The organism is Plantibacter elymi (nom. nud.), assembly GCF_900177795.1.
GTDB lineage: Bacteria > Actinomycetota > Actinomycetes > Actinomycetales > Microbacteriaceae > Plantibacter > Plantibacter elymi.
On record NZ_FXWJ01000004.1, the window covers coordinates 282684 to 339662 of the forward strand.

At 70.9% G+C, this 56979-nt stretch carries 51 protein-coding genes (1 of these 51 cut by a window edge); 20 read left to right on the forward strand and 31 right to left on the reverse strand.

Translation table 11 applies throughout. From position 1 onward, the window contains the following. Positions 1–95 precede the first annotated feature (95 nt). A complete protein-coding gene (locus CCK91_RS13890) occupies positions 96–569 on the reverse strand; it encodes an EVE domain-containing protein (protein ID WP_085510217.1) in 474 nt (157 codons plus the stop codon). 73 nt (positions 570–642) lie between these two features. Between CCK91_RS13890 and CCK91_RS13895 the strand changes: the two genes are divergently transcribed. After that, complete coding sequence (locus CCK91_RS13895) at positions 643–1170, forward strand: hypothetical protein (protein ID WP_242664544.1); 528 nt, start codon at positions 643–645, stop codon at positions 1168–1170. A 34-nt stretch (positions 1171–1204) separates the two neighbouring features. Here the strand turns inward: CCK91_RS13895 and CCK91_RS13900 are convergent, their stop codons facing one another. From CCK91_RS13900 to CCK91_RS13970, 15 genes are all read right to left on the reverse strand, one after another. Continuing rightward, entirely contained in the window at positions 1205–2734 is a 1530-nt protein-coding gene (locus tag CCK91_RS13900; RefSeq protein WP_086474497.1) for an aldehyde dehydrogenase (NADP(+)), read from the reverse strand. 26 nt (positions 2735–2760) lie between these two features. Next, a complete protein-coding gene (locus CCK91_RS13905; protein ID WP_086474498.1) occupies positions 2761–3762 on the reverse strand; it encodes a proline racemase family protein in 1002 nt (333 codons plus the stop codon). Between the two features lie 55 nt (positions 3763–3817). After that, positions 3818–4732 carry a dihydrodipicolinate synthase family protein gene (locus tag CCK91_RS13910; protein WP_064294275.1) on the reverse strand — a complete coding sequence of 305 codons (915 nt, stop codon included), beginning with the start codon at positions 4730–4732 and terminating at the stop codon, positions 3818–3820. A gap of 41 nt (positions 4733–4773) precedes the next feature. Beyond that, entirely contained in the window at positions 4774–6288 is a 1515-nt protein-coding gene (locus tag CCK91_RS13915) for an FAD-dependent oxidoreductase (RefSeq protein ID WP_086474499.1), read from the reverse strand. Further along, on the reverse strand, positions 6285–6635 hold the full coding sequence (locus CCK91_RS13920; RefSeq protein WP_086474500.1) for a (2Fe-2S)-binding protein: 351 nt from the start codon (positions 6633–6635) through the stop codon (positions 6285–6287). The genes CCK91_RS13915 and CCK91_RS13920 overlap by 4 nt, the downstream gene beginning before the upstream one ends. Further along, positions 6635–7831, reverse strand: coding sequence for an NAD(P)/FAD-dependent oxidoreductase (locus CCK91_RS13925; protein WP_086474501.1), 1197 nt, complete (start codon positions 7829–7831; stop codon positions 6635–6637). The genes CCK91_RS13920 and CCK91_RS13925 overlap by 1 nt, the downstream gene beginning before the upstream one ends. Before the next feature lie 118 nt (positions 7832–7949). Then, positions 7950–8627, reverse strand: a complete 678-nt coding sequence (locus CCK91_RS13930) for a GntR family transcriptional regulator (protein ID WP_086474502.1) — start codon at positions 8625–8627, stop codon at positions 7950–7952. 41 nt (positions 8628–8668) lie between these two features. Further along, the gene (locus CCK91_RS13935; RefSeq protein WP_369821905.1) at positions 8669–10159 is read right to left on the reverse strand and encodes an aminopeptidase P family protein; all 1491 of its coding nucleotides are present in this window, start codon (positions 10157–10159) and stop codon (positions 8669–8671) included. Further along, positions 10156–11469 (reverse strand): alpha/beta fold hydrolase, encoded by a 1314-nt coding sequence (locus CCK91_RS13940; RefSeq protein WP_086474503.1) that lies wholly within the window; start codon positions 11467–11469, stop codon positions 10156–10158. The genes CCK91_RS13935 and CCK91_RS13940 overlap by 4 nt, the downstream gene beginning before the upstream one ends. Beyond that, the gene (locus tag CCK91_RS13945; protein ID WP_086474504.1) at positions 11466–12344 is read right to left on the reverse strand and encodes an ABC transporter ATP-binding protein; all 879 of its coding nucleotides are present in this window, start codon (positions 12342–12344) and stop codon (positions 11466–11468) included. The genes CCK91_RS13940 and CCK91_RS13945 overlap by 4 nt, the downstream gene beginning before the upstream one ends. Further along, positions 12341–13222 carry an ABC transporter ATP-binding protein gene (locus CCK91_RS13950; RefSeq protein ID WP_086474505.1) on the reverse strand — a complete coding sequence of 294 codons (882 nt, stop codon included), beginning with the start codon at positions 13220–13222 and terminating at the stop codon, positions 12341–12343. The genes CCK91_RS13945 and CCK91_RS13950 overlap by 4 nt, the downstream gene beginning before the upstream one ends. Continuing rightward, entirely contained in the window at positions 13219–14214 is a 996-nt protein-coding gene (locus tag CCK91_RS13955; protein WP_079705218.1) for an ABC transporter permease, read from the reverse strand. Before CCK91_RS13955 ends, CCK91_RS13950 begins: the two co-directional genes overlap by 4 nt. Continuing rightward, a complete protein-coding gene (locus tag CCK91_RS13960; RefSeq protein ID WP_086474506.1) occupies positions 14211–15170 on the reverse strand; it encodes an ABC transporter permease in 960 nt (319 codons plus the stop codon). The genes CCK91_RS13955 and CCK91_RS13960 overlap by 4 nt, the downstream gene beginning before the upstream one ends. Before the next feature lie 21 nt (positions 15171–15191). Continuing rightward, complete coding sequence (locus tag CCK91_RS13965; RefSeq protein WP_079705216.1) at positions 15192–16886, reverse strand: ABC transporter substrate-binding protein; 1695 nt, start codon at positions 16884–16886, stop codon at positions 15192–15194. A 78-nt stretch (positions 16887–16964) separates the two neighbouring features. Continuing rightward, complete coding sequence (locus tag CCK91_RS13970; protein ID WP_086474507.1) at positions 16965–18971, reverse strand: glycoside hydrolase family 127 protein; 2007 nt, start codon at positions 18969–18971, stop codon at positions 16965–16967. Between the two features lie 478 nt (positions 18972–19449). Between CCK91_RS13970 and CCK91_RS13975 the strand changes: the two genes are divergently transcribed. Together CCK91_RS13975 and CCK91_RS13980 are read left to right on the forward strand one after the other, a co-directional pair. Next, positions 19450–21039, forward strand: coding sequence for a DEAD/DEAH box helicase (locus CCK91_RS13975; protein WP_086474508.1), 1590 nt, complete (start codon positions 19450–19452; stop codon positions 21037–21039). Positions 21040–21148: 109 nt separating this feature from the next. Further along, positions 21149–21643 (forward strand): GNAT family N-acetyltransferase, encoded by a 495-nt coding sequence (locus CCK91_RS13980; protein ID WP_085511004.1) that lies wholly within the window; start codon positions 21149–21151, stop codon positions 21641–21643. Between the two features lie 88 nt (positions 21644–21731). On the opposite strand, the gene CCK91_RS13985 is transcribed toward CCK91_RS13980, so the two are convergent. Next, the gene (locus CCK91_RS13985; RefSeq protein WP_064294286.1) at positions 21732–22301 is read right to left on the reverse strand and encodes an NUDIX hydrolase family protein; all 570 of its coding nucleotides are present in this window, start codon (positions 22299–22301) and stop codon (positions 21732–21734) included. A gap of 152 nt (positions 22302–22453) precedes the next feature. Between CCK91_RS13985 and CCK91_RS13990 the strand changes: the two genes are divergently transcribed. Further along, on the forward strand, positions 22454–27298 hold the full coding sequence (locus tag CCK91_RS13990; RefSeq protein WP_086474509.1) for an ATP-dependent helicase: 4845 nt from the start codon (positions 22454–22456) through the stop codon (positions 27296–27298). Between the two features lie 80 nt (positions 27299–27378). Beyond that, complete coding sequence (locus CCK91_RS13995) at positions 27379–28152, forward strand: DNA-formamidopyrimidine glycosylase family protein (protein WP_064294288.1); 774 nt, start codon at positions 27379–27381, stop codon at positions 28150–28152. Between the two features lie 878 nt (positions 28153–29030). On the opposite strand, the gene CCK91_RS14000 is transcribed toward CCK91_RS13995, so the two are convergent. Further along, positions 29031–29723: a TMEM175 family protein gene (locus CCK91_RS14000; RefSeq protein WP_086474510.1), complete on the reverse strand. Its 693-nt coding sequence runs from the start codon at positions 29721–29723 to the stop codon at positions 29031–29033. 2 nt (positions 29724–29725) lie between these two features. Next, a complete protein-coding gene (locus tag CCK91_RS14005) occupies positions 29726–30628 on the reverse strand; it encodes a hypothetical protein (protein WP_086474511.1) in 903 nt (300 codons plus the stop codon). A gap of 72 nt (positions 30629–30700) precedes the next feature. On the opposite strand from CCK91_RS14005, the gene CCK91_RS14010 reads away from it, so the two are divergent. Next, on the forward strand, positions 30701–32305 hold the full coding sequence (locus tag CCK91_RS14010; RefSeq protein ID WP_207568236.1) for an AMP-binding protein: 1605 nt from the start codon (positions 30701–30703) through the stop codon (positions 32303–32305). Positions 32306–32316: 11 nt separating this feature from the next. On the opposite strand, the gene CCK91_RS14015 is transcribed toward CCK91_RS14010, so the two are convergent. From CCK91_RS14015 to CCK91_RS19970, 4 genes are all read right to left on the reverse strand, one after another. Continuing rightward, the gene (locus tag CCK91_RS14015; RefSeq protein WP_086474513.1) at positions 32317–33306 is read right to left on the reverse strand and encodes an SDR family oxidoreductase; all 990 of its coding nucleotides are present in this window, start codon (positions 33304–33306) and stop codon (positions 32317–32319) included. A gap of 112 nt (positions 33307–33418) precedes the next feature. Then, positions 33419–33592 (reverse strand): hypothetical protein, encoded by a 174-nt coding sequence (locus CCK91_RS19685; protein WP_161578549.1) that lies wholly within the window; start codon positions 33590–33592, stop codon positions 33419–33421. A gap of 71 nt (positions 33593–33663) precedes the next feature. Beyond that, positions 33664–34497, reverse strand: coding sequence for an SDR family NAD(P)-dependent oxidoreductase (locus CCK91_RS14020; protein ID WP_242664545.1), 834 nt, complete (start codon positions 34495–34497; stop codon positions 33664–33666). Next, positions 34494–34856: a DUF7882 family protein gene (locus tag CCK91_RS19970; protein ID WP_085510196.1), complete on the reverse strand. Its 363-nt coding sequence runs from the start codon at positions 34854–34856 to the stop codon at positions 34494–34496. The genes CCK91_RS14020 and CCK91_RS19970 overlap by 4 nt, the downstream gene beginning before the upstream one ends. A 296-nt stretch (positions 34857–35152) precedes the next feature. Here CCK91_RS19970 and CCK91_RS14025 point away from each other — a divergent pair, with 296 nt between their 5' ends. From CCK91_RS14025 to CCK91_RS14065, 9 genes are all read left to right on the forward strand, one after another. Beyond that, positions 35153–35818 carry a GtrA family protein gene (locus CCK91_RS14025; RefSeq protein ID WP_086474515.1) on the forward strand — a complete coding sequence of 222 codons (666 nt, stop codon included), beginning with the start codon at positions 35153–35155 and terminating at the stop codon, positions 35816–35818. Beyond that, positions 35818–37329, forward strand: a complete 1512-nt coding sequence (locus CCK91_RS14030) for a glycosyltransferase (RefSeq protein WP_242664546.1) — start codon at positions 35818–35820, stop codon at positions 37327–37329. The genes CCK91_RS14025 and CCK91_RS14030 overlap by 1 nt, the downstream gene beginning before the upstream one ends. Beyond that, entirely contained in the window at positions 37326–39356 is a 2031-nt protein-coding gene (locus CCK91_RS14035) for an ArnT family glycosyltransferase (RefSeq protein WP_086474516.1), read from the forward strand. The genes CCK91_RS14030 and CCK91_RS14035 overlap by 4 nt, the downstream gene beginning before the upstream one ends. A gap of 80 nt (positions 39357–39436) precedes the next feature. Beyond that, positions 39437–40285 carry a DUF4397 domain-containing protein gene (locus CCK91_RS14040; RefSeq protein WP_086474517.1) on the forward strand — a complete coding sequence of 283 codons (849 nt, stop codon included), beginning with the start codon at positions 39437–39439 and terminating at the stop codon, positions 40283–40285. A gap of 2 nt (positions 40286–40287) precedes the next feature. Further along, complete coding sequence (locus tag CCK91_RS14045; protein WP_086474518.1) at positions 40288–41472, forward strand: glycosyl hydrolase family 8; 1185 nt, start codon at positions 40288–40290, stop codon at positions 41470–41472. Next, the gene (locus tag CCK91_RS14050) at positions 41469–42140 is read left to right on the forward strand and encodes a class F sortase (protein WP_119863563.1); all 672 of its coding nucleotides are present in this window, start codon (positions 41469–41471) and stop codon (positions 42138–42140) included. The genes CCK91_RS14045 and CCK91_RS14050 overlap by 4 nt, the downstream gene beginning before the upstream one ends. 77 nt (positions 42141–42217) lie before the next feature. Next, the gene (locus CCK91_RS14055; protein ID WP_207568237.1) at positions 42218–42985 is read left to right on the forward strand and encodes a polyprenol monophosphomannose synthase; all 768 of its coding nucleotides are present in this window, start codon (positions 42218–42220) and stop codon (positions 42983–42985) included. Positions 42986–43088: 103 nt separating this feature from the next. Then, positions 43089–44072: an SDR family NAD(P)-dependent oxidoreductase gene (locus CCK91_RS14060; protein ID WP_086474519.1), complete on the forward strand. Its 984-nt coding sequence runs from the start codon at positions 43089–43091 to the stop codon at positions 44070–44072. A gap of 113 nt (positions 44073–44185) precedes the next feature. Next, positions 44186–44425, forward strand: coding sequence for a hypothetical protein (locus CCK91_RS14065; RefSeq protein ID WP_086474520.1), 240 nt, complete (start codon positions 44186–44188; stop codon positions 44423–44425). Between the two features lie 131 nt (positions 44426–44556). On the opposite strand, the gene CCK91_RS14070 is transcribed toward CCK91_RS14065, so the two are convergent. Both CCK91_RS14070 and CCK91_RS14075 read right to left on the reverse strand, forming a co-directional pair. Continuing rightward, positions 44557–46293, reverse strand: a complete 1737-nt coding sequence (locus CCK91_RS14070) for a cation:proton antiporter (protein WP_079705195.1) — start codon at positions 46291–46293, stop codon at positions 44557–44559. 63 nt (positions 46294–46356) lie between these two features. Then, positions 46357–49980: a DEAD/DEAH box helicase gene (locus tag CCK91_RS14075; RefSeq protein WP_086474521.1), complete on the reverse strand. Its 3624-nt coding sequence runs from the start codon at positions 49978–49980 to the stop codon at positions 46357–46359. A gap of 193 nt (positions 49981–50173) precedes the next feature. On the opposite strand from CCK91_RS14075, the gene CCK91_RS14080 reads away from it, so the two are divergent. The 4 genes from CCK91_RS14080 (at position 50174) to CCK91_RS14095 (ending at position 53013) form a co-directional block, all read left to right on the forward strand. After that, positions 50174–51667: an SDR family NAD(P)-dependent oxidoreductase gene (locus CCK91_RS14080; RefSeq protein WP_086474522.1), complete on the forward strand. Its 1494-nt coding sequence runs from the start codon at positions 50174–50176 to the stop codon at positions 51665–51667. Between the two features lie 16 nt (positions 51668–51683). Beyond that, on the forward strand, positions 51684–51953 hold the full coding sequence (locus CCK91_RS14085; protein WP_242664547.1) for a putative acetyltransferase: 270 nt from the start codon (positions 51684–51686) through the stop codon (positions 51951–51953). 9 nt (positions 51954–51962) lie between these two features. Next, positions 51963–52268, forward strand: coding sequence for a hypothetical protein (locus tag CCK91_RS14090; protein WP_086474523.1), 306 nt, complete (start codon positions 51963–51965; stop codon positions 52266–52268). 82 nt (positions 52269–52350) lie between these two features. Then, complete coding sequence (locus CCK91_RS14095) at positions 52351–53013, forward strand: pentapeptide repeat-containing protein (protein WP_086474524.1); 663 nt, start codon at positions 52351–52353, stop codon at positions 53011–53013. Between the two features lie 200 nt (positions 53014–53213). On the opposite strand, the gene CCK91_RS14100 is transcribed toward CCK91_RS14095, so the two are convergent. Together CCK91_RS14100 and CCK91_RS14105 are read right to left on the reverse strand one after the other, a co-directional pair. Further along, the gene (locus CCK91_RS14100) at positions 53214–54497 is read right to left on the reverse strand and encodes an FAD-binding protein (protein WP_086474525.1); all 1284 of its coding nucleotides are present in this window, start codon (positions 54495–54497) and stop codon (positions 53214–53216) included. A 56-nt stretch (positions 54498–54553) separates the two neighbouring features. Next, positions 54554–54910, reverse strand: a complete 357-nt coding sequence (locus CCK91_RS14105; RefSeq protein WP_086474526.1) for a DUF6804 family protein — start codon at positions 54908–54910, stop codon at positions 54554–54556. A gap of 71 nt (positions 54911–54981) precedes the next feature. Between CCK91_RS14105 and CCK91_RS14110 the strand changes: the two genes are divergently transcribed. Next, entirely contained in the window at positions 54982–55299 is a 318-nt protein-coding gene (locus CCK91_RS14110; protein ID WP_086474527.1) for a DUF7882 family protein, read from the forward strand. A gap of 13 nt (positions 55300–55312) precedes the next feature. Here CCK91_RS14110 and CCK91_RS14115 read toward each other — a convergent pair whose 3' ends face one another. The 4 genes in view from CCK91_RS14115 to CCK91_RS14130 are tightly spaced (at most 17 nt apart) and all read right to left on the reverse strand, a layout consistent with a single transcriptional unit that may run on beyond the window. Beyond that, positions 55313–55804 carry an SRPBCC family protein gene (locus CCK91_RS14115; RefSeq protein WP_086474528.1) on the reverse strand — a complete coding sequence of 164 codons (492 nt, stop codon included), beginning with the start codon at positions 55802–55804 and terminating at the stop codon, positions 55313–55315. Positions 55805–55821: 17 nt separating this feature from the next. Next, positions 55822–56085: a DUF1653 domain-containing protein gene (locus CCK91_RS14120; protein ID WP_086474529.1), complete on the reverse strand. Its 264-nt coding sequence runs from the start codon at positions 56083–56085 to the stop codon at positions 55822–55824. 9 nt (positions 56086–56094) lie between these two features. Continuing rightward, positions 56095–56463, reverse strand: a complete 369-nt coding sequence (locus CCK91_RS14125; RefSeq protein ID WP_242664548.1) for a nucleotide pyrophosphohydrolase — start codon at positions 56461–56463, stop codon at positions 56095–56097. A 9-nt stretch (positions 56464–56472) separates the two neighbouring features. Continuing rightward, a protein-coding gene (locus tag CCK91_RS14130) for a GNAT family N-acetyltransferase (RefSeq protein WP_086474714.1) crosses the window boundary here: on the reverse strand, positions 56473–56979 show its 3' portion. It continues 111 nt past the right edge of the window; 507 of the gene's 618 nt are visible here — the last part of the coding sequence; its start codon lies beyond the right edge, outside the window — the gene reads right to left on this strand; its stop codon occupies positions 56473–56475.

Consider the following 56979-nt stretch of genomic DNA (forward strand, 5'->3'; position numbering starts at 1 on the left):
GGTCATCGGACGTGAGCGCGGGCCTCCGGAGGGGCGCGCTCACGCGCCAGACCCGCGGTGACGTCAGCGCACCGCGCTGGCGCACGGGCAAGGGGTCAGCGGGAGGCGGTGGGGAAACGACGGTCGTCGGGGTGGGGCGGGCGCATCTCGTTGCGGATGAGCTCGAAGTCGTGACGACTCAGCTCGAGGAACCCCCGGCGGAGCTGGACACCCCAGTTCCTGGTGAAGCTCGTGAAGTCGAGGAGCGCGAGCATCGGACGGATGGGCGCCTCGACCGCGTCCGGGTACCAGTCGACACTCCGCCGCCAGGGTCGCCAATCGGCACCGTCCGGTCGCGGCACGGCCGCCTGGTAGACGGTGTCGTCGGAGACCCGCCCGATCGCGGTGAACGCCTTGAGCGGCTCGCCGTCCGGAGTGCTGACCCGCGGCGAGTAGTATACGAAGCCGTCGGACTCCCGCATCTGGTCGAGACCGCCACGCTGCCCGTGGTTGATCTGCACGAAGCCCTGCCGGACGCCGAGGACGACGTGATCCCGCTGGATCACGCCCAGCCAGTACCGGATCGCCATAGGCACAGTCTTCCCTACCGGCGCACCCCCTGCAGCCGCCGAGCCGCACATGCGACACTGAGGCATGCGCGTGATGCTGAAACTCGTCCTGGACTGTGATGTCGACGTCGCCTGGCGGGCACTCCGCTCCCCGGCCGTCCTGCGGGAGCTCTACAGCCCCGTCATGGGACTCGAGGCGCTCGACGCCGACGGGTTCCCGACCATCTGGGAGCCGGGAGCGCACCGCGTCCGCGTGAAGGCCGCCGGCGCGATCCCGGTCGGCGACCAGATCATCGACCTCGAGTTCATCGAGCGCCGCGACGGCACCCGCATCCTCCACGACCAGGGCGACCCGGTCAGCGGGCCGCTCAGCAAGCTCGCCGGGTGGGACCACCAGATGGCGGTCTCCCGCGACAAGCACGACCCGACGAAGACCCTGTACCGGGACCGACTCGTGATCACCGGCGCGATCGCCCCGCTCTACTGGTACCCGCTGTGGGCGACGTGGCAGTGGCGCGGTGCCCGCATCAAGGCGCTCGCGCCGAGCTGGGCCTACGACCCGCCGCTCCCCGGCGATGAGGAGGACGACGAGGTCGGCGCGACGGTCGAAGGCGCCATCTGACGCCTCGCCGTCCGGAGGTCCGGCCGGCCGCGCGTCAGCGCTGAGCCGCCTCGCCCCAGTGCGTCGACTCGCCCGCGGGCGCGACCGTGCGTGGGACACCGGTGGCCGACGACCGCAGCACCTCCGGCAGGAACCGGTCCGGCATGTTCTGGAACGCGACCGGCCGCAGGAAACGGGTGATCGCGGCCGTCCCCACCGAGGTGCTCGAGTCGTTCGTCGTCGCCGGCCACGGCCCGCCGTGCTGCATGGCGGGCGTGACCGCGACGCCGGTGGGCCAACCGCCGAACAGCACCCGGCCGGCGTGCGCCGAAAGCTGCTGGACGAGCTCCACGAGGTCGTCGCTCGTCTCGTCGGCACCGGCGTGCAGGGTGGCCGTCAGGTTGCCCTCGCAGAGCTCCGGCACGAGCGGTGCGAACGCCGTACCGGCCGGGACCTCGACGAGGATCGACAACGGACCGAAGGCCTCGTCGAGCAGGGCGTCCCGACCGGCCCGCAGCGCGTCGAGTGAGACCGCGACGATCGTGGGGGTCGCCCAGCCGTCGCCGTCCTCGTCGACCCGCAACGAACCCTCGGCGATGACCCGCACGCCGTCGGTGCCGAGGATCGTGTCGCGCCTCGCCTGGTACCCGGCCGTGATGCGGTCGTTCAGGAGTCGGTGCTCGGGGACCGCGGCAGCAGCCTCGCGGATCGACTCGTCGAGCCCCGCGCCGTCCGGCAGGTAGACGAAGCCGGGCTTCGTGCACAGCTGACCTGCCGAGCCCGCGACACTCGTGACGAATCCCGTCGCGATGGCCGTTGCGGACTCGTCGAGGGCGGTCTGCGTCACGAACACGGGGTTGACGCTGCCGAGCTCGCCGAAGAACGGGATCGGGACGGGGCGTGCCGCCGCGAGGTCCGCGAGGATCCGGCCGGCCCGGAGGGAGCCCGTGAAGGAACCGGCCCGGACGCGCTCGTCCTGCAGGGCGACGACGCCGGCCTCCTGGCCGATGATCGTCTGGAAGACGCCGTCAGGAGCCCCGGACGCCCGCAGCGCGGCCTCGACGACGGCCGCCGTTGCGAGCGAGAGCCGCGGGTGCCCGTCGTGCACCTTGAGGATCACCGGGCATCCGGCCGCGAGGATCGACGCGGTGTCACCACCGGCGACGGAGAAGGCGAACGGGAAGTTGCTTGCCGCGAAGTTCACGACCGGGCCGAGCGGCACGAGGACGCGGCGGAGTTCCGGGCGCGCGCCGAGCGCGAATTCCGGGTCGGCCTCGTCGATCCGGACGTCGAGGTAGGAGCCGTCGACGATCGTCTCCGCGAAGAGCCGCAGCTGCACGGCGGTGCGGAGGAGTTCGCCGCGGAGCCGGGCCTCGGCGAGACCCGTCTCCGCCATGCCGACCGGGACGAGCTCGTCCGCGTGGGCCTGCAGGGCGTCGGCGACGGCGACGAGCGCTCGCGCACGAGCGTCCGCCGGCGTCGCGGCCCACGCGGGTGCCGCCGCGGCGGCTCCCCGGAGGATCTCCTCGAGCTGCACGGAGCTCGTCTCGGCGATGGTGGCGTCGGGGGCTGGCGTGGTCGTCATGTGATCCTCCGGGATCGTGATGTGGTTCAGAACTGGAAGCCGGTCGGGAACGGATCGGCGGGGTCGAGGAGGTAGGAGCCGATTCCGGTGACCCAGGCCCGACCGGAGATGGTCGGGATGACGGCCGGCCTGCCCGCCACCGTCGTCTCGGCGATCAGCCGGCCGGTGAACCGGCTGCCGATGAAGGATTCGTTGACGAAGTCCTGGTCGAGCTGCAGTTCACCGCGGGCCCAGAGCTCGGCCATGCGCGCGGAGGTTCCGGTGCCGCATGGTGAGCGGTCGAACCACCCCGGGAAGATGGCCATCGCGTGCCGGGACAGCACGGCGTCGGATCCCGGCGCGATGAACTCGACGTGGTGGCAGTGGTCGAGGCCGGCGATCTCGGGGTGCACGGGCGGCGCCTGCTCGTTGATCGCCGCCATGATCCGCAGTCCCGCGTCGAGGATGTCCTGCTGACGGTCGCGGTCGAAGGGGAGGCCCACGTCGTCGAGGTCGACCATCGCGTAGAAGTTGCCGCCGAACGCGAGGCTGTACGGCATGGTGCCGAGGCCCGGCACCTCGATCGTGGCGTCGAGGCGGTCGACGTAGCTCGGGACGTTCTCGATCGTCACGCGGTCGGCGTGCCCGTCGCTGACGTCGACCCGCGCGATCACCAGTCCGGCGGGGGTGTCGAGCCGGATCGTCGTGACCGGCTCGACCACCTCCACCATGCCGGTCTCCACGAGGACCGTCGCGACCCCGATGGTGCCGTGCCCGCACATCGGCAGGCAGCCGGACACCTCGATGTACACGACGCCCCAGTCGCAGTCCGCGCGCGTCGACGGCTGCAGGATCGCCCCGCTCATCGCCGCATGACCGCGGGGCTCGTTCATGAGGAAGAGCCGCAGGTCGTCGAGGTGCTCCATGAAGTGGAGGCGCTTCTCGTTCATGGTCGCGCCGGGGATCACGCCGACCCCGCCGGTGACGACGCGGGTCGGCATGCCCTCGGTGTGCGAGTCGACCGCACTGATCATGCGGGAGGACTTCATGGTGTGCCTCTCAGGGCTGGTGGTCGTGGACGGGGTGTCGCGTCGGCCGTCAGGCTCAGCGTGCCGCGAGGTAGTCGAGCGCGCGACGCGTCTGCGTCGTGACCTGCTCCGTCTGGAGCGCGTTCAGCGGACCGCGCGGCGGACGCGTCGGACCACCGTAGCTCTCGCCGGCGATGTCGATCGACAGCTTGATGGCCTGGACGAACTCCGTCTTCGAGTCCCACCCGAAGACGGGGACGAGCTCGCGGTAGAGGGTGCGGGCCTCGTCGACGCGACCCGAGGTGACGAGCGTGTACAGCTCGACGGCCTCGCGCGGGAAGGCGTTCGGGTAGCCGGCGAACCAGCCGACCGCGCCGGCGACGAGGGACTCGAAGAGGAGGTCGTCCGCCCCCGCGATGACGTCGAGGTCGGTCTTGTCCTGGATCTCGAGCACCCGACGGATGTCGGCCGAGAACTCCTTCACGGCGACGACGTGCTCGAGCTTGGCGAGTTCGACCAGCAGGTCGGGCGTGAGGTCGACCTTGGTGTCGATGGGGTTGTTGTAGGCCATGATCGGCAGGCCGACCTCGTCCACGCGGCTGTAGTGCTCGATGACCTCGTCGTCGTTCGCCCGGTAGATGGTGGGCGGCAGGAGCAGGACGCCGTCCGCGCCGTCCTCCTTCGCGTACTCGGCCCACTGCTGGGCCTGGTGCCAGCCGACGCCGTGCACCCCGGCGACGACGAGGCCGCGGTCGCCGACGGTGTCGACCGCGACCTGGATGACCTTACGACGCTCGGCGTCCGTCAGCGACGAGTACTCACCGAGCGAGCCGTTCGGGCCGACGCCGCGGCAGCCGTTCTCGATGAGCCAGTTGCAGTGCTCGGCGAAGCGGTCGTAGTCGACGGCGAGGCCTGCGGGCGCCGAGGCGTCCTCCTTGAACGCGAGGGTGGTCGCGACGATGACGCCGCCGAGGTCGAACTGCTTGGCCATGGGTGGTTCCTTTCCGAGGGAGTGGTGCGGAGACCGGTCGGTCATCCTGGGTGTTCGGCCGTCGGGGTCGACGGCGGTTCGTGGGGAGGGTGTCCCGGTGCCTGCGCGGCGAGTTCGCCGATGCGCAGCGGGGAGGCGATGGGCCGGCGGTCGCTCGAGACGCCGTCGATGAGGCCGTCGCCGCCGGATTCGGAGGCGACGCGGTGGAGGAGCTCCTCGACGGTGCGACCGCACATGCGGCCCTGGCAGATCCCGAGCCCGGCACGTGTGCTGAGTTTGAGGGACCGCAGGCCGGTCGCGCAGGTGGCGGTCGCGGTCGCGCGCAACGAGCCGTAGTCGACCTCCTCGCAGCGGCAGATCGTGGTGTCGTCGTCGAGCCAGTCGCTCCAGCCGGCCCGGATGCCGTGGGCGCGTTCGAGCCGGTCGGCGAAGGCGAGGAACGTGTCGCGTCGACTCACGGCGGCACGGATCCCGGAGGCACCGGGGAGTCCGCCGGCCGCAGCGTGTCCCGCGATCGCGCCCTCGGCGAGCGCGGCGTCGACGCCCCCGATCCCGGTGATCTCCCCGGCCGCGAAGACGGTCGGGACGCTCGTGCGCTGCTCGGCGTCGACCTGGACGAACCGGGCTTCGGTGAGCGCGCAGCCGACCGCGACGGGCAGCTCGAGCCGCGGGGTGAACCCGTGGCTGACGCACACGGCGTCCGCATCGATCGTGCGCTCGGTTCCGGGGATCGGCGACCAGTCGGCGTCGACGGCGGCGATGGTCACGCGCTCGACCCGGTCGGTGCCGTGCGCGGCGACCACGGCGTGACCGACGCGGTACGGGATCCGGTGGCGGAGGTGGCCGCCGACGTAGCCGAGCAGCTCACCGGCCTTCCCGGTCACGCCGAGCAGCTGCCAGGGCTTGGGGAGCCAGCCCCTGGCGAGTCCGCCGACGGTCGTGGCCTCGTAGACCCCGAGCACGCGTGATCCGGTCGCGGTCAGGGACGCGGCCACCGGCAACAGGAACGGTCCGGCGCCGGCCACGACCACCCGCTGACCGACGGCGACCCGCTCGCCCTTCGCGAGGGCCTGGGCGGCACCGGCTGAGAAGACGCCGGGGAGGTCCCAGCCGGGGAACGGCAGCGTGCGGTCGTGTGCGCCGGTCGCGAGGACGAGCGCGTCCGGCCGGAGGGTCAGCGGCGTGCGGTCGGCGCCGTCCGGCGGTCCGACGAGGACGTGCAGGCGCAAGCCGGTCGCCCCGGAGGTGTCGTCGGAGCCGTGGTCGGCGGCACGGTCGACGTCGATCGCCCAGACCTGCGCCTCGGTGATCACCGTGCAGCCGTCGTCGGTGTCGAGCGCCGCACGCATGGCGACGAAGCGCTCGAACCCGTGGTGCAGCGAGGCCTCGGCTTCCGACGGCCGGCTGGCCGGCAGGTGCCGCCAGTACTGACCGCCGAGCTCGTCCGAGGCGTCGAGCAGCGTGACGGCGGCGCCGAGCGCCCGGGCGGCGAGTGCGGCCTGGAGGCCGGCGGGACCTGCACCGACGACGACGACCTCGCGCTGCCGGGCGCTCATGTCCGGTCCCCGAACGGGTCGTTCTCCGTCGTGGGTTCCGGGAGGGCGTCGTGCTGTGTCTCGATGCGGTCGCCGTCCGCGGCGCGACGCTGGCAGGCACGGACGTCCCGCTGGCCGTTCACCGTGACGATGCAGTCGAAGCAGACCCCGATGCCGCAGAAGACGCCGCGCGGCTTCCCTGACCCACTGGTGCGGCGCCAGGCGAGGACGCCGGAGCCCAACAGGACACCGGCGATCGTCTGTCCACGGAGTCCGTCGACGGGCGTCCCGTCGAGGTCGATGCGCAGCGCGTCCTCCATGCCGGGCACGATCCGGTCGTTCGTCGCGGGCAGTCGTCTCGAGACCATCAGGCCACCTCCGCCGGCCGGTCGACGCGCAGGTGCGGGGCGAGGCCCGGGCGGTCGAGTTGGAACGGGGCGTCGTCGAGGTCGGCCGATCCGCCGAGCAGGCGGGCGGCGATGAGCTCAGCCGTCGCGAGGGCCAGTCCGATGCCGGCGCCCTCGTGGCCTGTCGCGTGCCACAGGCCGTCGACGCGGTGGTCGGGGCCGATGACCGGGAGGTGGTCGGGCATGTAGGGCCGGAAGCCGCCGTAGCTGCGCATGACCGAGGTGTCGCGCAGGAACGGGAAGAGGCGCAGCGACTTCGCCGCCACCTCGCGGAGCACGTCGACGTCGAGGCGTGCGTCGAACCCGATCTGCTGCCGGCTCGAGCCGATGAGGACCGTGCCCGCAGCCGTCGACTCGACGACGCTCGAGGTCTGGAGCGAGGCGTCGCTCGACTGCGTCGCCCCGAAGTAGTCGCCGTCGTAGACCTTGTGGTGCACGCGGTGCGGCATGCGGGTGGTGACGAGGACCATGCCGCGTCGGGGACGGACCGGGACGGGTGCGCCGAGTACCTCGCCGAGCTCGGCCGACCACGGTCCGGCGCAGACGAGGACCGCGTCGCCCGAGACGTCGCCCACGGAGGTCCGGACACCCGTGAGGCGTCCGGTCGCGCTCCGGACGCCGCCCGTCACGGTGACGCCGGTGCGCACGACAGCGCCCGCCCGCCGGGCCGAGGCGAGCAGGGCCTCCGTGGCGATGACGGGCTGGACCTGTGCATCCTCGGGATAGTGGACGGCCGCCGTGGACGAGCGGGTGATCGACGGCTCCGCCGCGAGCAGCTCGTCCTCGGTGAGGGGTCTGGCGTCGACACCGGCGGCACGCTGGGCGGCGGCGAAGTCGAGCAGCGGCTGCGCGCCGGCCTCGGTGGTGGCGACCACGATGCCGCCCTTGCGCTCGAACTCGATGCTCGGGAAGGTCGGTCCCAGTTCGGCCACGAGTTCGGCGGTGACGGCGGGCCAGAGGCGTGAGGCGTACCGGGCGAGGTCGAGTTCGGGGCCGGGCCCCTTGTCGGAGACGAGGAGGTTCCCCTCCCCCGAGCCGCTCGTGCCGCCGGCGGCCGCCGAACGGTCGAGCACGACGACCTCGGCGCCGCGGCGCGCGAGGATCCGCGCGCAGGCCGCACCGACGATGCCGGCGCCGACGATGACGATGCGGGTCACGGGCGGTCCTCTCGGTCGGTACGGGGAAGGGCTTTCAGTAATGTGTCACACATTCACTGAACAGGCAAGCGTGCACGATCGCGGATCCTGGTCGAGGTCCGCGCACGCACGCCCGGGGCTACTCGGCGTCGGATTCGGGCTTGCCGGCCCACCAGCCGGTGGTGTGCCCGATGTGTCGATGCATGAGCTCGCGAGCGGCGACCCCGTCACCCCGCTCGAGGGCGTCGAGGAGCTCGTGGTGCTCCACGGCCGAGCGGTCGAGCTGCTGCGAGTCGAGCATGGCGGCCAGCCCCACGAGCCGGGTGCGTCCGCGGAGGTCGGCGACGAGCTCGACGAGGAGCGGGTTGCCGAGCTTCGCGGTGAGCGCGAGGTGGAACGCCTGGTCGGCTTCGAGGTACCGGGTCAGGTCGCCGTCGCGGGCACCGGCCACGATGTCGTCCGCCTGCTGCCGGAGCGCGGGCAATGACTCGTGGTCGAAGACCTCGGCCAGGTCCGCCATCGCGGGCGGCTCGAGGAGCTGGCGGATCTGCGCCGTGTTGCGGAGCGAGGCCTCGCTGACGACGGTGACCCGGAAGCCCTTGTTGCGGACCGCCTCGACGAAGTCGCGCTTCTCGAGATCGAGCATCGCTTCGCGGACGGGGGTCGCCGAGACGTTGAACTGCACCGCCAGCGTCGGTACCGAGATCATCGTCCCCGGAGCGAGCTCGCCCGAGATGATCGCCGCGGACACCGCCCGCTCCACCTGCGCGCGCAGGCTCAGCCGTTCCTCGGCCGGTCGGATCGCCGACATGCTCATCGCGACTCCCATCCTTCGTCTCCCACCACGGTCCGCTCAGGTTACTGGGCGCGCATCCACGCTTCGATGCCCGACGCGTCGATGGGCAGCGCATCCGACAGCACCTCGGCGCCGTCGGCCGTCACGAGGAGGTCGTCCTCGAGCCGGACGCCGATGCCGCGCAGTTCCGGTGGAACCGTCTCGTCGAAGGCGTGGAAGTACAGCCCCGGCTCGACCGTGAGGACCATACCGGGGGCCATCGAGCCACCCTGGTAGGCCTCGTAGGAGGACTTCGCGCAGTCGTGGACGTCGAGGCCGAGGTGGTGACCGATGCCGCACACGAGGTACCGCCGATGCTGTTGCCCGACCGGGCTGAGCGCCTCGTCGACGGACACCGGCAGGAGGTCCCAGTCGTGGAGTCCCTGCGCGATGACCTCCATGGCCGCGTGGTGGAAGTCGGTGAAGTCGCGGCCCGGCCGCACGGCGGCCATCCCGGCGCGGTGGGACGCCTCGACGAGGTCGTGGACGCGGCGCTGCTCCGGGCTGAAGGTGCCCGAGACAGGGAAGGTCCGCGTGACGTCCGCCGTGTAGAACGCACGCGTCTCCACGCCCATGTCGAGCAGGATCGCGTCCTCGGGGCGGACCGGGCCGTCGCAGCGCACCCAGTGGAGCGTGGGTGCGTGCGCGCCGCTCCCGACGATGGTCGAGTAGCCGGGGCCGTTCCCCGTGGTGCGGGCGTGCCGGTCGAAGGTCCCCTGCAGCCAGCGCTCACCGCCCCCGGCGACGGCCGTCGGCAGCTCCCGGATCACGGCGGAGAACCCGCCGACGGTCGCGTCGACCGCTCGTCGCAGCTCCGCGATCTCCCAGTCGTCCTTGATCATGCGCAGTTCCGAGAGCACACGGCCGAGTTCCGGCGCGACCGTCAGCGGCTCGAGCGCGCGATGCTGCGAGGTCAGGGTCCCCGCGAGGAGTGGTCGCTCGACGCCTCGGAGCGCGTCGGGCAGCGCGGCGAGCACCTCGACTCGGAGGTCGAGGACCGCCGACCAGTCGGCCGGCCCCGGCGCGGAGCCGACCCAGAGCTCACCGTGGTTGGCGTCGGCGAAGAACCCGGTCTCGCCCGGGTGCGCCGGTGCCGGGATGTACAACGTCGCGTCGTGACCGGCGCCGCTCGGACGCAGCACGAGGACCGCGTCCTCGGCGGAGCAGCCGGTGAGCCAGAAGAAATCGCTGTCGGGGCGGAAGTCGTAGTTCGAGTCGTTGGCCCGGACGGGCGCGCGACCGGAGGCGACGACGAGCGTCCGCCCGACGAAGGCCTCGCTCAGCCGACGACGGTGCTCGGCTGCGGCCGCAGCGATCCCGGGCTCGACCGGCGGCGTGCGGTCGGGGGTACCCCAACCGGTGCCGAGGAACTCGCGGAACGCCGGCACCTCTGCCAGGCGGGGCAGCTTCGGGTCCGGGTTCGCCGGGCGCGGCATGGACGTGGCCGGTGCCTCAGTGGTGGCAGGCGCGAGGCCCGCCGTCTGCTCGGGCGCCTGCTGCTGCGTGTCGGTCATGCCTGCTCCTCATCCGCGCGACGGCCGCCGCGCTCGTCCACCATCGAGAACAGGCGGCGCACCACGGCGGCGTCCTGGATCCCGTCGTGCTCGTACTCGTTCGTGACCCAGGCGGTCGCCCCGCCGACGGCGTCGACCGTCTCCAACTGCAGCTGCGCGTCCACGTACATGTCGTCGTAGTACACGGCCGCGGCGAGCGGCACCGTGCTCGCCTGCAGGACCGCGGGGTCGTACAGCGGGTCCCAGTCGGTCTTGGCCGCCAGTCGCTCCACCGCACCCTGGAAGGGTCGGAGCGAGCGGATCTCCTCGAACATCCAGGGATACACCATCTCCCCTGTGAACAGCAGCGGACTGGCCGTCTCGGCGAACGCCGGGCGTGCGTCGCGCTCGGCCTGCGCCGCCCACGCGGTCGCCCCCGCGCCGGCGGCACCGTAGATGCTCTCCTGCAGGGCGATGAAGAGGGGGTTGTCGACGTAGGACGTCCTCCCCCAGACCTGCGCCAGGAAGGTGTCGCTCAGGCGGTCGCCGCTGTCGAACGCCTCGTCGAGCAGCCAATGGAGGCGCTCGTAACCGGGCTTCATCCCGAAGTCGATCCCGAGGTTCTGGAAGCGCCGCACGGTGAGTCGGTCGCCGTCCGGCAGGAGCACCTCCTCGGCGGCGAGTCGGTCGGCGATCCGCGCGACGGTGTCGACGTCCCGGGGGTACCGCTCGGCGAAGGCCCGGTTCTTGCGCTCGGTGCGCGGATAGGTGCGGCGGTAGACCTCAGCCGCCGACGGGTGGATGCCCGCGAGACCGCCGGTGACGTAGCAGGCGGCCAGTCCCTCCGGGGCTCGCGAGAGGTAGGTGAGGGTGAGGAACCCGCCGTAGCTCTGACCGAGCGTCGACCAGCGACGGCCACCGAAGACGGTGCGGCGCAGGTACTCGGCGTCGTCGACGATCGAGTCGGCCCGGAAGCGTTCCAGGTACTCGGCCTGTGCGGCAGCGTCACCGACGGCCGCGATGGACCGGCCGTCGATCCTGGTGCTCCGGCCGGTGCCGCGCTGGTCGAGCAGCACGAGCCGGAAGGTGCGGAGGGCCTCGGCGACCCAGCCGTCCCTCGACACCGGACGCGGGCCTTTGCCGCCCGGTCCGCCCTGGAGGAACACGAGGACCGGGAGCTGCTCGTCGCGACGCAGGGGGTCGACGAGTTCGCGGGCGAACAGGCTGATCGTGCGGCCGTCGTCGGGGCGCCGCCAGTCGAGCGGGACGTCGACCGTGTGGTCGGTCACGTGGATCCCCGGCAGCAGGGAGGTGGTGGTGCGGTGGGTCATGCCTCTGTCCTTCCGGCGGCCGGTCCGTGCGTCCGCTCCTGTTCGAGCATGGTGGCACGCGCGGCCTCCCAGCTCGGGTCGATCGTGGGCACGGCGGCGAGCAGGGTCTTCGTGTACTCGTCCTGCGGGTGGTCGAAGATCGCCTCGCGGTCACCCTGCTCGACCACCTTGCCCCGGTGCATGACGGCGACGTCGTGCGCGATCTGCCGCACGACGGCGAGGTCGTGCGCGATGAACAGGTAGCTCAGGCCGCGCTCGGCCTGCAGGTCGCGCAGCAGGTCGATGATGCGTGCCTGCACCGACACGTCGAGCGCCGACACCGCCTCGTCGCAGATCACGAGCTTCGGGGAGACGGCGAGCGCCCGGGCGATCCCGATGCGCTGGGCCTGGCCGCCGGAGAACTGCCGTGGGTAGCGCTGGAGGTGGTCGGGGTTCAGGCCGACGCGGTCGAGGAGGTCGCGCACGAGGGCACGCTTGCCCTGCTTCGGGGTGATGCCCTGGTAGTCGAGCGGTGCCGACACGATGCGCTCGACGGTGTGCCTCGGGTTGAGGGAGGAGAACGGGTCCTGGAAGACGACCTGCACCTTCGTCCGGAACGCGGCGAGCGCCGGCCCACGCGCAGTGGTGACGTCCTCGCCGTCGAAGGTGATCGTGCCGGCGGTCGGTTCGATGAGCTTCGCGATCATCCGTGCGGTCGTCGATTTGCCGCTGCCCGACTCCCCGACGATGCCGAGCGTCTCGCCGGCGCGGACGGCGAACCCGACGTCGTCGACGGCGCGGAACTGGGTGGTGCTTGCGCGGAACGCGCCGTCGCCCCTCGTGGTGAAGTCCTTCGTCAGCCCGGTGGCCTGCAGGAGCACTGGTGCGTCGTTCATGCCTGTCCTTCTCCGGTCGTGGCGGGTGCCGTCGGGCGCTCGGTGAACGGGTCGTCGATCCGTGGGAGGGCGTCGAGCAGCGCCCGGGTGTACGCCGCCTGTGGCCGGGAGAAGATCTGCTCGGCCGTGCCCATCTCGACGGGGTCGCCGCCGCGCATGACGAGCACGTCGTCGGCGACCTGACTGACGACGGCGAGGTCGTGGGTGATGAAGATCATGCCGGCACCGGTCTCCCGTTGCAGTTCGGAGAGCAGGTCGAGGATCTGCGCCTGGACGGTGACGTCGAGCGCCGTCGTCGGTTCGTCCGCGATGAGCAGGTCGGGTTCCAGGCAGAGCGCCATGGCGATCATGATGCGCTGCCGCATGCCGCCCGAGAACTGGTGCGGGTAGTGGTCGACGCGCCGGGAGGCGTCCGCGATGCGGACCCGTTCGAGGGCCTCGATCGTGACCGCCCTGGCGGCCTTCCGGGAACCGCCGCGATGGGCGCGGTACGCCTCCTCGATCTGCAGTCCGACGGTGTAGTACGGGTTGAGCGAGGAGAGCGGGTCCTGGAAGACCATCGCGATCCGGTCGCCGCGCACGCGGCGCATCTCGCGGTCGCTTCGCCCGACGAGCTCGTGTCCGCTCAGTCGGACGCTGCCGGTCGTGCGCCCGCCGTTCGGGAGGAGTCCCATGATCGCGAGCGAGGTCATGGATTTGCCTGAGCCCGACTCGCCCACGATGCCGAGGGTCTGGCCGTGCTGGACCGCGAACGACGCCTTCCGCACCACGTCGACGTCGCCGGCGGTGGTCGGGAAGGTGACCGTGAGGTCGTCGACCTCGAGCAGCGCTGCACCGGGGACGGGCAGGGAGATGGTCTTGGTGACGGTGGGGCTCATGCGCTCTTCACTCTCACTCTCGGGTCGAGGAACGTGTACACGACGTCGACCACGACGTTGCCGATGACCACGAAGAACGCGGCCAGGAGGGTGACGCCCATGATGACCGGCTGGTCGTTCTTCGCGATCGAGTCGGCGGCGAGCTTGCCGACGCCGTTCAGTCCGAACACCGTCTCGGTGATGAGGGCGCCACCGAGGAGGCCCGCGAAGTCCATGCCGAAGAGCGTGACGACGGGGGTGAGCGCGGGCCGCAGCGCGTGGCGGCGCAGGATGAGGGGCGCGGGCAGGCCCTTCGCCCGGGCGGTCCGCATGAAGTTCTCGCCGAGGGTGTCGATGACGTTCGCCCGGACGAGCCTCGCGTACATCGACGCGTAGCCGAGGGCGAGCACGATCCACGGCATGAGGTAGTTCTGGAACCACCGGACCGGGTCCTCGGCGAACGGCACGGCCTGCGGGAACGGCAGGATCTGCAGTTGCACCACGAGGACGTACTGCAGGAGGAGCGCGAGGAAGTAGTTCGGCAGGCTGATGCCGGCGAGGGCGACCATCATCGCCCCACGGTCCCAGCCGGTCCCCTGCTTGACGGCGCTGAGCAGGCCACCGCTGACGCCGACGAGCAGCCAGAGGACCGCCGCACCGATCGCGACCGTCGCGGTCACGGGGAAGCGCGCGGTGATCATGTCCATGACGGACTCGTTGGTCTGGAAGCTGAAGCCGAGGCACGGCGCCGCGCAGGAGACCGCCGAGGCGCCCTCCCCGTAGCTCCGGCCCATGACGATCCCCCGGATGAACTCGAGGTACTGCTGCCAGAACGGCTGGTCGAGCCCGAGCTGCGCCCGGATCTGGTCGATGCGGTCGGGTGTGCAGGTCTTGCCGCAGATCTGCACCGCCGGGTCGGGCGACAGCAGGAAGAAGATGACGTAGGTGAAGAGGCTGATGAGCAGCAGGATGCCGATCGCCGACGCGATCCGGCGCAGGAGGTAGAGGGTCATGAGGCGGCGTCTCCCGAGTCGAGGGCCTTGCGCAGGCGGTCGCCGAGCACGGTGAAGGACAGCACCGTGAGGAACAGGAAGGTGCCGGGGATCAGGAAGTACATCGGGTCGACCGCGTACCAGCCGACCGCGGTCGCGATCATCTGGCCCCAGCTCGGCGTGGGCGGGGTGACGCCGACGCCGAGGAAGGAGAGGCCCGCCTCCGTGCCGATGTAGCCGGGCACGGCGAGGGTGGCCAGGACGATGATGGTGCCTCGGAGGTTCGGCAGGATCTCGCGGAACACGATGCGGATACCGCCGGCGCCCGATGCGCGCGCCGACTCGACGAACTCGCTCGTCCGCAGCGACATCGCCTGACCGCGCACCACCCGAGCGGTGTACGGCCAGCCGAAGAGGCTCAGCACGACGACGAGCAGGACCGGTCGGTTGCCGGCGGGGAGGGCCGACAGGAGCGCGATCATGAAGATGAGCGACGGGAACGCCATGAGGAAGTCCATGACGCGCGAGACGACCTGGTCGACCCACCCGCCGTAGAAGCCGGCGAGCATGCCGAGCACGACGCCGAGCACGGTCGTGACGATCGTCGCCGAGACGGCGATCGACAGCGACACCTGTGCACCGAAGGCGATGCGCGCGAAGATGTCGCGTCCGTTCCCGGGTTCGACCCCGAACCAGTGCTCGGCGGACATCCCGCCGAGGTTGCCGATCGGCACGCCGCCGAGGTCGGAGTCCACCGCCGACTTGTCGAAGGTGTACGGACCCCAGCCGCTGATCGCGGTGATCAGCGGGGCGAGGATCGCGAGCAGCACGACGAGCACGATGAACGCGACGCTGAGCAGCACCGGCGGGCTGGAGCGGAGGGTGGCGATCACCCGCCGCGCTGGGGTGGGCGCACCGACCGGCGCACCCACCTCCTCAGCGACGGTGGTCAGCTCACTGGGAACGGACGACGACATCTTCGCTTACCGGCTTTCCGACTACTTGCCGGCCGAGGACAGGCCGACGGACACGTAGTCGATGCCACCCGAGTACCCGGCGTGCGAGTACGCACCGGCGACGTTGGCTCCGACGACCATGACGGTCTTCTCGAACAGCAGCGGCACCGTCGGCACGAGCTTCTGGATCTGCTCGTCGAGCGCGCCCCAGGCGGCGTTGGCCTCGTCGGTGTCGGTCATCGCGCGGATCTCGGCGATGCGCTCGTTGACGGCGGGGTCGTTCAGCTGCGCGATGTTCGAGTTGCCCTTCGGGAAGATCTGCGAGCCGTCGAAGAGCGGCGGCAGGAAGGTCGAGCCGGAGGCCCAGTCCGGGCACCAACCGGTGATGGCGGCGTCGTTCTGCTGCGACGTCGTGCCGATGACCTCGTAGTAGGTCGAGGTGTCGATGAGGTTGAAGTTCACCGTGATGCCGGCCTTCGCGAGCGCCTGCTGCACCGCCTCGGCCTGCGCCTGCATCTTGGGCTGGCTGCGGATGTCGAGCGTGAAGGAGAAGCCGTCGGGGAGGCCCGCCTCGGCGAGGAGTTCCTTGGCCTTCTCCGGGTCGCCTGCGTTGTCCTTGCTCGGGTAGAGGTCGAACTCGGTGTGGCCGGCGACGGTGGGCGGCAGCATGGTGGTCGCGATGTCCGCGAGCTGCGATCCGCCCGAGGCGTCCTTCACCGACTCGCGGTCGATAGCGTAGGCGATGGCCTGGCGGACCAGCGGGTTGTCCATGTTCGGCTTGGTCGTGTTCAGCCCCATGTACGTGGTGCAGCCCTGGAGGCCGGCGATGGTCCGGGCCTTGAGGGCCGGCGTCTGGATCCGGGAGATGGAGGCCGCCTGGACGGACCCGGCGATCGCGTTCGCGTCGTCACCCTGGCCGGCGATCATGCGCTCGTCGATGGTCGAGGCGTCGAGGCCGAAGGTGAAGTCGAAGCCGTCCGGGTAGGCCTTGCGGACGTCGTCCGTCTTCGGGTCCCACGAGTCGTTGCGGACGAGCTTCAGCTGCGAACCGCGCTCGTAGCTGTCGACCTTGTAGGGGCCGGAGGCGATCGGCATCTTGTCGAGGCTCGTCGTCGTCACCCGCTCGGTGTCGGCGGGGAAGGGCGTGAAGCTGTTCTGCCCGACGACGCTTGCGAAGTCGGCGAACGGCTCCTTGAGCGTGAAGACGATGGTCTGGTCGTCCGGCGTCTGGATGGACGGCAGGTCACCCGTGATGTACGGGCCCTCGTACGAGTCCGTGCCGGCGATCGTGAGGCGGGCGTAGGGCGATCCGACGGCGATGGCCGGGTCGAAGGAGCGCTCGACGCCGAACTTCACGTCCTTACTCGTGATCGGCGTGCCGTCCTCGAACTTCAGGTCGTCCTTGAGCGTGAACGTCCACTGGAGGCCGTCGTCGCTCACCGTGCCGAGGTCGGTCGCGAGGTCGGGGACCATCTCGGTGCCCTTGGCGCCCTCGCCCGTGGACTGCGTCGTCAACGTGCGGTAGATGAGGCGGTAGAAGTTGTTCACGCCGCCGTCGAAGCCCTGGACCGGGTCGAGGTGCGAGAAGTCCGCGTTCAGGAGGACGTCGACGGTGCCGCCCTTCACCGGGGTGCTGGACGGTCCGTCACCTCCCGAGCCCGAACCCGCGGAGGTACACCCCGCGAGGAGGAGGACGGCCGCCGCCGCGAGGGCGGGGATGGAGAATCGTTGCTTCATGACGCTCTGCTTTCGTGTCGATCGGGCGGGTCGCCCGCGGGTGGAGAGGGTGGAGCGGGGTCGGGGGACGGGAGGAGGTCAGTGGGCGCGGAACCAGACGCGCATGGCGCCCGGTTCGCGGTTGCCCCAGAGGGCGTAGGGGATGAGGGTCGCGGTGGTCTGCGTCACCGTGGCCGGCGGCTCGACCTCGGCGAGCGGTGCCGTGGCGGGCTCGGCGTCGGGCGCACCGGACAGGACCGGGTAGAGCACGGCCGGAGCGGGGGCGTCGACGGCCGCCGGGACGAGGAGCGCGACGGCGTCGATCCCCTCCCGGTCCAGGATCCGACGGTGCTCGACGACCGCGCGATCCGCGTCGGCGCCGGAGAACCGCAGGAGGTCGAGGTCCGCCGTCGTGTCCTGCTGCTCGGCGCAGGAGACGATCGGTCCGCGGACGAAGGCGATCGAGCCGCGGAGGGCGTCGACGGAGGGGTGCGCACCGTGCGCCCGGACGGGCATCGGGAGGTCGAGTTCCACGGTGTCGCCGGCACGCCACCACCGCCGGACACGGATCCACCCGTCGACGGGTTCGAGCGGCGCGGTCGATCCGCCCACGCGGATGGAGCCACCGACGACCCACGCGGGGATGCGGATCGCGAGCTCGACCTCGTCGTCGGCGGCGGTGTCCACCGTCACGGTGACCGCTCCGTCCCACGGATACGCGGTGTCGACGGTGACGGAGAGTCGCTCGGTCGTGATCGACGCCGCGGTGAGGTGGGCGACTTCGACACCGGCGGGGGTCGACGTCGCGAGGTGATCCTGCAACTCCGCGGCCCAGCGCACGATGTTCGGCGGGCAGCACGGGCAGCCGAACCAGCTCCGCCTGAGGAGTTCGCCGTCCGCCTCCGCCCCCGATCGCTGCAGGTGGTCGGGGCGACGCTGCAACGGGTTGTCGTAGAAGAAGGCCATTCCGTCCGCGGAGAGGCCGGCGGCGTACGCGTTGTAGAGGACGGTCTCGACGGTGTCGAGGATGGCCGCCGACCCGGTCGCGAGGTACAGGCGCCAGCCCCACTGCATCACGGCGATCGCGGCGCACGTCTCGCTGTAGGAGCGTTCGGACGGCAGCTCGTAGCGGTCGCCGATCGCCTCGTCGGAGTGTCGACTCCCGAGGCCGCCCGTGAGGTAGAGCTTCGTCTCCACCATGTCGTCCCAGAGCCGCTGCAGCGACGAGAGCAGCTCCCGGTCGCCGCGTTCGAGGGCGACGTCGGTCGCTCCGGCGGCCAGGTAGGCCATGCGGACGGCGTGCCCGGTCACGGAGTCGAGGTCGCGCAGTGGGGCCGAATCCTGGAAGTACTCGGCGGGGAAGACCCGGAGCTCGACCGTGCCGTGACCACGTCGGTCCACGAACGCGGTGGCGAGATCGAGGTAGGACCGAACGCCGGTCTCACGGAACAGCTCGACCAGGGCCATCTCGACCTCGGGGTGCCCGCACACCTGCGGGTCGCCGTCGGGTCCGAACCGTTCGACGGCGAGGTCGGCGAAGGCCCGGGCGACGATCAGCAGACGGTCGTCGCCGAGACGACGCTTCGCGGCGATCGCCGCCTGGATGAGGTGCCCGAGGTTGTACAGCTCGTGGCCCCAGGCGAGGTCCTCCCAGGGCTCCTTCTCGATCTCCGGAGCCTGGAAGTAGGAGTTGAGGTACCCGTCCTCGCGCTGCGCGGCTTCGATGACGCCGACGGCCTCCTCGTAGAAGTCGCGGACGTCGTCTGCCACCGTCTCCTCGGCGAGCAGGTAGGCGAGGCCTTCCAGGGTCTTGAAGACGTCGGTGTCGAGGAACGGGTAGCGCCCGCGGAAACGTGACGTGCCGTCCCCGGGGTCGGCGATCCGGGCGAGGTTGTCGAGGTTGCCGGCGAGGCGGAGCTGCTCGATGGAGTGCGGAACCGTCGCTCGACGATTGCGCTCCTGCCACCGGCCGAGTTCTCCGTCGCCGAGCCGAACCTGTCCGGCGCCCAGCGGGATGCGGACTCCTGCGATCGGTGCGACGGCGGCGTACCGGCCTCCCGCGTGCACCGCGGTGCTCGCTGCTCGGGCGTCTTCGTCGAAGCTCATGGGCGACAGGCCTTTCTGTACCGTGTGACACAGTACACGGATCCGGGTTTGTGGTGGGTGACACATTACTCACCTGCTCCAGCGGACTGTCAAGCGCCGACGACCGATTCCAGGAGATGGAAACACAGCCGTAACGCGCCACTCCCAGCAGACTCCTCGCCGGATGCGCTACGCTGGAGGAACTTGCGTGCGATCGCGCCTTCCGGTGCGGTACTCGCTTGCGTCGTAGAACGCTCCCTCTCTCCCCTGCACGGCACCCAGCGGTGCATGCCAGGGTCGATGACACTTCATACGGCGAACGGATGCGCGACCTGCGCCTTCGCCACCTCCCACCAGCGACGACGCCGACGGAAGCACGCCGTACCATCCACGTGAGTCATCACGTGCGTGGTCATCCCGGCAGTGCCCGCTACCGCACATGAGTGCGCCGGCAGCCGTCATCGAAGCTCGTGGCCGTGCCTGAAAGAGACACACACCCATGACCGAAGCAACCATCACCTTCGACGCCCTCGGCGTCCCGGCACCGCTCGTCGCCTCCCTCGCGAAGGACGGCAAGACGAGCGCGTTCCCCATCCAGATCGACACGCTCCCCGACACCCTCGGCGGACGCGACGTCCTCGGCCGCGGCAAGACCGGCTCCGGCAAGACCCTGGCCTTCAGCATCCCGATGGTCGCCCGTCTCGGCGGCGCGCTCGCCGGTGGCAAGCGCCGCCCGGGTCGCCCGCTCGGACTCGTCCTCGCTCCGACGCGCGAGCTCGCCACGCAGATCGCCGCGGTCATGCAGCCGCTGGCCGACGCCTACTCGCTCAAGACCACCACGATCTTCGGCGGCGTCTCGCAGAAGCGTCAGGAAGAGGCGCTCCGCGCCGGCGTCGACATCGTCATCGCCTGCCCCGGCCGCCTCGAGGACCTCATGAAGCAGGGCTTCGTGAACCTCGACGCCGTGGAGATCACCGTCCTCGACGAGGCCGACCACATGGCCGACCTCGGCTTCCTGCCGGTCGTCACGCGCATCCTCGACAAGACGCCTCGCGGCGGGCAGCGTCTGCTGTTCTCCGCGACGCTCGACAACGGCGTGGACAAGCTCGTCCGCAAGTTCCTGCAGAACGAGGTGCTCCACTCCGTCGACGAGGCGAACTCGCCCGTCGCCGCGATGACCCACCACGTCTTCACGACGCCCTCGGTCGAGTCGAAGAAGGACCTCATCCAGGCCCTCGCCTCGGGTAGCGGCCGCCGCATCCTCTTCATGCGCACGAAGCACCACGCCAAGAAGCTCGCGAAGCAGCTCACCGACTCCGGCATCCCCGCAGTCGACCTGCACGGCAACCTCTCGCAGGTGGCCCGCGACCGCAACCTCGCGGCCTTCAGCGCCGGCACCGCCAAGGTCCTCGTCGCCACCGACGTCGCCGCCCGCGGTGTGCACGTCGACGACGTCGAACTCGTCATCCACGTCGACCCGCCGACCGAGCACAAGGCGTACCTGCACCGCTCGGGCCGCACGGCTCGTGCGGGCAGCGCCGGTGACGTCGTCACCCTCGCGATCCCCGGCCAGATGGAGGACCTCAAGAAGCTCCTCCGCAAGGCCGAGATCACCGTCACCCCGCAGGCGGTCACCGCGACCTCCCCGGCGGTCCTCGAGCTCATCGGCGACGTCGCCGCCTACGTGAAGCCCGCGCCGCGTGCGGCCGTGCAGCAGCAGGGTGGTGGCGGCGGTGGTCGCTCGCAGGGTGCCAACGCGCAGCGCAAGCGCGCAGCCCGCGACGGCAACGGCCTCGGCAACGGTCACCGCGACCGCGACGGCGCCCGTGCCGGCGCGAGCCGCGACAGCGCTCCTCGCGAGGGCGGCCAGGGCGGCGGCGGTCGTCGTGGCGGTCGTCCCGCCGGCGGCAACGGTGGTCAGGGCGGACAGCGCTCCGGCGCCGGTCGCTCGGGCGGTGCCCGTGCAGGTGCCGGTGCCGCCACCGGTGGCAGCCGCACGCACTACAGCACCGGCTACGCCGCGAACTCGGGCGCTCCCGCCGAGTCCTCGCGTCCCCGGACCAACCGTCGCGCGTCCAGCGGCAACTAGCAGCGAACCGCTCGAACGAAGCGCCGTCCCCTGCAGGGTGGGCGGCGCTTCGCCGTTCGCGGACCCGCTCGATTTCGCGAGACGGGGGCGCTCGGGATACGGTTCCACCATGAACGTCAACGCAGTCGTCCGCCCCGTCCGCGACGTCGATGCCGAGTCGCTGGGACGCGTCCACGCCACGTCCTGGCACGAGACCTACGACCACCTCATCAGCGCTGCGACGCTCGCGAAGCTGTCGCCGCGTCGCATGGCCGAGCTCTGGACCCACTGGGCGGCACAGGGCCCCGAGTACACGCACTTCGCGGCCCTCGTCGACGGCGAGATCGTCGGGTTCTCCGGTTCAGGTCCGGCCCGCGAGGAGGACGCACCCCGCGAGCGCGAGCTCTACTTCATCTACCTGCTCGACGCGTGGCACGGCACCGGGATCGGTCAGCAGCTGTTCGACGCCGCCATCCCCGACGGCCAGCCGTCGTTCCTGTGGGTCGCCGCGGACAACCCGCGTGCGCACCGCTTCTACCAGCGCAACGGGTTCGTCCTCGACGGCGGAGCCAAGACCGAGCCGTTCCTCGGCGAGATGATCGACGAGGTCCGCTACACCCGCTGACGCGCCCCTGCCCCTGAGCCGTTCCCCGGTCCCTGAACCGCTTCCCCGGTCCCTGAACCGTTCTCCGGTCCCTGAGCCTGTCGAAGGGCTAGCGCAGCCGGCCGACGGAGGCGAGGGCCGCGCGGAGGAGCGTGCCGCGGCCGCCCTCCATCTCGGCGGCGATCGCGTCGGAGGATGCCGCCTCGGGTGTCATCCACGTGAGTTCGAGCGCGTCCTGGCGGGGTTCGCAGGTGCCGGTCACCGGGACGACGTACGCCAGCGCGACGGCGTGCTGCCGGTCGTCCGAGTACGGCGACAGGCCCGGCAACGGGAAGTACTCGGCCACCTGGAACGGCACTGGCGACGCGGGGAGCAGCGGGAACGCCATCGGACCGAGGTCCTTCTCCAGGTGACGGAAGAGCGCGTCGCGGATCGTCTCGCCGTACATGACGCGACCGGAGACGAGCGTGCGCGTCATCTCTCCGAGCGCGGTGGCCCGGAGCAGGACGCCCACCTCGGTGACGACACCGAAGCCGTCGACGCGGACCGGAACGGCCTCCACGTACAGCAGCGGGAGCCGGCGGCGGATCTCCTCGAGTTCGACGTCCGACAACCAGCCCGGATTGGAATTGCCGGGGAGATCGGGTTCCGGGTTGGGATCAGGGGTGCGAACGCTCATAGCTCCTTCATACCGTATGGAGCCGAGCGGCGATCCAGGTGGGCGGCGGTTCGACCGGACACCGCGCCCGACGCGCGGCGGGATCATACGGGGCCATGCGACCGCGCGCGACGCCGGTCGCGGTGTCGGTGGGGTGCAGGATGATGGAACCCATGACCGAGGTGCTCGAGCGCTTCTCCCCCGCGACGCGCGACTGGTTCGAGGGGGCGTTCGTCGCGCCCACGCCGGCGCAGGCAGGTGCCTGGGATGCGATCTCCCGCGGCGCCAACGCCCTCGTCGTCGCGCCGACCGGTTCGGGCAAGACCCTGTCCGCGTTCCTCTGGTCGATCGACCGCCTGCTCTCCGAGGCCATCGCCGAGCACGCGGTGCGGCCGCGCGCCGGCGTCCCGCTCACCGGGCTCGAGGCCGACGAAGCGGAGGCCGCCGCCGCCCAGCGCGAGCGCTCCCGCGGCACCCGCGTCCTCTACATCTCGCCGCTGAAGGCCCTCGGCGTCGACGTCGAGCGCAACCTCCGCACCCCGCTCGTCGGTATCGCCCAGGCGGCGCGCCGCCTCGGCACCGAGCCACCCACCATCAGTGTCGGCGTCCGCTCGGGCGACACCCCGTCCGCCGACCGCCGGGCGATGGCCAAAGAGCCACCGGACATCCTCATCACCACCCCCGAGTCGCTCTTCCTCATGCTCACGAGCGCGGCGCGGGAGACCCTCCGCACGGTCGACACCGTCATCATCGACGAGATCCACGCCGTCGCCTCGACGAAGCGCGGCGCGCACCTCGCGGTGTCGCTCGAGCGGCTCGACGCCATGCTCGAGAAGCCGGTGCAGCGCATCGGGCTCTCCGCCACGGTGCGCCCCGCCGAGGAGGTCGCGCGGTTCCTCGGGGGCCGCGCACCGGTCGAGATCGTGGCCCCGCCGGCCGCGAAGACCTTCGATCTGCACGTGGTCGTCCCGGTCGACGACATGACCGACCCCGACGCCGGCATGCGGACGCCCGGTGAGGCCGACGACGACGGCAGTGGCGGCGGGTTCACCGGGTACACCCCGAACAGCGACGGCGGCGGCGAAGACCGCGTCGGTAGCATCTGGCCGCACGTCGAGGAGGCGATCGTCGACCGCGTGCTCGCACACCGCTCCACCATCGTGTTCGCCAACTCCCGTCGGCTGGCGGAGCGGCTCACGGCCCGGCTCAACGAGATCAACGAGGCCCGACTCGGCGACACCACCCTCACGACCCCCGGTGCCGGGCGTCCACCGGCGCAGCTCATGGCCCAAAGCGGCCAGACCCGAGGCTCGACGAGCGTCGCGGCCGCAGCCGCCCGGCCGGCAACCGAGGAGAGCGACGACGACATCCCCCTCCTCGCACGCGCCCACCACGGATCCGTCTCCAAGGAGCAGCGTGCGGGCATCGAGGAGGACCTCAAGTCGGGACGCCTGCGCTGCGTGGTCGCGACCTCGAGCCTCGAGCTCGGCATCGACATGGGCGAGGTCGACCTCGTCATCCAGGTGGAGTCCCCGCCGAGCGTCGCGAGCGGCCTGCAGCGGGTCGGCCGCGCCGGCCACCAGGTGGGCGAGGTCTCCCGAGGCGTCCTGTTCCCGAAGCACCGCGCCGACCTCATCAGCACCACGGTCGCGACCGAGCGGATGGAGGCCGGGCTCATCGAGGCGATCGAGGTCCCCTCGAACCCGCTCGACATCCTCGCGCAGCAGACGGTCGCGGCGGTCGCGCTCGACGAACTCGGCGTGGAGGACTGGTTCGAGACGGTCAAGCGCAGTGCCCCGTTCGCCTCCCTGCCCCGCTCGGCCTTCGAGGCGACGCTCGACCTCCTGGCCGGACGCTACCCCTCCGACGCCTTCGCCGAGCTGCGTCCGCGGATCGTCTGGGATCGCGACGCCGGGGTCCTGATCGGTCGGCCGGGAGCGCAGCGCCTCGCCGTCACGAGCGGTGGCACCATCCCCGACCGCGGACTCTTCGGCGTGTTCATGGTCGGCGAGTCGGGGGCAGGCGCGCGCGTCGGCGAGCTCGACGAGGAGATGGTCTACGAGTCCCGCGTCGGCGACGTCTTCGCCCTCGGCGCCACGAGCTGGCGCATCCAGGAGATCACCCACGACCGCGTGCTCGTGACGCCGGCGTTCGGCCAGCCGGGGCGACTGCCGTTCTGGAAGGGCGACGGCATCGGTCGCCCGGCCGAGCTCGGTCGCGCCATCGGCGCCTTCGTGCGCGAGCTCGACACCACCGGCACGGGCTCCACCCCACGTCTCGAAGCAGCCGGCCTCGACGAGCGGGCCATCAGCAACCTCGTCGCCTACGTCCGCGAGCAGCGCGAGGCGACGGGCGTCGTCCCCAACGACACGACCCTCGTCGTCGAACGCTCACGCGACGAACTCGGCGACTGGCGCGTCATCCTCCACTCCCCCTACGGACTCCGGGTGCACGCCCCCTGGGCGCTCGCGGTCGGCGCCCGGGTGCAGGAGCGGCTGGGGGTCGACGGCTCGGCGGTGGCGAGCGACGACGGCATCATCGTCCGCCTGCCCGACACCGAGAGCGAGCCGCCGGGAGCCGAACTCTTCGTCTTCGAACCGGAGGAGCTCGACGCCCTCGTCACGCAGGAGGTCGGCGGCTCGGCATTGTTCGCCTCGCGGTTCCGCGAGTGCGCCGCCCGTGCCCTGCTGCTCCCGAACTACTCGCCGCAGAAGCGCTCGCCACTCTGGCAGCAGCGCCAGCGGTCGGCGCAGCTCCTCGAGGTCGCGAAGCAGTACCCGACGTTCCCGATCATCCTCGAGACGCTCCGCGAGTGTCTGCAGGACGTCTACGACCTCCCGGCCCTCGACCACCTCGCCCGCGAGCTGCAGTCGCGCGCGATCCGCATCGTCGAGACCACGACGGATCAGCCCTCGCCCTACGCCCGCTCGCTCCTGTTCGGCTACGTCGGCGCGTTCATGTACGAGGGCGACAGCCCCTTGGCCGAGCGTCGGGCCGCGGCGCTCGCGGTCGACAGCACCATGCTCGGCGAACTCCTCGGCCGCGTGGAACTTCGCGAGCTCCTCGACCCCGGCGTCATCGAGCAGACCGCGCTCGAGCTGCAGCGTCTCGACCCCGAGCGTCGGCTCAAGGGGGTCGAGGGCGTCGCCGACGCGCTCCGGATGCTCGGCCCGCTCACCATCGACGAGATCGCAGCCCGGACGACCTTCGACGGCGTCGCCGTCTCCACCGACGGCGAGGCGAGTCGCGGCGACGACCCGCACGCCTGGGCCCCAGATCCCGCTCGCTCCGCGGCCGCCGTCGCCGAACTCGAACGCTCGAAGCGCGTCATCCGCGTCCCGATCGCCGGCGAGGAGCGCTTCGCCGCGATCGAGGACGCCGGTCGACTCCGCGACGCCCTCGGCACCCCGCTGCCCATCGGCGTGCCGGTCGCGTTCACCGAGCCGGTCGCCGATCCGCTGGGCGACCTCCTCGCCCGCCACGCGCGCACGCACGGGCCGTTCACGACCGGGCAGACGGCCAGGCGCTTCGGTCTCGGGACCGCGGTGGTCCAGCACACGCTCGCCCGGCTGGCCGACGCCGGCCGCGTGGTCAAGGGCGAGTTCCTCCCCGCCGGCCGGCAGCAGGTGGGCGAGGACGACGACGCCGACCGCAGCCCCACCGATGCGACGGAGTGGTGCGACGCCGGCGTGCTGCGCAAGCTCCGCATCCGTTCGCTCGCCGCGCTGCGGCACGAGGTCGAGCCGGTCGAGCAGCAGGCGTTCGCCCGGTTCCTGCCGGTGTGGCAGCACCTCGGCGGGACGCTCCGCGGCGTCGACGGCGTCGCGACGGTCATCGACCAGCTCGCCGGCGCGCCCATCCCGGCGTCGGCCTGGGAGTCGTTGATCCTGCCCTCGCGCGTCGCCGACTACAGTCCCGCGATGCTCGACGAGCTCACCGCGACGGGCGAGGTCGTGTGGTCGGGCAGCGGTTCGATCCCCGGCAACGACGGCTGGGTCGCGCTCCACCTCGCCGACACGGCACCGCTCACGCTGCCCCTCGCTCCGACACCGCACACCCCCGACGCCCTGCAGACCGAACTGCTCGCGACGCTCGGCGGGGGCGGCGCGTACTTCTTCCGGCAGCTCGCGGAGTCGGTCGGCTCGACGGACGACAAGCTCCTCGTCGACGCCCTCTGGGAGCTCGTGTGGGCCGGGCTCGTCACCAACGACACCTTCTCACCGCTCCGCACCCTGGTGGGTTCCGGCTCGGGGAACTCGGCGCACCGGGTGCAACGGCAGACCCCGCGATCGAAGCTGTACCGTGGCCGCAACCTGCAGCGTCCCTCGATGTCGACGCGAGCGAGCCAGACCCTCGGTGGCCGGTGGTCGATCCTGCCGCTGGCCGAGCAGGACGCCACCATCCGTGCCGTCGCCACGGGTGAGACCCTGCTCGAGCGGTACGGCGTCGTGACGCGCGGCTCCGTCGTCGCGGAGGGAGTGACGGGCGGCTTCGCCCTCGCCTACCGCGTGCTGAAGCAGTTCGAGGAGAACGGTCGCTGCCGTCGCGGGTACTTCGTGGAGCGTCTCGGCGGCGCGCAGTTCGCGTCTTCCGGCACCGTCGACCGCCTGCGTGGGTTCATCCGGACCGACGACGAACCACCGCTCGACGCCGTCACCCTCGCCGCGACCGATCCGGCGAACCCCTACGGCGCCGCCCTCGGGTGGCCGGGCCAGGAGGTCACCGGGGTGAAGCACCGGCCAGGGCGGAAGGCGGGTGCGCTCGTCGTCCTCGTCGACGGAGCACCGGTCTACTACCTGGAACGCGGTGGCAAGACAGCCCTCGTCTTCTCGGAGGACGACGACCAGCTCCGAGCCGGGGCGCGTTCCCTGGCGGCGACGGTGCGGGCGGGTCGCATCGAGAAACTCGGCATCGAGCAGGTCAACGGCGCCTTCGTGCTCGGCACCCCGACGGGATACGCCCTGCGCGACGCCGGATTCGTCGAGACACCACGTGGATTGCGGCTCCGGCGTGGGTGAACCGGCGCACGGCCGTTCCGCCACGGGTTGCGCCGGACACCCTGCCGGTGGCACCGTATCCGCAACGGACGGAGCGGTTCATGCCAGAGGGTGACACGGTCTTCCAAGCCGCGCACCGGTTGCGGCAGGCGCTCGCCGGCGAGGTCGTCACGGGCTTCGACCTGCGGGTGCCCGCCTTCGCGACCGTCGACCTCCGGGGCGACGTCGTCCACGACGTCATCCCGCGTGGCAAGCACCTCCTGCACCACATCGGCGACCACACGCTCCACACGCACCTCAAGATGGAGGGGCTGTGGCACGTCTACCAGCCGGGCGAGCACTGGCGGCGGCCGGCGTGGAAGGCCCGCGCGATCGTGTCGACGCAGCACTGGGTGACGGTCGGGTTCGAGCTCGGCCTCGTCGAGGTCTTCCCCTCGCGCGAGGACGAGGAGCGCTTCGGCTGGCTCGGTCCCGACCTCCTCGGTCCGGACTGGGACGAGGAGCGCGCCATCCACAATCTCGAGGCCGACGGCCGCGAGATCCACGTCGCGCTGCTCGACCAGCGCAACCTCGCCGGACTCGGCAACGAGTACGTCAACGAGCTGTGCTTCATCCGCGGCGTCCTCCCGACGAGGCCCACCGCCGAGGTCGACCTGCCGGGTGCCGTGCGGCTCGGCTACCGGCTCATCAACGCCAACCGCGACCGCCGCAACCGGGTCACGACGGGCGACACGCGGCCCGGCCGGAAGACCTGGGTGTACGGACGCGACGGTCAACGCTGCCTCCGCTGCGGCACCCGGATCCAGCGAGGCAAACTCGGCGCCGACCCCACCGCACTCCGCGACACCTACTGGTGTCCCCACTGCCAGACCTAACCAGACGGCAAGCTTCCGGTCCCTGAGGCACCATCACCACCGGTCACTGAGCCACCACCACCGGTCACTGAGCCACCACCACCGGTCACTGAGCCTGTCGAAGTGCAGCACCACCCGACTCACCCCACCCTTCGACAAGCTCAGGGACCGGAATATGTCCACGAACCAGAAGGTCACCGGTCCCCGAGAGCCACCACCACCACCGGTCACTGAGCCTGTCGAAGTGCAGCACCACCGGACTCACCCCACCCTTCGACAAGCTCAGGGACCGGAATATGTTCACGAACCAGAAGGTCACCGGTCCCCGAGAGCCATCATCATCGGTCACTGAGCCACCACCACCGGTCACTGAGCCTGTCGAAGTGCAACACCACCCGACCCACCCCACCCTTCGACAAGCTCAGGGACCGGAATATGTCCACGAACCAGAAAGTCACCGGTCCCCGAGAGCCACCACCACCGGTCACTGAGCCTGTCGAAGTGCAACCCCACCCGACGCACCCCACCCTTCGACAAGCTCAGGGACCGGAATATGTTCACGAACCAGAAGGTCACCGGTCCCCGAGAGCCACCACCACCACCGGTCACTGAGCCTGTCGAAGTGCAGCCCCACCCGACTCACCCCACCCTTCGACAAGCTCAGGGACCGGAATATGTTCACGAACCAGAAGGTCACCGGTCCCCGAGAGCCATCATCATCGGTCACTGAGCCTGTCGAAGTGCAGCCCCACCGGACTCACCCCACCCTTCGACAAGCTCAGGGACCGGAATATGTTCACGAACCAGAAGGTCACCGGTCCCCGAGAGCCACCACCACCACCGGTCACTGAGCTTGTCGAAGTGCAGCCCCACCCGACTCACCCCACCCTTCGACAAGCTCAGGGGCCGAAAGGTTCCCCGGTCCCTGAGCTTGTCGAAGGGGCGACCCGGTGCTGCCGGCCACCGATCCACCCGATCGGGAGCGACAGCAGCAGGAGGTACAGCGCCTGGGCGCCGAGCCCCGGCACCGTCGCGGCCAGGATCCCGGCGAGCACCATCAGGCCGATCGGGAACCACACGAGCACCCACGGTTGGCGCGGCGCGGCTGCCGCTTCGTCGCTGAGTAGCCCGTCCCGCTCGACGACCACCTGCTGGAGTCGCACCGCGACCATCGACACGAGCATCGTCGCGATGTAGAGCGTGGGGGCGCCGCGGTCGTCACCCGTCCCGTCGAACAGGAGCACCGTCGGCAGCGGCAGGAACACGATCCCGGCGAGCCAGAGGAAGTTCAAGGTCACGAGCCGCGTCGAGTACTTGGCGGTGCGCTCGAACAGGCGGTGGTGATCGCGCCAGAAGTTGGCGATGACGACGAAGCTCAGGGCCGCTGCGGCAAGCCCGGTCCAGTTGTCGCCGAGGAACACGGCCACGGGACCGCCGTCGTCCTCCTGCGCGAGGTCGACGAGCGGGAGGATGATCAGCGTGATCGCGATGGCGACGACGGCGTCGCTGAAGTTCACGACGCGGTCGAGCCCGCGCTCCGTCGTCGGACCGGGTCGACGACGGCCCGCCGGACGCCCCTGCTCGCCGGTCATCGTCAGCTCACGTCGGCGTCGTCGGTCGCGGTCCCCTGCACCATGGCGACCCAGCGGGCCAGGAAGGCCGCGCCCGCTTCGTCGTGGATGAGCGTCGGGTGGGTCAGCACCGGGTAGGGCTTCTCGGGCACGCCGTCGGCAGGGCGGACGTCCACGTGCGCGACCTCGAACCCGTGCTCGAACAACCAGTCGGCCATCGCGTAGTCGCTCCGCGAGTCGCCGACGGTGCGCCAGGCGAGCGGGAGCGCACCGCCGTCCGCCTCGAGGAGTTCGAGCGCGCGCTCGGCGCCGAGGTCCTTGCCGAGCCGGACCGACTCGATGTCGGTGGAGATGATCGTGGGATCGATGCGGTACTGCACGAGGCCGGCGTCATCCGGGTAGCGACCGGGCGCGTGCTCGACCCCGAACCCGCGACGGGCGAGCTCGGCCCGGGCGTCGTCGTCGAAGTGCTTCCGCACGGCCGCGTAGTCCGCTGCCGGCACCTCGACGTGCTGCTCGACCGAGACCATCGCGCGCTTGGTGTGGTCGAAGAACACCGTCTCGGCGTACCGTTCGTCGACGAGGCGCTCGATGACGTCGCCGTACCCCTCCGGCATCGCGACGTCCTGATCGAGGCTCAGCTCGTCGACCCCGGCCGCCGAGAACCCGAACCACACGGCGCCCTTCTCACAGATGCCGTAGAGCCGGACGTCGTCCGCGAGCCCGGCGGCCAGGAGCGGTGGGACGACCACCTCGCGGAGGAACGCGTCGCTCCGTCCGGTGTTGAAGGCGATCGGGACCCCGGCGTTCGCGAGGGTCGCGAGGTCCTGCGCGATGCTCGGGAGATTGATCGTCCGGGTGATCGGACTGGCGATGGGGCCGTCGACGTCGAGCAGGAGACCGAGGATGGGGCGGGACGCGTTCACGGGTTCAGCCTAACGAGCACCCGGCGTGGATAGACTCACTCCACCATCACCGGTGTTCGAAGGAGATCACTCGTGTTCATCAGCCCGCATCCCGACGTCGAGATCCCCGACCTGAGCGTCTACGACACCCTGTTCGGCAGCATCGCCCCGAGCGACCTCGACCGCATCGCCCTCCGCGACGGCACGACCGGTGCCGAGACGAGCTACCGACAGCTCATCGGCCAGATCAACGCCCTGGCCGGCGCCCTCGCGGCGGCCGGCATCGGGGTCGGCGACGTCGTGGCCCTCCACGCGCCGAACGTGCCCGCCTTCGCGACCGTGTTCCACGGCATCCTGCGCGCGGGCGCGACGGCGACGACGGTGAACGGCCTCTACAACGCCGAGGAGATCGAGGCGCAGCTGCGCGACGCCGGCGCGACGATGCTGTTCACCGTCTCCCCGCTGCTCCCCCAGGCATGGGCTGCGGCGAGCGCTTGCGGCATCCCCTCCGACCGCGTCGTCGTCCTCGACGGCGCGGAGGGGCACGCCTCGCTGAGCGACCTCCTCATGCGCCGCCTCCCCGCGCCGGACGTCTCGTTCGACCCGGCCACACACGTGGCGGTGCTGCCCTACTCCTCCGGCACGACGGGCCGGCCGAAGGGCGTGATGCTCTCGCACCGGAACCTCGTCGCGAACGTGCAGCAGTCCATCCCCCAGCTCGGCATGGTCGCCGACGACCGGATCCTCGCGGTCCTGCCGTTCTTCCACATCTACGGCATGACGGTGCTGCTCAACCTCGCCCTGTCGCGGCGCGCCTCGCTCGTGACCATGCCGCGGTTCGACCTGGCTGAGTTCCTCCGGATCATCCAGGACTTCCGCTGCAGCTACGTGTTCATCGCCCCACCGATCGCGGTGGCGCTGGCGAAGCACCCGCTCGTCGACGAGTTCGACCTCTCGAGCGTCCACACGATCTTCTCCGGTGCCGCGCCGTTGGACGCGACGCTCGGGCGGGCGGTCGAGGAGCGTCTCGGCTGTCGGATGCGACAGGGCTACGGCATGACCGAGCTCAGCCCGGTCAGCCACGCGATCGCGTTCCAGGCCGAGGGGGCGTCCCTCGACAGCGTCGGCACGACGCTCCCGAACATGCAGTGCCGGATCGTCGATCCGGAGACCGGCGCCGAAGTGGACTACCCGGCCGAGGGCTCGGACGAGGAGAGCGCGGCGGGCGAGCTGCTCTGCGCCGGCCCGAACGTCATGCTCGGGTACCTCGGCAACGAGGAGGCCACCCGCGAGACCCTCGAGGCCGACGGCTTCCTGCACACCGGCGACATCGCGACCGTACGCGGTGACGGCACCGTGCGGATCATCGAGCGGTTGAAGGAGCTCATCAAGTACCACGGCTACCAGGTGGCCCCGGCGGAGCTCGAGGCGCTGCTGCTCGGCCACCCGGCGGTCGCCGACGCGGCCGTCATCGGGGTGCTCGACGATGAGGGCCAGGAGGTGCCGAAGGCGTTCGTGGTCCTGCAACCGGGCCAGGACGTCATCGCTGAGGCACTCATGGCGTGGGTCACGGAGCGGGTCGCCCCGCACAAGAAGATCCGGCGCGTGGCGTTCGTCGACGTCATCCCGAAGTCGACGTCGGGGAAGATCCTCCGGAAGGACCTCCGGGCCGCGGAGGCACTTCGACAGGCTCAGTGATCGACTGCCGCTCAGCGACCGACGGCGGCGACCATCCGGTCGAAGGCCGCGTCGAGTTCCGGCTCGGCCGGCTGCCAGTGCGGGTTCGCGTCGTGGAACGCGACCATCTCCGCCGCGCCGTCCCAGAACGGGATGGCGGGCCGGAACTCCGGGACGAGACTGCGGATGCGGGTGTTGTCGAAGATCATCGGGAACGCCTTGTCGCCCAGGAGCGTCGGCCCGAGGGGTGGGTGGACGTCCGCGATGACGTCGGAGGGCACGTGCACGATGTCGGCCTCCACGCCGGCCGCCTCCGCGATCCACCGGGTGATGTCGTTCCAGCTCGGTGCGTGGTCGCCCGTGATGTGGAAGGCCTCCCCGAGCACGTCGCGACGACCCAGCAGGCCGACGAACCCGACCGCGAAGTCCTCGGTGTGGGTGATGGTCCACAGGGTCGTCCCGTCGCCGTGCACGACCACCGGCTTGCCCGCGCGCATGCGGTCGAGGTCGGTGCGCCGTCCCATCGTGGGGATGAGCGTCCGGTCGTAGGTGTGTGACGGGCGCACGATCGTCGCTGGGAACCCCTGCTCGCGGTAGGCGTGGACGAGGACGTCCTCGCAGGAGATCTTGTCGCGCGCGTACTGGGAGAACGGGTTCCGGAGCGGCGTCGACTCCACGACGGGCAGGCGCTGTGGCGGCTTCTGATACGCCGCCGCGGAGCTGATGAACACGTACTGGCCGATCCGACCGGCGAAGCGGTCGATGTCCGCCTGCACCTGCGGTGGCGTGAACGCGGTGAACTGCGCCACGACGTCGAACTCGCGCGAGCCGAGCGTCTCGGTCACCGCGTCGGTGTCGCGGACGTCCGCGCGGAGCAGCTCGACCTCCTCGGGGAGCGGCCGGACGTGGGACAGGCCGCGGTTCAGGACGGTGACGTCATGGCCGAGCGACACCGCTCTGGCGACCGACGCCGAGGAGATGATGCCGCTGCCGCCGATGAACAGGATGCGCTTCGTCGTCATTGGTCCATCCTCGCGCACCGCCACCCGACTCGCCCAGGCCTGGACAGGATAGGGAGGTCCCTTCTGGCACGTCGACAAGCTCAGTGACCGGGAGAGGTCTACCCGGACTGGGTCAGCGCTCGCGCTTGACGAACGCCATGGCACCGACGACGAGGGCGAGCAGCACGCCGGAGACGAGTCCCCACACGACCGGTGCCTCGGGTCCGAGGACCAGGAGCATCAGCAGCGCGGCGAGCGCGAGGACCCCGGCGACGACGAGCGCCGTCGTCCATTCGTTCCATCGCATCCCACCAGCCTAGGCTCCCCTCACCCAGGCACGGTGACGCTGGAGACGCTGAGACGGACCGCCGGGACCGCTCAGCGGTGCTCGGCGAGCAGCTCCTCGGTCCGTTCCCAGAGCCCGCGGGCGAGCGCGACGTCGTCGGCGAGCTTGTTCGTGCGTGCGGGCTTCCGCTTCACGAAGTAGCCGCCCGAGGTCCAGTCGAGGCCCGGCTGACTCTCGGCGAGCCAGAAGAGCGTGTCGGCGCCCTCCTCGGGGGTGTTCAGCAGGCGACGCCCGAGCGGGTTCGCGTAGAGGAACCGCATCGCGCCGTCGGGCGAGCTGGAGAAGTTCGTCGAGATGACCCCCGGGTGGAACGCTGCCGCGGACAGGCCGCGCGGGCCGTACCGGCGGTCGAGTTCCTTGGTGAAGAGGATCTGCGCCAGCTTCGCGTTGCCGTAGGCGCGCGTGGGCGAATAGGAGCGTTCGGCGTCGAGGTCGTCGAGGTCGAGCTTCCCGAACAGGCGGTTGGCGACGCTCGAGGTGTTGATGACCGTCGCCTCGGACTCGACGAGGCGGTCCAGCAGGAGGTGGGTGAGGAGTGCGGGTGCCAGGTAGTTGATCTGGAACGTCTGCTCGTGGCCGTCGGCCGTGACCCGGCGGTCGGCGCCGAAGATGCCGCCGGCGTTGTTGGCGAGGACGTCGATGCGCGGGTACCGCTCGAGGAGCTGCTCGGCGAGGAGCCGGACCTGCGCCAGTTCGGCGAAGTCGGAGATGAACGAGGCAGCCCCGATCCGCTGCGCGACGGCCGCGGTCTTCTCCGGTGACCGCCCGACCACCACGACCTGCTCGCCCGCGTCCGTCAACGCCTTCGCGGCAGCGGCACCGATGCCGTCGCTGGCGCCGGTGAGGACGATCACCCGGTCGCTCACGCGGAGGACTTCCGGGGGCGGGGCTCGCTGACGTTGGTCGGGCGCGCCCGCTGGTCGATGTCGGGGACCTCCCGGCCGATGGCGAGGTCGCCGGTCTTGTTGGCGTCCTGCATCATCGACTCGAGCCAGCTGCGGTTGAGCTCCGGACGCTGCTCCTGGTCGAACTCGAACTGCAACGAGATCGACGGGTGCACCCAGATCGTCACGCGTCCGCCGCCGGTCTCGAGCGAGCGCGGCCAGGAGATGGTGAAGGACTCGTTGCGCCGCAGCTTCATGACCGCGATCGACTTCACGTGCGCGAGCATCCGGTCGTCGAGTTCGAGCTCTCGCGATGAACTCCCGTAGATCAGCTTTCCCACCAGGTGTCTCCCTCTGTGCCGGTCGTCTCGCGCACCCTCGAATCAGGGCATCGCGACGCCCGAGCACACCGGGCGTTGCCCCCATCGTAGGCGACCGAGGGATCGCCGTCGTGCCGGTTGACGAGCGGGCGGCGGCCCAGTTGAGGGGGCCGCGGTGTTGTCCCCCACGGCCTCGCGGATACGTCAACTTCCGCGGAAAATCAAGGGATTTCGGTCCTGTTTCGTGAACCTGGCAAAGCCCTGGGCGGTGTCGCCGCCGACCAAACCGCGGTTGGCGCCGCCCCCGAACGGCGTGCATGACCGTGAAGCCCGAATCTTCCGTCGTGCACCCGAGCCAGCCGTCCGTCCTCGAACGATCCGTCGCTCCGGGAACGCGTCCCCGCCGTGCACGCCAGCCGTTGCGTCTCCCCAAGCTCGTCTCCCAGCTGGTCACCTTCGGCCTCGTCGGTGGCACCGCGTTCGTTGTGGACGTCGGCGTGTACAACCTCCTCCGGTTCACCGTGCTCGACGACAAGCCGATCGGCGCGAAGGTGATCTCCGTGGCCGTCGCCACGATCGTCGCGTGGCTCGGCAACCGGGCGCTGACGTTCCGGACCGAGCACCGCCGCGCGGTGTGGAAGGAGGGCGCCCTCTTCGCCCTCATGAACGTCCTCGGCCTCGGGATCGCCGCGGGGTGTCTCTTCGTCTCGCACTACGTCCTCGGCTACACCACGCCCCTCGCCGACAACATCGCGGGCAACGGCGTCGGACTCGTCCTCGGCATGGTGTTCCGCTTCCTCGCCTATCGGTTCGTCGTGTTCCGGCCCGCCGAGTCGGCGACCGCTCGCCGTCGGAGCACGACGACGCAGGAAGCGCCCGTCTCGAGCCCGGCCGCACCGGCACCCGCCGCCGCACCGCGCACCACGACCCCTCGTCGATCCGCACCGACCCACGCACTGCCGACCTCTGGAGGCCTGTCCTGATGGCACCCGCACTCGCACCGCTGCTCGGAGCGCTCGCGCTCATCCCATCCCGCCCGTTCGCCGCCGCGGACGAGCCCAGCCCCCTGCTGACCCCGCAGCCCGCGGCACCCACGGAACCGCTGCCGAACCGCGGCACCCTGGTGGACCCGGCGTCGGCGGCCGACCCCGGCTCCTGGAGCATCGGTGAGTGGCTCGGCTACGGCACCATGCTGCTGTTCGCCGCCGCACTGACGATCATCGCCGTCACCACCCTCTACTGGATGCTCCACGCCTGGCGGTCGACCGGCCACCTGAAGAACACCGGGTTCGCCGCGGTCCCGCTGCCCGCCGAGCACTCCTTCACCCTGCTCGTCCCGGGTCGGCATGAGGAGGAGGTCATGGGCCAGACCCTCGACCGCCTCGCCGAACAGGACCACCCCGACTTCGAGATCATCGCGATCGTGGGCCACGACGACCCGGGGACCGAACGCGTCGTCCGCGAGGCCGCCGCACGGCACCCCGACCTCATCAAGGTCGTCGTCGACGACAGCGTCCCGAAGAACAAGCCCAAGGCCCTCAACCGGGCGCTGCAGATCGCCCGTGGCGACGTCGTGGGCGTGTTCGACGCCGAGGACGAGGTGCATCCGCGCCTGCTCACGCTCGTGGACTCCCGCTTCACCGAGAGCGGCGCCGACGTCGTCCAGGGCGGCGTGCAGCTCATGAACTTCCAGTCGAGCTGGTGGTCGCTCCGGAACGTGCTCGAGTACTACTTCTGGTTCCGGTCGCGCCTGCACTTCCACGCGAACTCCCGCTTCATCCCGCTCGGCGGCAACACGGTGTTCGTGAAGAAGACCTGGCTCGACTGGTCGGAGGGCTGGGACGACGGCTGCCTCGCCGAGGACTGCGAGCTCGGTGTCCGACTCTCGAGCGCCGGCGCGACGGTCGTCGTCGCGTACAGCCCGGAGGTCGTCACCCGCGAGGAGACGCCAGGCACCCTGCAGTCGCTCTACAAGCAGCGCACGCGCTGGAACCAGGGCTTCCTGCAGGTGCTGAAGAAGGGCGAGTGGCGCAAGCTGCCGACGTTCCGTCAGCGCATGTTCGCCCGCTACCTGCTGTCGATGCCGTTCCTCCAGGCGGCGACCGGTCTCCTCATCCCCGTCTCGGTCCTGCTGGTGCTGTTCGCGAAGGTGCCCGCACCGATCGCGCTCCTCACCTTCATCCCGCTCGCACCGACGATCGTCACCCTCGCGGTGGAGGCCTCCGGGCTCGGTGAGTTCGGCCGCCTCTACGGCCAGAAGGTCCGCCTCCGCGACTACGCCCGGCTGATCCTCGGCACCTTCCCGTACCAGATCTTCCTCGGCCTGGCCGCCGTCCGCTCCGTCTTCCGCGAGTGGAAGGGCGACCACTCCTGGGAGAAGACGGAGCACACCGGCGCCCACCGCAGCGAGGAGATCGCCGAGGCCGCTCCCGTCTCCGTCGACCTGCCCGACCGCGCACCCGAGCTCGTCCTCCAGAACGGAGCAACCCGATGACCGGCATCCTCGAACGACCGGCGGCCGCCGGCCGACCAGAGCTCCACCTGGAGAGCGACCGCCTCGGCTGGCTCGCCTCAGGGCCACCGACGCAGCGAGGCCCCGGCGTCGTGCGCCGCTGGCTGTCGCGCCACGGTCGCACCCTGGCCTTCCTCCTGCCCGTGCTCGCCATCGCCGCCGTCGTGCAGGCCATGAATATGGGCGGATCCCCGCAGCGCATTGACGACGAGGGCACCTACACCGCCCAGGCGTGGAGCGTGCTGAAGCTCGGCGAACTCGCCCACTACACCTACTGGTACGACCACCCGCCGCTCGGGTGGCTGCAGATCGCGGCCTACACGGGGCTGACCGGTGCGTTCGACCGCTACGACATCGCCGTGGTCGCGGCACGTGAGGCCATGCTGGTCGCGACGCTCATCGCCGTCGTGCTCGTGTGGGTCCTCGCCCGCCGCCTGCACCTCAGCCGGGCCATGGCCGCCGTCGCCGCACTCGTGTTCGCGATCTCGCCGCTCGCGGTGCAGTTCCACCGCACCGTCTACCTCGACAACGTCGCGGTGCCCTGGCTCCTCGGTGCCTTCATCCTCGCGACGAGCCGCAAGCACCAGCTCGTCGGCTTCGCGGGTTCCGCCGCCGCGTTCGGCATCGCCGTGCTGAGCAAGGAGACCTTCCTGCTCGCCCTGCCCTTCCTCGCCTGGACCATGTGGCGCGCGGCTCGGAAGGAGACCCGCCGGTACACGCTGCCGGTCGCCGCGACGATCGTCGTCGTCATCGGCTTCACGTACGTGCTCTTCGCCGCCATCAAGGGCGAGCTCATCCCGGGCCCTGACCGGGTGAGTCTCCTCGGAGGCGTCTTCTTCCAGCTCGGATCCCGCGTCGCGAGCGGGTCGCTGTTCGACCCGGAGAGCCTGTCGGCGAAGACCCTCGGCATGTGGTGGCAGTTGGACGCGGCGTTCCTCGTCACCGGGGCGGTGGCCGCCGTCGCCGGACTCTTCATCTCGCGGCTGCGCGTCATCGCCGCGATGACCGTCTTCCTCGGCCTGTTCATGCTGCGCCCGGGCGGCTACCTGCCGGTGCCCTACGTCATCATGCTGCTGCCGTTCATGACGATCCTCATCATGGGCGCGACCGGCGCGGCCATCCGCCGGTTCCGTCGCCGCTCGACCGTCGAGGCCGGTGCACCGCGCCGTCGTCTTCTCGGTGGACGCGCGGCCGGAGCCGTCTGGGTCGCCGCCGTGCTCGCAGCAGCCGTCGTCGCCGTCCCGAACACGGCGACCCAGCTCCGCGGCTTCCTCCTCGCCGACCTCGACAAGCCGGTCCGGCAGGCCCAGCAGTGGGTCCAGACCAATGTGCCGAAGGAGTCCCGCGTGATCGTCGACGACGCGATGTGGGTCGACCTCGTCGAGAGCGGCTTCGACCGCGACAACGTCATCTGGTACTACAAGATGGACACCGACTCCGCCGTCCAGGCTCAGTCGCCCAACGGCTGGCGCGACGCCGACTACATCGTCACGACCGACTCGATGCGGACCTTCCCGACCACCTTCCCCGAGGTGAAGGGTGCGATCGACAACTCCGAGCTCGTCGCGACCTTCGGCTCCGGGACACAGGCCGTCGAGGTCCGCCGCATCGACGCCGACGGTCTCGACGCGGCAGCCGAGCAGGCTGCCGGACGAACGGCGGCTCGGGCGGCCCTCGGTGCGCAGCTCCTGCTGAACCCCGCGCTCAGCGTCTCGGCGGAGGCCGCACAGACCCTCAGCGACGGCCAGCTCGACTCCCGCGCCCTGCTCGCCCTCGGACAGGTGCTCGCCACGACGCCGGTCCGACTCGAGAGCACCCCGGTGCTCGACGGCGAGACGGGCGACGTGCGCCGGACCATGGTGCTCCGCACCGGTACCGAGGCGGGCGACAGCCGTCTGGCCGACTCCATCCGCTCGATCCAGGGCGACTACGCGGCCGACCGCGTCGAGCAGACGGCGGCCGGCGTGCGGGTCACCTACTCGGTCGTCGAACCCGACGTCGTCCGCTGATCGGCCTCCCGAGCACCGGCTCGAGCCAAACGCCCGAACCATCCGAACCCCCGAACCACCCGAAGAACAGGAGTTCCACCATGCGAACCACCACCACGAGGCGAATCGCCCTCAGCGGCCTCGCCGCCGTAGCGACGGCAGCACTCATCGGCTTCGGCACCACCGCCGCGAGCGCCGCCACCACCGATGCCGCAGGCTCCGGCTGGATCCGCGTCGGGCACCTCTCGGCCGACACCAAGACCGTCGACGTGAAGCTGTCGGCACTCTCCGGCGGCGCGACCGTGTTCGAACTCGACGACGTCGCCTACGGCCAGGTCTCCCCCTACACCGACCTGGCCGCCGGCACCTACGTGGTGTCGATGGTGCCCGCCGGGTCGCCCGACAGCACGAAGCCGGTCATCAGCACCAACGTGACCATCACGGCCGGGGAAGCGGCAACCGTCGCGGCCTACGGTCCCAACAAGGACCTGCAGACGAAGGTGTTCGAGGACGACCTCACCGGTCCGGCCGAGGGTGCGGCGCGCATCCGGCTGATCCAGGCGTCGACCGATGTGAAGAGCGTCGACGTCAGCACCTCGACCGGCATGCCCATCGCGAAGGGCGCCACCACCGGGACGGCGACCGACTACGCGAGCGTCCCCGCCGGCCCGTGGGATCTCGAGCTCACCGGCGGCAAGCAGGCGGCCGAAGCCTCTGTGAACCTCGCGCCCGGCACCGTGAGCACGCTCTTCGTGCTCGACAACGCCGCAGGTGGCGTCACCCTCATGCCCGTCCTCGACAGCTCGGCAGCCGGTGACGCACCCGAGGGTCCGGTGGAGACCGGTGGCGGCGGCCTCGCCAAGGAGTCGTCGACGCTCGGGTCCGTCCTCGACGACCTCGACGCGAAGCTCGCCTGGCTCGTGCGCGACCTCGGGACGGCGGTGAGCTGACCATGAGCGCCAAGAAGACGATCGGCATCGCCGCGACCGCGGTCGCCGCGGTCACCGCGACCGCCGTGATCGCCTCGCTGGCGACCGGGTTCCCGGCGAACCTCCTCCATGGCCCGACCGCGGCGTCACCCGGCTCCGCCGACGCCGACGGACAGCCTGGCCCGACCTCGACGGTCACGGACCGGACCACCACCGAGGCCGCAGACGCGTTCCTCGCCGACTGGGTCGACGACGGCCGCGTCGTGCGCCGGGACCAGGGTGACGACACGGTCAGCGAAGGGCAGGCCTACGGACTGCTCGTCGCGGCCGGTGTCGGGGACGAGCAGTCCTTCACCGAGATCTGGGACTGGACCGAGCAACACCTGCAGCGCCCCGACGGGCTGCTCGCCTGGCAGTGGAGCGACGGCGAGGTCGTCGACGACGAACCCGCCAGCGATGCGGACCTCGACGCCGCCCGCGCGCTCGTCATCGCCGGCACCCGCTTCGACGAGCCGCGGTTCACCGAGGCCGGCGTCACGCTCGCCGGTGAGATCGCGGACCGCATGACCGTCGAGACCGCCGCGGGCCGGATCCTCCTGCCCGGCGTCTGGGCTGCAGCGACCGAGCCCTACGCGTACAACCCGTCCTATGCCTCCCCCGTCGCCTTCTCGGTACTGGGTGCGGCGACGGGTGACCCGCGGTGGGCCGAACTGCAGGCGGGGTCCGCAGCGGTCACGACCACCCTGCTCGACGAGAGCCCACTTCCGCCCGACTGGGCCCAGGTGCACGCCGACGGCACCGTCGACGCCATGCCGGGTGCGGCAGGGACCGGGCAGAGCGTCCGCTACGGCTACGACGCGGCCCGGCTCCCGATCCGCTACGCCGAGTCCTGCGACACCGCCGACCAGGCGACGGCCGCCCGCCTCGCCTCGACCCTCGCGCGGTCGAAGGAGCTGCGGGCGGAGACCGACCTCGGCGGATCACCACTGACCTCGGACGTGCACCCGCTCGCCCTCCAGGCCCGAGCGGCCGCGCGCGCCGCCGTGGGCAACCTGCCGGAGTCGGCGGACGACCTCCGTGCCGCCGACGAACTCGCGCAGGAGGTGCCGAGCTATTTCGGCGCCGCCTGGGCGGCCCTCGCGCCCATGATGCTCACGACCGGCGAGCTGCACGGGTGCCCGCCGCTCACCGAAGGAGCCACCTCGTGATCCGCGCACACCGCCGGACGATCGGCACGCTCGCCGCGGCCGGAGCACTCCTCACGGCGCTCGCCCTCTCGGGCTGCGCCACGACGCACGCCGGGCAGACGCCGACCTCGCCGAACGTCGCCGACGGGCCCATCACCTCCTCGGAGGCGACCGACCGTGGCGCCGCCGGTGCGAAGCAGGACCCGGTCGCCCAGGCGCCGGCCGCCGATGTCAGCGCACTGAGCGTGAGCCGGGTGCAGATCCCGTCGATCGGGGTCGACGCGGCGGTCGAACCGCTTGAGCGCGATGCGTCCGGTGTCCTCCTGCCGCCGGTCGAGTGGGAGGACGCCGGGTGGTACCGCGCCGGCGTCCTGCCCGGCCAGGTGGGGCCCGCGGTCATCGCCGGTCACCTCGACACGACCCTCCGCGAGGCGGTGTTCGTCCACCTCAAGCAGCTCGTGGCGGGCGACCAGGTGACGGTCACGATGTCCGACGGCTCGACCGCCACGTACGCGGTGGACCGCGCCATCGACGTCGAGAAGAAGACCTTCCCCACCCAGGAGGTCTACGGACCGACGCCCGACGCGCAGCTCCGGCTCATCACCTGCAACGGCCCCTTCGACGACGCCGCGAACACCTACGCGAACAACTACGTGGTCTTCGCCTCGCTCGTCGGCACGACCCCGTAGCGCTGCTCCCCACCCCTCGCTCCTGTCGAGGGGCCGCCCCGCTCCGAACCACTCCCAACGACCTGAAAGGAACCGACGTGAACCGCTCACTCGTCGTCATCCCCACCTACAACGAACTCGACAACCTGCAGCCGATCGTGAACCGCACGCTCGCCGTCGCCGGGGTCGACATCCTCGTCGTGGACGACTCCTCCCCCGACGGCACCGGGTTCCTCGCCGAGCAGCTCGCCGCACAGCACCCGCAGGTGCACGTGTTCCACCGGGCCGTGAAGGACGGGCTCGGCGGGGCGTACCTCGCGGGCTTCGCCTGGGCGCTCGCGCGCGGCTACGAGGTCATCGTCGAGATGGACGCGGACGGATCCCACCACCCCGAGGACCTGCCCCGCCTGATCGGACTCCTCGACGATCACGACCTCGCGCTCGGCTCGCGCTGGGTCCCGGGTGGCGTCGTCGAGAACTGGCCCGCGCATCGGCTCGCGCTGAGTCGCGGCGGCAACTTCTACACGCGACTCGCCCTCGGGATCGGTGTCGCCGACGCGACCGGCGGGTTCCGCGCGTTCCGCAGCGAGGCGCTGCGCCGGATCGACCTCGCCGACGTCGCGTCGCAGGGGTACTGCTTCCAGGTCGACCTCCTCTGGCGGGCGCTGCAGCGCGGGCTCCGGGTCGTGGAGACGCCCATCGTCTTCACCGAGCGGGTGTCGGGTGAGTCGAAGATGAGCGGCGGCATCGTCTCCGAGTCGCTCAAGAAGGTCACGATGTGGGGCGTGCGTCGCCGCCTGCAGGAGGTCCGCGCGCTGCTCCACGGCCACCCGCTGCCCTCCGTGCGCGTGCTGTCCACCCGCTGAGACCAGGTGGCGCGGGCGACGACGACCACGGGCTGACGAGGACTGCACATCTTCCCAGGTCCTTTCGGTTCCGCCGCCCTCCCCGGAGTCGTAGCGTGAGGACATGACCAACTCCACGCGCACCCCGCAGCACCCCATCGGTTCCGGCTTCGGCCATTCGAGCACCGCGGCGGAGGTGCTCGAGGGCATCGACCTCACCGGCAAGCTCGCCATCGTCACCGGCGGCTACTCGGGTATCGGCCGTGAGGCCGTCCGTGCCCTGGTCGGCGCGGGCGCCCACGTCATCGTCCCCGCGCGGCGCCCGGAGACCGCTCGCGAGGAGCTCGCCGGCATCGACGGCGTGGAGGTCGACGAACTCGACCTGGCCGACCTCGCGAGCGTCGAGGCGTTCGCCGACCGCTTCCTCGCCACGGGCCGGGGCATCGACCTCGTCATCACGAACGCCGGCGTCATGGCGGCTCCCGAGACGCGCGTCGGCCCCGGCTGGGAACTCCAGTTCGCGACGAACCACCTCGGCCACTTCGCCCTCGTCAACCGACTCTGGCCCGCCATCGTGAAGGGCGGCTCCTCGCGGGTCGTCGCGTTGTCCTCCAGCGGCCACAAGCGCTCGGGAATCCGTTGGGATGACGTCCAGTTCGAGCACGGCTACGACAAGTGGGAGGCCTACGGGCAGGCGAAGACCGCCAACGCGCTGTTCGCCCTCCAGCTCGACTCGCTCGGTGCCGAAGCGGGCGTCCGCGCGTTCTCCGTCCACCCCGGTGGCATCCTCACGCCGCTGCAGCGGCACCTGCCTCGCGAGGAGATGATGGCGCTCGGCTGGGTCGACGCCGACGGCAACCTCCTCGTCTCGGGGTTCAAGTCGCCCGAGCAGGGTGCCGCAACGGAAGTCTGGGCCGCGACCTCGCCGTCGCTCGACGGCCTCGGCGGGGTGTTCTGCGAGGACTGCGACATCGCCGGCCCGGCCGAGACCGCGGTCTCCCCGGCCTCCGGTGTCGCCGACCACGCGACCGATCCGGAGGAGGCGGCCAGACTCTGGGCGCTCTCCGCCGAACTCACCGGGGTCGACGCCTTCGCCGCTCGCGACTGATCGGCCGACGCCACCCCTTGCAGGCACCCGCCCACGGACCTACCGTGAGAGCGGATCAGCGCGACGATGCGCGAGACGGAGACCGCCCAGGCGGATCTCGGAAGGAGCACCCCATGAGTGACCAGAACGCCGACATCAACAACCCGGGTCCACACGACGAGGCCGTCGACGACGCGGCGGCCGAGCGCGTGGCCTCCACGACGAACCCCGGCCCGCACGTCGCCGCAGACGACCCGGCGGCGAGCGGCGAGGCCGACATCACGAACCCCGGTTCGGAGACCGAACGCGACGCCGCGGCCGAGCGCGAGGCGGAGCGCGTGGCGAACATCACCAACCCCGGCCCGAGTTCCTGACCCCACCAACATCCTGCTTCATTCCCTAACTCAGGAACGCCTCGGTGTGTCGCGCTCTACGCTCACGGACGGGCGGCGACACGCCGCGGGAGTCCTGAGTTAGGGAACCGGGGACGGGGTGGGGGGTCGGGCTAGTGGTCGGCACGAGGCGGACGCAGGCGCGTCTCCTCGATGTCGAGCATCGTCTGCGCCTCGGCGAGGATGCGCGACGGGTACGCACCGCGCGCCCGGGCGTCGAGGAGCCGCTCGCGCTCGGCCTGTACGACGGCGAGGCGCAGCTGTCGGTAGAGCCGGTGCGGTGTCTCGGCGTGCGTCTCACTCGGCGAGACCGACTCGCGCGAGCGTTCCCAGGCGGCCTCCGCCCGCAGGAACGTCGACTGCCGGACGCGTTCGAGCAGATCGGGGTCGATCTCCTCCTCGATGCCGACCGCCGATGCCGGGTCCTCCAGCACGCTGATGCCCGCGTAGCTGATCTCGTCGAGCAGGGTCGCGAGCTGTCGACGGTCCTCGGACTCGTCGATCCCCTGCACCTTGAGCAGCCGGATGAGCCACGGCAGCGTGCCGCCCTGGACGACGAGCGTCACGACGGCGACCGTGAAGGCGATGAGGACGAGCTGCTCGCGGTACGGGGTGCTCTGCGGCAGTGACTGTGCGGCGGCGAGCGTCACGACGCCGCGCATGCCCGACCAGCTGAGGATGACGCCACCCCGCCAGTCGATCTGCTCCAGCCGCAACTGCTCGAGGTCGGCGCGCTGCCGCTCGTAGGCGCGCTCCCGCCGGCGCCGTCGATGCCATCGGCGGTTCTGTCTCGGGAACCGTTCCGAGTACCCCATCGACAGCCACCGTTGCAGGGTCTGCCGTTCGGCCCAGCGTTCTCGTGCGCGGAGCCCGAGCACGAGCGGGCCCACCCACAGGAACCGCAGCGCGATGAGCGCGGCCGTCGCGACGAGACCGATCCCGATGGACTCCTCGACGGACAGGATCTCGGCGTCGACGGCACCGATGAGGGTGCGGATCTCGAGTCCGATGAGGAGGAACACGGCGTTCTCGAGCAGGAACTGGATGGTCCGCCAGTTGATGCGGTCGCTGATCCGCGCCTGTGCCGAGAACGCGGCCGAGCTCGCGTGGCCCGTGTACAGGCCGGCGATGACGACGGCCAGCACGCCGGACCCACCAAGCGCCTCGGTCGGCATGAACGCCACGAAGGGGACGGCGATGGAGATCGCGGTGTCGAGGACGGAGTCGTTGAGCTTCGACCGCAGCCAGACGGTCACGTACCCGGCGATGAAGCCGACGATGATCGCGAGCACGACCGCGTAGACGAAGTCGCCGACCGTCGCCCACGGCGTGAGCATGCCGCCGGCTGCCGCAGCGCTCGCCGATCGGAGTAGCACGAGCGCGGTCGCGTCGTTCACGAGCCCCTCGCCCTCGAGCACGGTCAGGAGGCGGGGCGGGAGGCCGAGACGGCGTCCGATGGAGGTCGCCGCGACCGCGTCGGGCGGGCTGATGATCGCGCCGAGGGCGATGGCGGCGGCGAGGTTGAGGTCGGGCAGGAGGCTGAAGAGGAGGAAGCCGGCACCGAACGCGGTGACGATGACGAGCACGACGGACAGACTCGTGATGGTGGCGAGGTTGCGGCGGAAGTCCATGATCGGGACGCTGATCGCCGCAGCGTAGAGGATGGGCGGCAGGACGACGTCGAGCACGAGTTCCGGTTCGACCTCGATCTCCGGGACGCCCGGGAGGTACGAGAGCCCGACACCGACGATCACGAGGATGATCGGCGCGGCGACGCCGAGCTTGCGGGAGAAGGCCGCGACGGCGACGATCACCGCGATGCCGACGACCGCATACACCCCGAGTTCCATAGCGATCAGGCTATCGGTCGCTCGACCGGCCCCACCCCGACGGCTGTCGTGAGCGCCGGGAGACTACTCGAGCAGGCCTTTGATGTCCTCCGCGGTGAGCGCCTGACTGAACACCGCGTCGTCGTCGAGGACGGCGGCGAAGAGCTCCGACTTCTTCGCCTGGAGCGCCATCACCTTCTCCTCGATCGTGTCGGCGGCGACCAGCCGGTAGACCATGACGTTCTCCGTCTGGCCGATGCGGTGCGTGCGGTCGATGGCCTGCGCCTCTGCTGCAGGGTTCCACCACGGGTCGAGCAGGAAGACGTAGTCCGCCTCGGTCAGGTTGAGGCCGAACCCGCCGGCCTTCAGGCTGATGAGGAACACGGGGGCGTCACCGGTGCGGAATCGGTCGATGACCTCACCCCGACGACGGGTGGACCCGTCGAGGTACTCGTACGCGATGCCCTGCTCCTCCAGCCGGCGGGCGGCGGTGCTGAGGAAGCTCGTGAACTGGCTGAAGATGAGCGCCCGGTGCCCCTCGGCGACGACGTCGTCGAGTTGTTCGAGGAGCGCGTCGAGCTTGCTCGAGGGGATGCCCGCGTGCTCCTCGGCGTCGATGAGACTCGCGTCGAGGCTGAGCATGCGGAGGAGGGTGAGCGAGCGGAACACGATGAACCGGTTGCGGTCGAGGTCGTCGACGAGTCCGAGGAGTTTCTGCCGCTCGCGCTGGAGGACGAGGTCGTAGAGCTTGCGGTGGGCCGGTGCGAGCTCGATGCGCAGCACCTGCTCCTGCTTCGGCGGCAGTTCGGGCGCGACCATCTCCTTCGTCCGGCGCATGAGCAGCGGACGGATACGTCGGCGCAGGGTCTGCAGCCGACTCGAGTCGAGCCCCTTGCCGATCGGCTTGACGTAGTGCTCGGTGAAGCGCGGCGCCGACGCGAACAGCCCCGGCGCGACGATCGACAGCAACGACCACAGCTCCATGAGTGTGTTCTCGATGGGCGTGCCGGTGATCGCGAGCTTGAACGGTGCCCGGAGGTCGACCGCGCACTCGTGCAGCTTGGCGCGGTGGTTCTTCACGAACTGCGCCTCGTCGAGGATGAGCCCAGACCAGGCGACCGCCTGGTACGCCGCTGCGTCGAGCCGGAACAGCGCGTAGCTGGTGACCACGATGTCGGCGCCCGCCGAGAGGTCCGCGATCGACGCGCTCCCCTTCGCCTGCGTGGTCGCGATGCTGCGGACGACGAGGTCCGGCACGAAGCGCGTGGCCTCGGCGACCCAGTTGGAGACGACCGACGTCGGGGCGACCACGAGGAACGGCGGTGCCGTGGTCCCGGTCGTCTCGCGCGCGTGGGCGACGAGGGCGAGTGTCTGGAGGGTCTTGCCGAGCCCCATGTCGTCGGCCAGGATGCCGCCGAGTCCGTGCTGCCAGAGGAACGCGAGCCAGCGGAAGCCCTCGACCTGGTAGGGCCGGAGGTCGGCGTGGAGTCCCGACGGCAGCGGGGTGTCGGGGACCGCCTCGATCGCGTTGAGTCCGGCTGCAGCCTCGCGCCAGGAGACGGCCTGCTCGGTCTCGTTCGCGAGGTCTTCGAAGTCGGCCCAGAGGCTCGCCTGGTAACGACTGATGCTCGGCTTCGTCTCCCACTCTTTGAGCGCGGCCGCCTCGGTGAGCAGCTCGCGCAGGCGGTCGAAGGCGGGGTGCTCGAGCGAGAGGTAGGTGTGGTCGACCATGAGCAGCTTGGTGCGCCCCTTCGAGAGGGCCTTGAAGAGGGGCTCGAAGGGGACGCTGTACTCGCCGATGTGGATGACGATCCCGAGGTCGAACCAGTCGCGCTGCTCCGTCTCCACCGTGGTGACCGAGATGTGAGGCGTGCCCGTGAGCTCCCGGTACTCGGGGCGGTCGCCGGACACCTCGACGAGGACGTCGTCGAGCGATTCGAGGACGGGCAGGGTGCGTTCGGTGACGAGCGCCGCGTCGAACTCCGTCAGGACCTGCGGCCTGGGCGGCCAGACACCCGGCGTCGTGAGCTCGTCGAACGAGCCCGCGGCGAGTGCCCGGCGTTCCGGTTCCGCTGCGGCGGCGATGGCGGCACCGACCCGGTCGAGGATGGCCCGCTCCGCGCGTTCGTCGCGGAGGACCTCCGCTGCGGCAGCTCCGGTGGCGGCGTCGGTCGGCGCGCCCTGCGGCACCGTCGACACGAGTGGTCGCCCTGCGGCGAGCGCCGGGGTGCCGCCACCGATCGGGACGCGTTGCGCCGGCGCGTACTGCCAGAACCAGGCGAGGCGAAGGGTCTGCTTCGGTTCGAACGAGGCCGTGAGCACGAGGACCGGTGGCACGATCTCGGGGAGGGCCACGGTGCCGTCCGTCGAACTCAGCGAGATGCTGCGGCGGAGTCGTGGGACGTAGTGCTCGAGGAACTCCGCCACCTCGGCCTCGGGGACGACGACGGGCTCGCCTGGCCCGAGCAGTCCGCGGGCCTCGTCCGTCAGCGGTTCGGCGAGCGGTGCGAGCACGATCGCCTGCTGGGGTTCGAGCGTGTAGTGGTAGAGCCCGTGGTCGCCGAGGGCTCCGCTCGTGGCGGCGTCGACGTCGGTGCCGTCGATCGTCACGACGGATCGGAGGACCACGCCCTCGTCGTCGTGCGCGGCGTCCAGCCGGATGGCGGCTGCGGTGCCGAGGGTGACCGTGCCCTTCCGCGTGCCGACGAGTTCGATCCCGAGTTGGGCCGCCTCCTCGAACAGATGCCAGAGGACGGGGCTGCCGAAGTCGTCGAGGACGAGCCAGTCCGAGTCGCCGGCGCCGGCGTAGGCACCGGCCGGTGGACGGGTGGCACGCAGGAGCGCCTGGAACTGCGTGAACCACTGCTGATGCGCCGGATCGAGCGACAGCCGGTGGCCCTGGTGCGTGAAGGAGGTCCACGAGATCGTCGACTTCACGAAGCCGCCACCGGCCTTCTTGACCACGGGCCTGACGGCGATCCGGCGGGGGTGCCGGGGCTCGGGTGGGCCGTCGGCCGTGCGGGAGGTCGGTCCGCGCCAGCGTTCGGCGGTGCGCGGGATGCTCTCGCGGACCTCGAACTGGAGGCCCATGGCCGTCGGCGCTGTGGCGCGACCGGCGTCGCCGGCGAGGGAGTCGAGCCGGTTCCGCCAGCTGGGCGGCGCCGGCGGCGTCTGCGGACTCGGGGTCCATCGCGCTGCTCGCCGTTCCGCCTCCGGACGCCAGGAGGCAGGGAGGTCGTCGAGCTCGTCGAGGGCGTACATCGGCTGGTGCTCGGCCGGTTCGTCGAGCGCGGGGTCGTTGATGGGCGCGGTCCAACGCCGGTCGGAACGCCAGGATGCCTCCTTCCCCGCAGGCGGCCGTTGTGGGGCCACCCACCGGTCGGAGCGACCTTCGGCCCGGAGGTGGGCCGCGTTGCTGTGCAGCAGGGTGGCGACGATGTGCTTGCAGTCACCGCGGAGCGGGCAGGAGCACGCGCTGCCTTCGATCCGTGCGAACCCGCCGGTGTCGTCGCCGAGGTCGATGATGCAGGCGTACGGGACGTCGGTGGAGCCTTCGACGATCCCATGGAGCCGACGCTTGTCGGGGTCCCAGTCGGCGGCGGTGACCCGGCCGTCCCTCGCGTAGACCCGGCCGCGGTCGAACGCCACCCGCCCGACGAGCCGGACGAGGTCGGCCACGTCGACCAGTGGTGCGGGCTCGGGAGTCATCGCCCCATGGTCTCACGCACGACGGACACCCTTCCCTCGGGCCAGCGCGGTGCGCTGACGCGAGCGCGGGTCTCCGACGTGAGCGCGCCCCTCCGGAGGGGCGCGCTCACGCCTGTGGGTCGCGGTCGGTCCAGCGCCCCGCGCTGACCACCGCACCGACCGAGGCACGTCCTGCGGCTCGTAGAATGAAGCAATGACCTCTCTCCCCCACGGCGAGCCTGCGAACCACGCTCCCGGCGACGACGCGGGCATCGATCCCACCGATCTCGAGGTCACGCTGCGCGTCCTCCAGACCATGGCGACGATGGACGAGGAGCACCCCGACTACCTCCAGGTTCGCCGCGCCACCGCCAAGATGTTCAAGGCGGTCAAGAAGGAGCGCCGACTCGACCGTCGGGCTCGGATCGCCGACGCCGACCGCGCCGTGATCGCCGCCACCGCGACGGGCGCCCCCGACCGCATCGACGACGAGACGCGGGGCATCCCGCTCGCCACCACCACGACGGCTCCGACCGCCGGCGAACTGCTGGTGCCGCGCAACTGCTACATCTGCAAGCAGCCGTACACGACGGTCGACGCCTTCTACCACCAGCTCTGCCCGCAGTGTGCTGCGATGAGCCACGCGAAGCGCGACGCCCGCACCGACCTCACCGGCAAGCGCGCCCTCCTCACCGGCGGCCGCGCGAAAATCGGCATGTACATCGCGCTGCGACTCCTGCGCGACGGCGCCCACACCACCATCACGACGCGCTTCCCACGCGACGCCGTCCGCCGCTTCAGCGCGCTCCCCGACAGCGCCGACTGGCTGCACCGGCTGCGCGTCGTCGGCATCGACCTCCGCGACCCGGCCCAGGTCATCGCCCTCGCAGACTCCGTGGCCGAGCAGGGTCCGCTCGACATCCTCATCAACAACGCCGCGCAGACGGTCCGCCGCACGAAGGGCGCGTACCAGCCGCTCGTCGACGCGGAGCTCGCCCCGCTGCCCGACGGCCCGCTACCCGAGCTCGTCACCTTCGGCCATACGAACGACGCACACCCGCTGTCGCTCGCGGCGTCGGTGTCCGCGCACCCGATCCTCGCTGCTGCGGCCGCCAAGGCCGACGCCCTCACCGAGGCGGCCATGACGGCCGGGTCGTCCTCGCTCGAACGCCTCGCCGCCGGGACCGCGATCGACGCCGGTGGCCTCGTACCCGACGTCGACCACAGCAACAGCTGGGTGCAGAACGTCGACCAGGTCGAGCCCATCGAGATGCTCGAGGTCCAGCTGGCGAACGCGACCGCCCCGTTCATCCTCATCAGTCGGTTGCGTGCCTCGATGGCCGCATCCGACTTCCCGCGCACCTACGTGGTCAACGTCTCCGCGATGGAGGGCGTCTTCGGTCGCGGCTACAAGGGTCCGGGCCACCCGCACACGAACATGGCGAAGGCCGCGCTGAACATGCTCACCCGGACGAGCGCGCGGGAGATGTTCGAGACCGACGGCATCCTCATGACGAGCGTCGACACCGGCTGGATCACCGACGAGCGCCCGCACCCGACCAAGGTGCGACTGGCGGAGGAGGGCTTCCACGCCCCGCTCGACCTCGTCGACGGCGCGGCGCGGGTGTACGACCCGATCGTCCGCGGCGAGGCCGGCGAGAACCTCTTCGGCGTCTTCCTCAAGGACTACCGCCCGAGCTCCTGGTGAGCTTCGACTCGCGGTCGTGGTCGAGGACCCGGCGATGATCGGTCCGGCGGCCGTCAGCTTCCTCCGGGAGGCACCGCTCGGTTCGCGGGTCGTCGTGCGCTTCGCACTGCCCGAGGGCGCTGAGGCGGGTGCGACCGACGCCCTCGGCGAGCTCGTCGATCGGTCGGACACGGGCTGCACGGTCGAGACCAAGCGCGGGCCGGTCGTGATCGCCGACACCGACGTCATCGCCGCGAAGCCCGTCCCGCCGGCACCGGCACCACGGGAACGCCGCCGCTCGGCCTAGGCTGGGCCGATGAGCAGCGAAGTCACCCAGGACCCGTCGCCGACGCACCATCGCGTCGAAGTGACACTCCGACGTCCCTGGTACGGCGCTTTCCAGCGTCCGACGGTGGTGTTCGAGGGGCGCGGCCAGCCGGCGCAGTGGGGCACGGGGAGCTGGCAGGTCGGCGGGACGGACGTCTCCTTCGAGGTCTTCCTCTTCAACCGGGTCTGGCGGTACGGCGCGGCCCGGACCACGTTGACCGCCGGCGTCGACACGTCGCTCGTCTACCGCGCTCCCCTGCTGCCCTTCCTCCCCGGTCGGTTCACAGCGAGCTGAGCGGTGGCTCGGAAGCGCGTCGGCGGCCGCCCCTAGGCTGGCCGGATCACCCCATCACGCACGGGCATCGGGAGAACACGGCATGGCGAAACGCACCGGAACGACGGCACCACGGCTCGACCCCGTCCGTCTCATCGGATTGGCCGACGGCGACGAGGGCGCCCTCGACGCGCACGACAGCGTCGAAGGCCTGCGGTTCGCCGACCTCGACCTGTCGCACCGCGACCTCTCGGGCATCACGATCTCCGAGTCCTTGCTCGCGGGTGTTCGAGCCGACCAGACCGACCTCCGAGCGGCGTCGTTCCTCGACTCCCGGCTCGAGCGGTGGGACGCGCCCATCCTCCTCGCCCCTCGGAGCCGGCTGCGCGACGTCGAGCTGGAGGGCTCCCGGGTCGGTTCCGCCGACTGCTACGACGCGAACTGGCAGTCCGTGCGGGTCACCGGGTGCAAGCTCGGGTTCGTCAATCTGCGCGGGGCCGTGCTGCAGGACGTCCTGTTCGAGGACTGCACGATCGACGAACTCGACCTCGCCGATGCGACGGCCACCCGGGTCCGGTTCGTCGACTGCACGCTCAACAGTCTCGACGTCACGCGGGCGAGGCTCACCGACGTCGACCTCCGGACGCTCGAGCTGCGGCGCATCGCGGGCATCGAGCATCTGCGGGGCGCGACGATGACCCCGTTCCAGGTCGGCGAGCTCGCCGCGATGTTCGCCGAGCAGTTCGGCATCCGAGTCGAGGACTGACCTCCCGGGTTGCGCCAGCGCGGTGCGCTGACGTCACCGCGGGTCTGGCGCGTGGGCGCGGGTCTCCGGAGACCCGCGCTCACGCGTGTGCCCCGCGCCCACGCCGGTTCCCCAGCGCTCGCGCCAGCGCACCGCGCTGCCGCCCGATGACCCGCGCTCGCGTCAGCGCACCGCGCTGGCACCCGAGCAATCGGCACCCGCTACCGGGGCAGACGGACTCCGATGCGCTCCAGGTGTGCGTTCGAGAAGGTCCCGGCGGGGTCCAACTCCTCGAAGAGGTCCCGAGCGTCGGCGAGCCGCGGCACGACCTCGGCGATGCGCTCGGCCGTCAGGAGGTTGAGCTTGCCCCAGTGCGGGCGGGCGGCGAAGGGAGCGAGCGCCTCCTCGATCGCGGGCAGCACGGCCCGGACCTCCTCGGGCAGGTTGCGCCAGGTGAAGTGCACGGCGAGCATCTCCCGGTGGTACGCACCGCTCAGCCAGAGCTTGTCGGGCGCGGCCGTGCGCAGTTCGGTCACGAGCAGCAGCGGGGCGATGCGATCGCCGAGCACACGCAGGGCCGTGATCGCGGCGGGTCCGTCGGCGCGGTCGATGAAGTACTCGGTCTGGATCTCGTCGCCGTTGCTCGGCGTCGACTCGAGCCGGAAGTGCGGCAGCCGTTCCCACCAGTCGCCGGGGACACCGCCCTGCAGCGTGAGGTTGTCGGGGTCCGTCTCGACGAGGTTGCCGGCGATCAGAGAGTCCCGCTGCACGCCGAGCCACGACTCCGGGACCACGGGCAGCTCGTCGTTGCCAGCGGCCAGGCGGGTCTTCCACCAGATCTGCTCGACGGTGTCGCCGAGCCAGTTCGTGAAGATGCTCACGCTGTAGGCACCACCGGTGACGCCCTCGAAGTCGGCGAGGACGGCGTCCCACGGGACGTCACGGTAGACGTCCTGGCGCACGCGGTAGGCGGGCTGCACGTCGACCGTCACGCGCACCACGATGCCGAACGCGCCGAGTCCGACGACGAGGCCGTCGAAGCCGGGGTCCCCGCGACGGACGTGGACGAGTTCGCCCGTGGCGTCGACGTACTCGAGGCCGCTCACCGCTGAGGACAGGATGCCGTTGTCGTTGCCGGATCCGTGGGTGCCGGTCGCGATCGCGCCGCCGATGGAGATGTGCGGGAGCGAGCCCATGTTGTGGAAGGCGAGGCCCTGTTCGGCGAGCCAGGCGGCCGCGATCCCGTATCGGGTCCCGGCTCCGATCGTCACCGAGCCGGCGGCCTCGTCGAACACCGGGTCGGCGGGGATGTCGAGCACCGTGATGAGCGTGCCGTCGGAGTCGGCGAGGTCGGTGAACGAGTGTCGGGTGCCGAGGGCTCGGACACGCGTGCCCGTTCTGGCGGCCTCCGCGACGAGTGCGCGGACCTCGTCGATCGACGTGGCGTTCACGATCCGCGGCGCTGCGAAGGTGTGCGTGCCGGCCCAGTTGCGTTCAAGCGTCATGAGCGCAAGCTTGCCAGAGCTGAGACGACCCGCAGGCGTTCCCGAAACATTTCCGGTCAGGCGGGCGGGGTGGCGTGCTTGTTCTCGAGCAGGATGCCGACGGAGACGAGCACGACCGCGCCGAGGAACTGCGCGATGATCCAGGGGATGCCGCTGAACGGGAGCGGGAGGACCGGGTTCCACACGATCGCGACGAGCAGCGTCGGGATCATCCAGAGCGGTTGCTTGGCCTGCCAGGCGAACACGGCCATGATGAGCGCGAGGATGCTCACCACGAACAGCACGATCGTAAAGGCGTCGAGTTCGAGCAGCGCGAGGCCGAGCATGAGCGCGACCGCACCCATGATGCCCGGGATGAGCGCCGGGCGAAGGGCGAAGGGCGCAGGGGCTGGAGCTGACGTCGGACTCGGCATCCCACGAGTTTACGTGGAGCGGCGGGGCGTCGCCGAGCGGTGCGGCGGGGCGGATACGGCACAATCACTGCATGGGCGTTCTCATCTACGGTGCCGGAAGTCACTACGACTTCGACGACCGCGTGCTCGCCCACCTCAGGGCGGCGATCGGGAACAAGCTGCGTCGTCGGGAGTCATTCTTCGTCGAGTGGACGAAGGGGGCTGTGGATGGCGGTGGACGGGTGAGCCTCTGGATCACGAGCGACGTCCCACTGCAGTTCCGGTTCGCGCAGCCGGAGCCGTCGGTCAACCAGGCGTGGGTGCGCGCCCTGCTCGACTCCTCCTACACGCCGGGCGGCATGATGCTCACGCCCGAACCCGGCACGACGACCGCCCCGGAGACGGCGTGACCGGAGGGCTAGCTCAGCGCTGCTCCACCAGCGCGGCGAGTTGCTCCGTGACGATCCCCCAGCCGGCGTGGAAACCGAGTTCGAGGTGTTCGTCGCGCTGGGCGACCCCGCTGTGGAGCGCGGTCGCGCGGTAGCGGGTGCCGTCGGGGTGGTCGGCGAGGTCGATCACGGCGGTGATGAACGGCTGCTCGGCGGGGCGCCAGCCTGCGGTCAGCGCCGTCGTCCAGACGAGTCGCTGCTCCGGATCGACCTCCAGCACGCATCCGGTGATCTGCGGCACGAAGTCGACGCCGTCCTCGCTGAACTCGGTGCGGAAGGACCCGCCGGGTCGCAGCTCGAACTCGACGACCCGACACACCGCCGGCGACGGCACCCACCACTGCCCGAGCGTCGCGGGGTCAGTCCACGCGGCCCAGACGGCCGATCGCGGCGCGTGGATGATCCGCTCGACCAGCAGATCGCGTTCGTCGGCCGGTTCGGGTTGGGTGTGATCGGTGTCGGTCATGCGGTGCTCCTCCGTGGTCAGTCGGCGTCGTCCTCGACGCGGGCGAAGCGCGGTCCCTCGTAGCCGTCGCGCGAGACGGGTTCGACGAACATCGCGAGCGGTCGCACCCACGACGTCGGCGGGGTCGTGGTCGTCCGGTAGAAGACATACGGTTCCTCGGTCTCGCTGTGGCGCCCGACGCCGATGACCTCATACCGCGCGCCCTTGAAGTGCCGATAGGTGCCGGGCTCGACGCCGAAGGACTCGCCGTCGTCGGTGCTGGCCGTGCTGTCGTCGCTCATGCCGCGATTCTAACCAGCGGGCGTCGCGGAGTCGGTGCCCGCTTCTTCGGCGCGGAGCTCGGACACGTGCCGCACCAGGTCCTGCATCTGACGAGGGAACGCCTCGCCGATGTCGATCCCGAAGCGGTCGGCGAGCACGAGACAGGACCAGATGGCATCACACAGTTCGTGCTCGAGCTGTTCGAGTCCGATGCCGTCGATGCGACGCGTCCCGTCGAGCGTCATCACGATCTTGGCGAGGTCACCGACGTCGCCGACGAAGCCGAGGGCGACCTCCTGGTTCGTCCACGGACGTCCGATCCGCTTCGTGCTGAGATCGTCGTAGGCGGCGGCGACCTCCATGGCGTGGGCGTTCAGCGTTGCGAAGTCCTGAGTCATGCCCAGAGCCTAATCAGCGCTTTCGATGCTTGTCTCGATTGGAGTTCCGGCGGACAGGTCCCGGACATACTGGCGGCACACATACACCCGAGCGAAGCGTTCCCTGAGCTCCTGCTCGCGCTCGATGCCCGCATGGACGAACGCGCGGACCGGGCTGCTGAACCCGGCCGGAGTCGTGAACCCTTCGGCGTCGTCTCCGTCTTCCAGGTGCACATGCAGGTACTGGAACGCCTCGGAGAAGCCGTTGCGCCGGTACCAGGAGTTCGCTGCCTGGTCCTCGCGGGTCCACGCATCGAGCCTCGTGATGTCTGCCCGGGCCAGCCGCTCTACGGCTACCTCAAGGAGAGCGGCGCCGATCCCCCTGCTCTGATGATCGGGATGTGTCGCGACCGAGTCGATCGTGGCCTCGTCACCGTCGACGGTGATGTCGAGCAGGCCGAGCACCTGTCCCTCGACATCGACCGCGACCAGCCCGAACGACGGCGCCACGACATCGGGGCGGCGAGGCCACACGTC

Excerpts from the sequence above, each read along its gene's own strand:
- CCK91_RS13890 (WP_085510217.1), bottom strand. The coding sequence starts at position 569 with ATGGCGATCCGGTACTGGCTGGGCGTGATCCAGCGGGATCACGTCGTC.
- CCK91_RS13895 (WP_242664544.1), top strand. The coding sequence starts at position 643 with ATGCTGAAACTCGTCCTGGACTGTGATGTCGACGTCGCCTGGCGGGCA.
- CCK91_RS13900 (WP_086474497.1), bottom strand. The coding sequence starts at position 2,734 with ATGACGACCACGCCAGCCCCCGACGCCACCATCGCCGAGACGAGCTCC.
- CCK91_RS13905 (WP_086474498.1), bottom strand. The coding sequence starts at position 3,762 with ATGAAGTCCTCCCGCATGATCAGTGCGGTCGACTCGCACACCGAGGGC.
- CCK91_RS13910 (WP_064294275.1), bottom strand. The coding sequence starts at position 4,732 with ATGGCCAAGCAGTTCGACCTCGGCGGCGTCATCGTCGCGACCACCCTC.
- CCK91_RS13915 (WP_086474499.1), bottom strand. The coding sequence starts at position 6,288 with ATGAGCGCCCGGCAGCGCGAGGTCGTCGTCGTCGGTGCAGGTCCCGCC.
- CCK91_RS13920 (WP_086474500.1), bottom strand. The coding sequence starts at position 6,635 with ATGGTCTCGAGACGACTGCCCGCGACGAACGACCGGATCGTGCCCGGC.
- CCK91_RS13930 (WP_086474502.1), bottom strand. The coding sequence starts at position 8,627 with ATGAGCATGTCGGCGATCCGACCGGCCGAGGAACGGCTGAGCCTGCGC.
- CCK91_RS13935 (WP_369821905.1), bottom strand. The coding sequence starts at position 10,159 with ATGACCGACACGCAGCAGCAGGCGCCCGAGCAGACGGCGGGCCTCGCG.
- CCK91_RS13940 (WP_086474503.1), bottom strand. The coding sequence starts at position 11,469 with ATGACCCACCGCACCACCACCTCCCTGCTGCCGGGGATCCACGTGACC.
- CCK91_RS13945 (WP_086474504.1), bottom strand. The coding sequence starts at position 12,344 with ATGAACGACGCACCAGTGCTCCTGCAGGCCACCGGGCTGACGAAGGAC.
- CCK91_RS13950 (WP_086474505.1), bottom strand. The coding sequence starts at position 13,222 with ATGAGCCCCACCGTCACCAAGACCATCTCCCTGCCCGTCCCCGGTGCA.
- CCK91_RS13955 (WP_079705218.1), bottom strand. The coding sequence starts at position 14,214 with ATGACCCTCTACCTCCTGCGCCGGATCGCGTCGGCGATCGGCATCCTG.
- CCK91_RS13960 (WP_086474506.1), bottom strand. The coding sequence starts at position 15,170 with ATGTCGTCGTCCGTTCCCAGTGAGCTGACCACCGTCGCTGAGGAGGTG.
- CCK91_RS13965 (WP_079705216.1), bottom strand. The coding sequence starts at position 16,886 with ATGAAGCAACGATTCTCCATCCCCGCCCTCGCGGCGGCGGCCGTCCTC.
- CCK91_RS13970 (WP_086474507.1), bottom strand. The coding sequence starts at position 18,971 with ATGAGCTTCGACGAAGACGCCCGAGCAGCGAGCACCGCGGTGCACGCG.
- CCK91_RS13975 (WP_086474508.1), top strand. The coding sequence starts at position 19,450 with ATGACCGAAGCAACCATCACCTTCGACGCCCTCGGCGTCCCGGCACCG.
- CCK91_RS13980 (WP_085511004.1), top strand. The coding sequence starts at position 21,149 with ATGAACGTCAACGCAGTCGTCCGCCCCGTCCGCGACGTCGATGCCGAG.
- CCK91_RS13985 (WP_064294286.1), bottom strand. The coding sequence starts at position 22,301 with ATGAGCGTTCGCACCCCTGATCCCAACCCGGAACCCGATCTCCCCGGC.
- CCK91_RS13990 (WP_086474509.1), top strand. The coding sequence starts at position 22,454 with ATGACCGAGGTGCTCGAGCGCTTCTCCCCCGCGACGCGCGACTGGTTC.
- CCK91_RS13995 (WP_064294288.1), top strand. The coding sequence starts at position 27,379 with ATGCCAGAGGGTGACACGGTCTTCCAAGCCGCGCACCGGTTGCGGCAG.
- CCK91_RS14000 (WP_086474510.1), bottom strand. The coding sequence starts at position 29,723 with ATGACCGGCGAGCAGGGGCGTCCGGCGGGCCGTCGTCGACCCGGTCCG.
- CCK91_RS14015 (WP_086474513.1), bottom strand. The coding sequence starts at position 33,306 with ATGACGACGAAGCGCATCCTGTTCATCGGCGGCAGCGGCATCATCTCC.
- CCK91_RS19685 (WP_161578549.1), bottom strand. The coding sequence starts at position 33,592 with ATGCGATGGAACGAATGGACGACGGCGCTCGTCGTCGCCGGGGTCCTC.
- CCK91_RS14025 (WP_086474515.1), top strand. The coding sequence starts at position 35,153 with ATGACCGTGAAGCCCGAATCTTCCGTCGTGCACCCGAGCCAGCCGTCC.
- CCK91_RS14030 (WP_242664546.1), top strand. The coding sequence starts at position 35,818 with ATGGCACCCGCACTCGCACCGCTGCTCGGAGCGCTCGCGCTCATCCCA.
- CCK91_RS14035 (WP_086474516.1), top strand. The coding sequence starts at position 37,326 with ATGACCGGCATCCTCGAACGACCGGCGGCCGCCGGCCGACCAGAGCTC.
- CCK91_RS14040 (WP_086474517.1), top strand. The coding sequence starts at position 39,437 with ATGCGAACCACCACCACGAGGCGAATCGCCCTCAGCGGCCTCGCCGCC.
- CCK91_RS14045 (WP_086474518.1), top strand. The coding sequence starts at position 40,288 with ATGAGCGCCAAGAAGACGATCGGCATCGCCGCGACCGCGGTCGCCGCG.
- CCK91_RS14060 (WP_086474519.1), top strand. The coding sequence starts at position 43,089 with ATGACCAACTCCACGCGCACCCCGCAGCACCCCATCGGTTCCGGCTTC.
- CCK91_RS14065 (WP_086474520.1), top strand. The coding sequence starts at position 44,186 with ATGAGTGACCAGAACGCCGACATCAACAACCCGGGTCCACACGACGAG.
- CCK91_RS14070 (WP_079705195.1), bottom strand. The coding sequence starts at position 46,293 with ATGGAACTCGGGGTGTATGCGGTCGTCGGCATCGCGGTGATCGTCGCC.
- CCK91_RS14075 (WP_086474521.1), bottom strand. The coding sequence starts at position 49,980 with ATGACTCCCGAGCCCGCACCACTGGTCGACGTGGCCGACCTCGTCCGG.
- CCK91_RS14080 (WP_086474522.1), top strand. The coding sequence starts at position 50,174 with ATGACCTCTCTCCCCCACGGCGAGCCTGCGAACCACGCTCCCGGCGAC.
- CCK91_RS14090 (WP_086474523.1), top strand. The coding sequence starts at position 51,963 with ATGAGCAGCGAAGTCACCCAGGACCCGTCGCCGACGCACCATCGCGTC.
- CCK91_RS14095 (WP_086474524.1), top strand. The coding sequence starts at position 52,351 with ATGGCGAAACGCACCGGAACGACGGCACCACGGCTCGACCCCGTCCGT.
- CCK91_RS14100 (WP_086474525.1), bottom strand. The coding sequence starts at position 54,497 with ATGACGCTTGAACGCAACTGGGCCGGCACGCACACCTTCGCAGCGCCG.
- CCK91_RS14105 (WP_086474526.1), bottom strand. The coding sequence starts at position 54,910 with ATGCCGAGTCCGACGTCAGCTCCAGCCCCTGCGCCCTTCGCCCTTCGC.
- CCK91_RS14110 (WP_086474527.1), top strand. The coding sequence starts at position 54,982 with ATGGGCGTTCTCATCTACGGTGCCGGAAGTCACTACGACTTCGACGAC.
- CCK91_RS14115 (WP_086474528.1), bottom strand. The coding sequence starts at position 55,804 with ATGACCGACACCGATCACACCCAACCCGAACCGGCCGACGAACGCGAT.
- CCK91_RS14120 (WP_086474529.1), bottom strand. The coding sequence starts at position 56,085 with ATGAGCGACGACAGCACGGCCAGCACCGACGACGGCGAGTCCTTCGGC.
- CCK91_RS14125 (WP_242664548.1), bottom strand. The coding sequence starts at position 56,463 with ATGACTCAGGACTTCGCAACGCTGAACGCCCACGCCATGGAGGTCGCC.